Source organism: Streptomyces sp. P5F9 (assembly GCF_057961495.1).
On the sequence record NZ_JBXVPZ010000027.1, the window covers coordinates 1 to 45,213 of the forward strand.

Annotated in this window: 38 protein-coding genes and 2 pseudogenes; 11 read left to right on the forward strand and 29 right to left on the reverse strand. The window is 71.0% G+C overall.

The window, feature by feature from the left end:
* The coding region (locus tag AC31A1_RS07665) for an Lrp/AsnC family transcriptional regulator (RefSeq protein WP_365610262.1) at nt 1-453 on the reverse strand (453 nt) is incomplete at its 3' end.
* A 147-nt stretch (nt 454-600) separates the two neighbouring features.
* Here AC31A1_RS07665 and AC31A1_RS07670 point away from each other — a divergent pair.
* Together AC31A1_RS07670 and AC31A1_RS07675 are read left to right on the forward strand one after the other, a co-directional pair.
* Nucleotides 601-1,080 (forward strand): rhodanese-like domain-containing protein, encoded by a 480-nt coding sequence (locus AC31A1_RS07670; RefSeq protein ID WP_489652498.1) that lies wholly within the window; start codon nt 601-603, stop codon nt 1,078-1,080.
* Nucleotides 1,081-1,200: 120 nt separating this feature from the next.
* Entirely contained in the window at nt 1,201-1,719 is a 519-nt protein-coding gene (locus AC31A1_RS07675) for an immunity 21 family protein (protein WP_393753771.1), read from the forward strand.
* Nucleotides 1,720-1,819: 100 nt separating this feature from the next.
* Here AC31A1_RS07675 and AC31A1_RS07680 read toward each other — a convergent pair whose 3' ends face one another.
* Together AC31A1_RS07680 and AC31A1_RS07685 are read right to left on the reverse strand one after the other, a co-directional pair.
* The gene (locus AC31A1_RS07680; protein ID WP_489652499.1) at nt 1,820-3,511 is read right to left on the reverse strand and encodes a DUF885 domain-containing protein; all 1,692 of its coding nucleotides are present in this window, start codon (nt 3,509-3,511) and stop codon (nt 1,820-1,822) included.
* A gap of 33 nt (nt 3,512-3,544) precedes the next feature.
* On the reverse strand, nt 3,545-4,039 hold the full coding sequence (locus tag AC31A1_RS07685; RefSeq protein WP_489652500.1) for an Lrp/AsnC family transcriptional regulator: 495 nt from the start codon (nt 4,037-4,039) through the stop codon (nt 3,545-3,547).
* 60 nt (nt 4,040-4,099) lie between these two features.
* Between AC31A1_RS07685 and AC31A1_RS07690 the strand changes: the two genes are divergently transcribed.
* Nucleotides 4,100-5,371 carry a trans-sulfuration enzyme family protein gene (locus AC31A1_RS07690; protein ID WP_489652501.1) on the forward strand — a complete coding sequence of 424 codons (1,272 nt, stop codon included), beginning with the start codon at nt 4,100-4,102 and terminating at the stop codon, nt 5,369-5,371.
* Here the strand turns inward: AC31A1_RS07690 and AC31A1_RS07695 are convergent.
* From AC31A1_RS07695 to pdxR, 5 genes are all read right to left on the reverse strand, one after another.
* Nucleotides 5,340-6,818 (reverse strand): GNAT family N-acetyltransferase, encoded by a 1,479-nt coding sequence (locus AC31A1_RS07695; RefSeq protein ID WP_489652502.1) that lies wholly within the window; start codon nt 6,816-6,818, stop codon nt 5,340-5,342. The genes AC31A1_RS07690 and AC31A1_RS07695 overlap by 32 nt on opposite strands.
* 144 nt (nt 6,819-6,962) lie before the next feature.
* Complete coding sequence (locus AC31A1_RS07700; RefSeq protein ID WP_489652503.1) at nt 6,963-9,626, reverse strand: DUF7824 domain-containing protein; 2,664 nt, start codon at nt 9,624-9,626, stop codon at nt 6,963-6,965.
* Nucleotides 9,623-11,062: an SWIM zinc finger domain-containing protein gene (locus AC31A1_RS07705; RefSeq protein WP_489652504.1), complete on the reverse strand. Its 1,440-nt coding sequence runs from the start codon at nt 11,060-11,062 to the stop codon at nt 9,623-9,625. The genes AC31A1_RS07700 and AC31A1_RS07705 overlap by 4 nt, the downstream gene beginning before the upstream one ends.
* Before the next feature lie 140 nt (nt 11,063-11,202).
* Nucleotides 11,203-12,786 carry an alkaline phosphatase D family protein gene (locus AC31A1_RS07710; RefSeq protein WP_489652505.1) on the reverse strand — a complete coding sequence of 528 codons (1,584 nt, stop codon included), beginning with the start codon at nt 12,784-12,786 and terminating at the stop codon, nt 11,203-11,205.
* A 135-nt stretch (nt 12,787-12,921) separates the two neighbouring features.
* Entirely contained in the window at nt 12,922-14,370 is a 1,449-nt protein-coding gene (gene pdxR, locus AC31A1_RS07715) for a MocR-like pyridoxine biosynthesis transcription factor PdxR (protein ID WP_489652506.1), read from the reverse strand.
* Nucleotides 14,371-14,417: 47 nt separating this feature from the next.
* Here pdxR and AC31A1_RS07720 point away from each other — a divergent pair.
* Nucleotides 14,418-15,254, forward strand: a pseudogene (locus AC31A1_RS07720) (DMT family transporter); the annotation flags it as partial.
* A gap of 45 nt (nt 15,255-15,299) precedes the next feature.
* On the opposite strand, the gene AC31A1_RS07725 reads toward AC31A1_RS07720, so the two are convergent.
* Entirely contained in the window at nt 15,300-16,130 is an 831-nt protein-coding gene (locus AC31A1_RS07725) for an alpha/beta fold hydrolase (protein WP_489652507.1), read from the reverse strand.
* Nucleotides 16,131-16,288: 158 nt separating this feature from the next.
* Between AC31A1_RS07725 and AC31A1_RS07730 the strand changes: the two genes are divergently transcribed.
* Both AC31A1_RS07730 and AC31A1_RS07735 read left to right on the forward strand, forming a co-directional pair.
* Complete coding sequence (locus AC31A1_RS07730; RefSeq protein ID WP_489652508.1) at nt 16,289-17,173, forward strand: RNA polymerase sigma-70 factor; 885 nt, start codon at nt 16,289-16,291, stop codon at nt 17,171-17,173.
* A 239-nt stretch (nt 17,174-17,412) separates the two neighbouring features.
* Nucleotides 17,413-18,174 carry a GntR family transcriptional regulator gene (locus tag AC31A1_RS07735; protein ID WP_489652509.1) on the forward strand — a complete coding sequence of 254 codons (762 nt, stop codon included), beginning with the start codon at nt 17,413-17,415 and terminating at the stop codon, nt 18,172-18,174.
* Nucleotides 18,175-18,467: 293 nt separating this feature from the next.
* Here AC31A1_RS07735 and AC31A1_RS07740 read toward each other — a convergent pair whose 3' ends face one another.
* The 3 genes from AC31A1_RS07740 to AC31A1_RS07750 all read right to left on the reverse strand — a co-directional run bounded on the left by AC31A1_RS07740 (nt 18,468) and on the right by AC31A1_RS07750 (nt 21,553).
* Entirely contained in the window at nt 18,468-19,622 is a 1,155-nt protein-coding gene (locus AC31A1_RS07740) for an ROK family transcriptional regulator (protein WP_366497229.1), read from the reverse strand.
* Between the two features lie 99 nt (nt 19,623-19,721).
* Nucleotides 19,722-20,384, reverse strand: a complete 663-nt coding sequence (locus AC31A1_RS07745; RefSeq protein ID WP_489652510.1) for a response regulator transcription factor — start codon at nt 20,382-20,384, stop codon at nt 19,722-19,724.
* Nucleotides 20,385-20,398: 14 nt separating this feature from the next.
* The gene (locus AC31A1_RS07750; RefSeq protein WP_489652511.1) at nt 20,399-21,553 is read right to left on the reverse strand and encodes a sensor histidine kinase; all 1,155 of its coding nucleotides are present in this window, start codon (nt 21,551-21,553) and stop codon (nt 20,399-20,401) included.
* 108 nt (nt 21,554-21,661) lie between these two features.
* Here AC31A1_RS07750 and AC31A1_RS07755 point away from each other — a divergent pair, with 108 nt between their 5' ends.
* From AC31A1_RS07755 to AC31A1_RS07765, 3 genes and pseudogenes are all read left to right on the forward strand, one after another.
* Entirely contained in the window at nt 21,662-22,582 is a 921-nt protein-coding gene (locus tag AC31A1_RS07755) for an ABC transporter ATP-binding protein (protein ID WP_489652512.1), read from the forward strand.
* A gap of 2 nt (nt 22,583-22,584) precedes the next feature.
* Nucleotides 22,585-23,307 (forward strand): ABC transporter permease, encoded by a 723-nt coding sequence (locus AC31A1_RS07760; RefSeq protein WP_489652513.1) that lies wholly within the window; start codon nt 22,585-22,587, stop codon nt 23,305-23,307.
* Between the two features lie 114 nt (nt 23,308-23,421).
* Nucleotides 23,422-23,762 (forward strand): annotated as a pseudogene (locus AC31A1_RS07765) (hypothetical protein).
* A 4-nt stretch (nt 23,763-23,766) separates the two neighbouring features.
* Here the strand turns inward: AC31A1_RS07765 and mug are convergent.
* A complete protein-coding gene (gene mug / locus AC31A1_RS07770) occupies nt 23,767-24,312 on the reverse strand; it encodes a G/U mismatch-specific DNA glycosylase (RefSeq protein ID WP_489652531.1) in 546 nt (181 codons plus the stop codon).
* Nucleotides 24,309-25,751, reverse strand: coding sequence for an adenylosuccinate lyase (purB, locus tag AC31A1_RS07775; RefSeq protein ID WP_489652514.1), 1,443 nt, complete (start codon nt 25,749-25,751; stop codon nt 24,309-24,311). The genes mug and purB overlap by 4 nt, the downstream gene beginning before the upstream one ends.
* A 224-nt stretch (nt 25,752-25,975) precedes the next feature.
* Between purB and AC31A1_RS07780 the strand changes: the two genes are divergently transcribed.
* Nucleotides 25,976-26,581: a hypothetical protein gene (locus AC31A1_RS07780; RefSeq protein ID WP_489652515.1), complete on the forward strand. Its 606-nt coding sequence runs from the start codon at nt 25,976-25,978 to the stop codon at nt 26,579-26,581.
* A gap of 64 nt (nt 26,582-26,645) precedes the next feature.
* On the forward strand, nt 26,646-27,380 hold the full coding sequence (locus tag AC31A1_RS07785) for a hypothetical protein (protein WP_489652516.1): 735 nt from the start codon (nt 26,646-26,648) through the stop codon (nt 27,378-27,380).
* Nucleotides 27,381-27,904: 524 nt separating this feature from the next.
* On the opposite strand, the gene AC31A1_RS07790 is transcribed toward AC31A1_RS07785, so the two are convergent.
* The 15 genes from AC31A1_RS07790 to AC31A1_RS07860 all read right to left on the reverse strand — a co-directional run bounded on the left by AC31A1_RS07790 (nt 27,905) and on the right by AC31A1_RS07860 (nt 44,730).
* Nucleotides 27,905-28,768, reverse strand: coding sequence for an ABC transporter permease (locus AC31A1_RS07790; RefSeq protein WP_489652517.1), 864 nt, complete (start codon nt 28,766-28,768; stop codon nt 27,905-27,907).
* Nucleotides 28,769-28,811: 43 nt separating this feature from the next.
* Nucleotides 28,812-29,909, reverse strand: coding sequence for an ABC transporter substrate-binding protein (locus AC31A1_RS07795; RefSeq protein WP_489652518.1), 1,098 nt, complete (start codon nt 29,907-29,909; stop codon nt 28,812-28,814).
* A gap of 13 nt (nt 29,910-29,922) precedes the next feature.
* The gene (locus AC31A1_RS07800) at nt 29,923-31,515 is read right to left on the reverse strand and encodes a carboxylesterase/lipase family protein (RefSeq protein ID WP_489652519.1); all 1,593 of its coding nucleotides are present in this window, start codon (nt 31,513-31,515) and stop codon (nt 29,923-29,925) included.
* 81 nt (nt 31,516-31,596) lie between these two features.
* On the reverse strand, nt 31,597-32,304 hold the full coding sequence (locus tag AC31A1_RS07805) for a GntR family transcriptional regulator (RefSeq protein ID WP_489652520.1): 708 nt from the start codon (nt 32,302-32,304) through the stop codon (nt 31,597-31,599).
* 76 nt (nt 32,305-32,380) lie between these two features.
* The gene (locus tag AC31A1_RS07810) at nt 32,381-33,235 is read right to left on the reverse strand and encodes an amidohydrolase family protein (RefSeq protein WP_489652521.1); all 855 of its coding nucleotides are present in this window, start codon (nt 33,233-33,235) and stop codon (nt 32,381-32,383) included.
* Nucleotides 33,236-33,273: 38 nt separating this feature from the next.
* On the reverse strand, nt 33,274-34,257 hold the full coding sequence (locus AC31A1_RS07815) for an ABC transporter substrate-binding protein (protein WP_489652522.1): 984 nt from the start codon (nt 34,255-34,257) through the stop codon (nt 33,274-33,276).
* A gap of 77 nt (nt 34,258-34,334) precedes the next feature.
* Nucleotides 34,335-35,213 (reverse strand): hypothetical protein, encoded by an 879-nt coding sequence (locus AC31A1_RS07820; RefSeq protein ID WP_489652523.1) that lies wholly within the window; start codon nt 35,211-35,213, stop codon nt 34,335-34,337.
* A complete protein-coding gene (locus AC31A1_RS07825; RefSeq protein ID WP_489652524.1) occupies nt 35,210-36,382 on the reverse strand; it encodes a DUF3500 domain-containing protein in 1,173 nt (390 codons plus the stop codon). Before AC31A1_RS07825 ends, AC31A1_RS07820 begins: the two co-directional genes overlap by 4 nt.
* A gap of 76 nt (nt 36,383-36,458) precedes the next feature.
* Nucleotides 36,459-37,355, reverse strand: coding sequence for a substrate-binding domain-containing protein (locus AC31A1_RS07830; protein ID WP_489652525.1), 897 nt, complete (start codon nt 37,353-37,355; stop codon nt 36,459-36,461).
* 20 nt (nt 37,356-37,375) lie between these two features.
* The gene (locus AC31A1_RS07835) at nt 37,376-39,028 is read right to left on the reverse strand and encodes a thiamine pyrophosphate-binding protein (RefSeq protein WP_489652526.1); all 1,653 of its coding nucleotides are present in this window, start codon (nt 39,026-39,028) and stop codon (nt 37,376-37,378) included.
* The gene (locus AC31A1_RS07840; RefSeq protein ID WP_489652532.1) at nt 39,025-40,095 is read right to left on the reverse strand and encodes an amidohydrolase family protein; all 1,071 of its coding nucleotides are present in this window, start codon (nt 40,093-40,095) and stop codon (nt 39,025-39,027) included. The genes AC31A1_RS07835 and AC31A1_RS07840 overlap by 4 nt, the downstream gene beginning before the upstream one ends.
* A gap of 63 nt (nt 40,096-40,158) precedes the next feature.
* Nucleotides 40,159-41,019 carry an HpcH/HpaI aldolase family protein gene (locus AC31A1_RS07845; protein WP_489652527.1) on the reverse strand — a complete coding sequence of 287 codons (861 nt, stop codon included), beginning with the start codon at nt 41,017-41,019 and terminating at the stop codon, nt 40,159-40,161.
* The gene (locus AC31A1_RS07850; protein ID WP_489652528.1) at nt 41,016-41,756 is read right to left on the reverse strand and encodes an SRPBCC domain-containing protein; all 741 of its coding nucleotides are present in this window, start codon (nt 41,754-41,756) and stop codon (nt 41,016-41,018) included. The genes AC31A1_RS07845 and AC31A1_RS07850 overlap by 4 nt, the downstream gene beginning before the upstream one ends.
* Nucleotides 41,757-41,918: 162 nt before the next feature.
* Nucleotides 41,919-42,713 carry an ABC transporter ATP-binding protein gene (locus tag AC31A1_RS07855; RefSeq protein WP_489652529.1) on the reverse strand — a complete coding sequence of 265 codons (795 nt, stop codon included), beginning with the start codon at nt 42,711-42,713 and terminating at the stop codon, nt 41,919-41,921.
* Nucleotides 42,714-43,890: 1,177 nt separating this feature from the next.
* Nucleotides 43,891-44,730, reverse strand: a complete 840-nt coding sequence (locus tag AC31A1_RS07860) for an SGNH/GDSL hydrolase family protein (protein WP_489652530.1) — start codon at nt 44,728-44,730, stop codon at nt 43,891-43,893.
* Nucleotides 44,731-45,213: the final 483 nt, after the last annotated feature.

Sequence of the window (45,213 nt, forward strand, 5' to 3'; positions counted from 1 at the left end):
GTGGCCCAGGGGGCGGCGGGGGAGCGGTGAGGAGTAGACGACGCTGGTGGTGACCGAGCCCAGCGCGCCGATCTTCCCCGACACCTCCTCCAGGTGGCGCATCGAACGGGCCGCGACCTTGATCATGAAGCAGTCGTCGCCCGTGATGTGATGCGCCTCCAGGATCTCCGGCGTCACCGCGACCAGGTCGTGGAAGGGCTTGTAGTTGCCGTTCGGATAGCGCAGCCGCACGAACGCCAGGATCGGCAGGCCGAGGCGCTCCGGATCCACGACCGCCGCGTATCCCTGGATCACCCCCGCCTCCTCCAGCCGCCGCACCCGCTCGGTCACCGCGCTCGCGGACATGGAGACGGCCCGGGCCAGCTCGGCGAAGCTGGCGCGCCCCTCCCGCTGGAGGACGTCGAGGATGCGCCAGTCGGTGGCGTCAGGGGTGTAAGTGGAATGCGCGGTCATACCCGAGAAATAGCAGGGGAATCCCCGGCCGATCAAGGGGTACGGCGGGGATCGTCCCTTCAGTGGACCGGTCGGCGACCGTAGATTTCTCGACGTAGAGATCTGGAGATGTAGAGACGTAGACGCACCTCGGTGAAAGGCCGGATCATGAGCAGCAGTACCGTCGTCAACCCTGTTCTGCGGGTAGCCCCCGCCGCTCCCTCCGCGGCGGCCGCCCACTTCCGCGCGAGCCTCGCCTTCCACGCCGACGTCTCCGACGTGGCCGCCGCGCTCGCGGCCGGCGGCGATCCCGGTTTCGTCGTCCTCGACTCACGCTCCACCGAGTCGTGGGATCAGGGTCACGTCCCTGGAGCGGTCCACCTCCCCACGGCGCTCATCCCGGCGCAGGCGGAAGAACTCCTCGACAAGTCCGTGCCGGTCGTGACGTATTGCTGGGGTCCGGGCTGCAACGGCGCCACCCGGGCCGCCCTCGCACTCGCCGAACTCGGGTACCAGGTCAAGGAGATGCTCGGTGGCTTCGAGTACTGGGTGCGTGAAGGCTTCGAGTTCGAGACGTGGGAGGGGAGTGAAAGGCGTGCGGTCGATTCGTTGACGGCGCCGGTGGGAGCGGGTGACTGCGGTTGCTGATTCCTGGCTGGTGTTTCTTCAACTCGGCGCCCAGGAGGGCGAGTTCGTACATCGTCCGTCGACGCGCCGGGTCTCTTGAACCCTCAACATGTGGGATCGCTGTGCGTGTAGGTTCTGCCCATGGCGCGATACGCGGAGCCGGGAACGGCGGTGCAGTGGGTGGAGTCGGGCGGCGGACCGCTCATAGCGGTGCCGACGACGGTGTTGCCGTTCTGGACGGGAGCCGACGGCGACGAACTGGCCTCGGACTACGACCGGGCCTGCGAGGTCGGTGGATACGCCGGCCTGCTGCCCGTGGGGGACAGCGCGGCACTGGTCCTCGGGGACGACCCCGCGTCGACCTCCTTCCTCCCGGAACACGGCACGTTCGTACGGTGGTGCGCCGCGAACTCCGAGGACGAGGTCCTCTCCGTCATCCCCGCCGCGCTCGCCGGCGCGACCTGGGAGAACGAGGTGCACTGGGACGTACCCGGCCCTGTCGTCCTGTTCGACTCGGCGTGGCCGGGGCGGGAGTCGGAGGGCACGGAACATCTGAAGGTCGACCTGGAGCCAGGGCGTTACGCCGTGCGGGCGGGGCAGGCGCAGCCGGGACCGGAGACGTGGCTGGGGCTTGTTCAGCTGCGGAGGCTTTCCGGCTGACGGGTGGGGGGCGGCACGGGTGTTGAGACAGGGGGCGGCCGGGCCCCGAACTCCCGAACCCGGCCGCCGACATGTCGCATGTGCGTCACCGCACCCCGCGTCAGAGCTGTGACAGCTCGTCCACCAGGTCGTCCAGGCCCAGCGAACCCTGGGACAGCGCGGCCATGTGCCAGGCCTTCAGGTCGAAGGCGTCGCCGTGCCGCTCGCGGGCGTTCTCGCGGCCCAACAGCCAGGCCCGCTGGCCGAGTTTGTAGCCGATGGCTTGGCCGGGGATCGTGAGGTAGCGGGTCAGTTCGCTCTCCACGAAGTCCGCCGGGCGGCTGCTGTGCGCGCCGAAGAACTCCTGGGCCAGCTCAGGCGTCCACCGCTCACCGGGGTGGAACGGCGAGTCCGCCGGGATCTCCATCTCCAGATGCATGCCGATGTCGACGATGACCCGGGTGGCCCGCATCATCTGCGCGTCGAGGTAGCCGAGCCGCTGCTCCGCGTCCTCCAAGTAGCCCAGCTCGTCCATCAGTTGCTCCGCGTACAGCGCCCAGCCCTCGGCGTTGGCGCTGACCTCGCCGACGGTGGCCTGGTAGCGGGAGAGGTTCCCGGCGACGTGCGCCCACTGCGCGAGCTGGAGGTGATGACCGGGGACGCCCTCGTGATACCAGGTCGAGACGAGGTCGTAGACCGGGAAGCGGGTCTGGCCCATCGTCGGCAACCAGGTCCGGCCCGGACGCGAGAAGTCCTCCGACGGCGGTGTGTAGTACGGCGCCGCCGCGCTGCCCGGAGGCGCGATGCACGACTCCACCTTCCGTACCCGCTCGGCGAGTTCGAAGTGCGTGCCGTCCAGTGCCTCGATCGCCTTGTCCATCAGGCCCTGCAGCCAGACGCGGACCTCGTCGACGCCCTCGATGTGCCGGCCGTGCTCGTCGAGGTGCGCGAGCGCCACCCACGGCGTCTCCGCGCCGGGCAGGATCTTCTCGGCCTCCTGCCTCATCTCGGCGAGCAGCCGGTGGTACTCGGACCAGCCGTACGCGTACGCCTCGTCGAGATCGAGGTCCGTACCGTTGAAGTAGCGCGCAAGACGTGCGTACCGCTCCCGGCCCACTGTGTTCGGCGCGCCTTCGACCGCCGGCGCGTACACGTCGCGCATCCAGTCCCGCAGCTCCACCACGGCCGCGGTCGCCGCACGCGCGGCCTCGTCCAGCTCGGCGCGCAGGGAGTCGGGCCCCGCCGAGGCGAAGTCCTCGAACCAGCCGAGCCCCTGGCCGTCCGTGTCCGACCACTCGGTGAGCTGGCCGATGAAGGTGCCGGTCGGGCGCGGACCCGCGAACAGCTTGCGGTCCAGGCCCAGTTGGAGGGACTCGCGGTAACCCACCAGGGCGGTCGGCACCGCGCGCAGCCGCTCGGTGATCGCCACCCAGTCCTCGTCGGTCTGGTCCGGCGTCACCGTGAACACCTCGCGCACCGAGTGTGCGGGCGTGGCCATGTTGCCGACCGCGCGCAGGCTCTCCTCGGCCTCGTGCACGGCGAGTTCGGCGTTGAGCCGCTCGCGCAGCAGGCGCGCGCAACGGCGCTCGCTGTCACTGTCCGCGTCGGGTCGGCGCTCTGCCTCGTCGAGCTTCGCGAGGGTCGCGCGCTGAAGCTCCGCGAGTCGTTCCCGACCTGCGGGGGAGAGATCGGGCAGCCTGCTCGAACTCTCCTTCACACCGAGATACGTACCGGTGACCGGGTCGAGGGTGATGAGGTCGTCGACGTAGGCATCGGCGACCTGCCGGGGCAGCGGAGTGTTGGTCTGCGACATGGGGACCATCCTCATACGCGGGAGTTGGACCCGTCACCCCGATTCAGCTGTGGGCGTGGCGAGCGGCAGCAAAGGCCCGCAGTCCCACTGCTGGAAGATCAACCGGGTCTCCACCCGGGCCACCTCGCGCTGTGACGTGAACTCGTCCAACACCAGCCGCTGGAGGTCCGCCATGTCCGCCACGGCCACATGGACGACATAGTCGTCGGGGCCGGTCAGATGGAACACGGTCCGCGACTCCGGCAAGGCCCGGATCCGCTCCACGAACGGCCCCACCAGCTCCCGCCGATGCGGCCGCACCTGCACCGACAGCAACGCCTCAAGACCACGCCCCAACTTGGCCGGATCGAGCCGCAGTTGATGCCCGAGGATCACCCCGGCCCGGCGCAGCCGCGCCACCCGGTCCAGACACGTCGACGGCGCGACCCCCACCTGCGCCGCGAGCTCGCGATACGTCGCCCGGGCGTCGTTCTGCAGCAGCCGCAGCAGATGGAGATCCACCGGATCCAGTACGACAGATTGGGTCATGGGCCGAACGTAACACGGTGTTCTCCGCTTGATGGCCGGTAGATGTTCACCCTTCCCTCCATGGACACCACGAGCCCGCACCACGCCCCGGCCCCGCGCGCACTGGCCACCGAAGCCGTGCACGCCGGCCGCGACGACCTCGCCCGGCAGGGCCTGCACGCCGCGCCCATCGACCTGTCGACCACCTACCCGTCGTACGACAGCCGCGGCGAGGCCGCCCGCGTCGACGCCTTCGCCGCCACCGGCGCCGAACCGGACGGCCCGCCCGTCTACGGCCGCGTCGGCAACCCGACCGTCGCCCGTTTCGAGACCGCCCTCGCCCGCCTCGAAGGCACCGGGAGCGCGGTGGCGTTCGCCAGCGGCATGGCGGCCCTGACCGCCGTCCTCCTGGCGCGGGCCGCGTCGGGGCTGCGGCACGTGGTGGCGGTACGACCCCTCTACGGCTGCAGTGACCACCTGCTCACCGCCGGGCTGCTGGGCTCCGAGGTCACCTGGACCGACCCGGCCGGCATCGCCGACGCGCTGCGCCCGGACACCGGCCTGGTCGTCGTCGAGTCCCCGGCCAACCCGACCCTGGCCGAACTCGACCTGCGCGCCGTCGCCCACTCCTGCGGCTCGGTCCCGCTCCTCGTGGACAACACCTTCGCCACCCCGGTCCTGCAACGCCCCGCCGAACACGGCGCGCGCATCGTCCTGCACAGCGCCACCAAGTACCTCGGCGGACACGGCGATGTGATGGCGGGCGTGGTGGCCTGCGACGAGGAGTTCGCCGGGACGCTGCGCCAGATCCGCTTCGCGACGGGCGGCGTACTGCACCCGTTGGCCGGCTATCTGCTGCTGCGCGGCCTCGCGACCCTCCCGATCCGGGTACGGGCCGCGTCCGCAACCGCCGCCGAACTCGCCCGCCGCCTCACCGCCGACCCGCGCGTGGCCCGCGTCCACTACCCGCGCATCGGCGGCGCGATGATCGCCTTCGAGGTCCACGGCGACCCCCACGAGGTCATCGGCGCCGTCCGCCTCATCACCCCGGCCGTAAGCCTCGGCAGCGTGGACACCCTGATCCAGCATCCGGCGTCGATCAGCCACCGGGTGGTGGGTGAGAAAGACCGCAAGGGTGCCGGGGTGGGCGACCGACTGCTGAGGCTGTCGGTGGGCCTGGAAGACATCGAGGACCTGTGGTCGGATCTGGACAGGGCGCTTGCGCCCGTCCCGAGGGGCGCGGGGCTGTGTTCATATGCGGCTCCGCCGCGGGGCGCGACCAGCCACAACGCGCCCGCGCCCGCCAACCGATCCGCAACCGCTACGGCGCTTCGGCCCTCCCGAACCCCTTGACCTCTGCAACCTCCACGGCCGCACTCAGCCGGGCGGTGACCACCAACGTCCCCTCCTCGATCTGATAGTCGAGCGGCAGCTCAAGCCCCCGCATCGCCGCGACCATCCCCGTGTTGGACGCCTGCGTCACCGCGTACACGCTCTCGCACCCCGCCTCGACAGCCATCCCCACCAGCCGCCCCAGCAACTCACTCCCGATACCCCGCCGCTGCCAGTCGTCCTCGACCAGCAGCGCGACCTCCGTCTCGTCCCCGTCCCACAACAGGTGCCCGAGCCCGACGATCCGCCCCGACGCCGTCTGCACGGCGAGCGTCCGCCCGAAGCGCGGAGAGAGCAGGTGGTCGAGATAGCGGTCGGCGTCACCGACCGGCCCGTGGTACCGCATACCGAGCGTCCGCGCCGAGCACCGCTCGTGCATCTCCCGTGCCGCGTCCAGATCGCCGGTGTCCGCGCGCCGCACGGTGATCGCGTTGCCCTCGGGCAGCGTCAGTACGTCCTGGCTGCGCGGAATGCGCGGACCGAGCCGGGCGTCCAGCTCGACCAGTGCCCGCGCCCGGGCGAACTCGGTGGGCGTGAACGGCAGATACGGCCGCTCCACTGTGATCACTCCGCCTTCCGGCGCCCGCAGCCGCATGACCGTGTCCTCCAACGCCCCTTCTACCGGCACCGATTCCGGCTCGCGCCCCTTGCCGGCGACAACGTTGGCGGGCAGCGAACGGATGGTGCACCGGCCCAGCAACTGCCTTAGCGCCAGCGGCAGTTCCGCAGCGTCCAGGGCCGTGCGCGTAGCCAGGCCCAGGACGCGGGTCGGCGCGTCCACCAGGTCGTGGGCGTCGGCGCGCTCGATCCAGGTGCCCGAACCGCCGGCCGACGACACCGCCCGGGTGATCTCGGACGCCGCGACCTCGGCCGGAGCCCGCAGCAGGAACTCGTCCACCGTGCCCTCGGCCAGCGGATGCGTCTGCAGGCTCAGGATGTCGACCCGCTGGCCGGCCAGCGCCGTGCACAGCACCGCCAGCGACCCCGGCGCGTCCTTCACCGTCGTCCGCATCCGCCACAGCGCGGCCGCCTCGGCGACAGGGTCGGCCGGCGCGGAGGACTGTGCGGACTCGGACGCAGAGGTGGACGCGGACTCGGGCTCTGCCCCGGTGAGTCCGGTCCGCTCGGTCGGCCCGGCCTGCCGCAGTTCCGCAGTCGGCCGGGCGCCGGTATAGCCCGTCGGCGGCGCATGACCGTGGCGGCGTGACCACCACGTGTGGAACCCCGCCGTGGCGATCAGGGCCAGCGCGGAGATCGCCAGCAGCACCGGACCGTCGGGCCCGTGCCCCACCAGATCCGCCACGACGTCCGCCACCGCGACCGCCGTGAACAGCGCGGCCAGCTCCACCAGGTCCCGCCGCCAGTGGTGCACCGGACGCCCGTGCTTCGCGCGCGTCACGTCAAACATGTCTCGACTCATGCATCCACTGTGAAGGAAGGGTGTTGCGTGATCACGAACGCTCTGTGACCTACCGGTAAAAGCGTGGTTCTGTACCTTTTGCCGTTCTTTTGGCGAGTGCGGAGCACCGGAGGTCAGCCCTGTCGCCCTACATCATGCGGCCACCTCCTCCACCAGCGCACTGCGCAGCCGACGTGCCTGCGTGACCAGCCGGGACGAGCCGCCCCGGGCCGCCGTCTGCGCCAGATGCGGCAGTTCACCCCGCGCCCCCGACCGCTCCGCGCACTCGGCGGCCACGGCCAGGAGGTCCCCGAGCCCCCGCGTGTGGGCGGGCTTGGCATCACCGTCGAGGTCGGCGAGCAGCGCGGCCAGGGCGTGCCGGAGGATCCCCCAGATGGTCGCGTTCGCCCCGGTCGCCGCCCCTGTCCGCACCGACTCGGCGAGCCGCGACGGCTTCACGGCCCCGCTCCGCACCAGCTCCCCGAGATCCGCTCCCAGCCGGGCCCCGTCCAACTGCCCCCGCGCCGCGAGCACCAGCAGCGCGTCTACGGCGGCGAGCCGATCCTGGGGATGCCGCGCACCGAGCCCGTACGCCAGACACAGGTGCGTGGCCTGACCCGCAACCCCCTCGGACTCGGCCAGCAGCGGGAGTACGGCGGCTGCGCCCCGGGTGTCGTCCAGCGCGGCGGCGGACACGTCCCGCACCAGCCGAGCCGCCACCAGTTCACGACGCTCGGGGAGTATCGCGAGCCAGTGCCGCTGCATGTCCTGGTTCCAGTGGTAGCAGTACCAACGGTCGCCGTAGGCGGTCACCGGCTTGCCCAGTGCGCGGAACTCCGCCGGGAAGTCCTCCTGAAGATCGAGGAGTTCACCCAACTCCACCACGACGCGCGCCCCGGACGTCCGCCGCCTGCTCAGCGGCAGGGCGGGGCCATCGGACATCAACCAGTGCGCGAGCCGGGTGCCCTCCGCCGTGCCGAGGGACTCCGCCCGCTCGGCGGCTGCGGATGCCGCCGCCCGGTCCTCGCGGCGCACCCGCAGCAGCGCCTGCGCGAAGTCCGCATCCGAGACCCGCGCGCCCAGGCGCCGGTATGCGTCCAGCCGGTCCACCAGCTCGTCCGGCTCCAGCAGCCCCGTGCTCCAACTCGGCGTCGACAGCAGGAACGGCAGCGGCTCCGCGCGGAGCCGGTACGCCACCTCCCACACCCGGGCGTCGAAGGCCCCGGACAGCGCGCTGTGCCCGCACTCCCGGCCCCGATGACCGCGCCGCATCCCCTCGTGCAGTGTGACGGTGCGCACCTTGTCCAGGAGGGTGGCCAGCAGGAGGTCGAACCCGTACGACCCGCTGCCGAAGCTGTGGTGCGACCTGCTGAAGTGGTCGTCCGGACGCTGGACGTGCCCGGGGCCGTCACCGGCCCACCAGCGGCGCGCGACCACCGGCCCCAACGCCTCCAGCAGGGCGTCCCGGTCCTGGTACGCATGGCGGACGAGCCCGTCCAGTGCGCGCTCGAACGCCGCCACGTCCCCCTCGGTCGCCAGCAACGCCCCCAGTTCCTCGGCGAGTTCGACCGCGGATTCGGGTGCCGGTGCGAGGCGCGCCGGCTCCGGGGCGGGCGGGAGCATCTCCTCATACACCATCGACGACGCCGTCACCGGCGCAGCGCCCAGCGTCTCGACCGCGCGTGCGCGCAGGACGGGGGTCAACTGGTCGGCGGATGTGGCGAGATCGGCCCGTACTTCGAGGGAGGCGACCTTTTTGAGGTGCCGCTCGACCAGCTTCAGTGCCCGCTCCTGTACGTCCGCGTCCTCGTGCCCGAAGGCCTGCGCCAGTGCGGGCAGCACTTCGTCGGTGGTCGACGCGTCCCGCGCCAACACCTTCCCCAGCAGCACGAGTTGGGCCCGGACGAGCTTCTTCTCGGACCGGAACAGCACGGCGTTCGACATCTCCGCCAGCCGGCGCGGCGCCAACTCCCCGTCCAGCGCCAGGGAACCGAGCACCGACTGGGCATGCGAAGCCACTGTGGGTACCGCGTCCGACGTCAGCGCCAGCCAGTCGGCGATCCGCTCCCGCTCCTCGTCGCGGGTCAGGGCGAGGGCCTTCAACACGCGCAGGAACACCCGGTTGTCGAGGGTCGTACCGCCTCGCAGCAGCCGGGCCGCACACGCGTCCACCGTGCGCTTCCGGTCCAGGACGCCTTCGGTGGTGAGCTGGGCGAGCGCGTCGCCCCAGCTGTTCGGTCCCTCGGCCGAGGTCCATTCCAGCGGGCTGCCGATGTCCTCCGTCTCGAAGACCGCGTCCACCAGCTCCGCGAGATGCGGATCCTTGCGCAGCCGGTCGAGCAGGGTGTTCCCGAGCTGCCGCAAGTTGCCGATGTGCTCCACCCAGCCCCGCACATAGGCGTCCGTCGTCGGCACCGGACAGCCGGAGAGCCGTACCAGACCGGCCATCAGCTCGTACGGCACGTCGGCGGAGGCCGGGCGTCCGGCGAGGCGGTGCGTCACGTCGGCGAGCCAGGCGGTGTCGCGGTCGCCCAGGATGTGGATCAGCAGCGCCGGCGACGACTGCGACCAGCGCATGTCGGTGGCGGCGATCCAGGTCGCCGCGGCCGCCGCCCCGGTCTCGCAGGCGGCTCCGGCAGCGTGCAGAGCCGGATAGGCACGGCGGGCCGGCTCCTCCCAGGGCGCCTTGCGCAGCTCCTTGCGGAGTTCCTTCAACTCCGGGAGAAACGCCCGCCGTTCGGCGTCCGTCAACCCGTCGAGCAGCGCCACCGCCTCGGCCGTCCGGCCCGCCCGCACCGCTTCCATCAGCGAACTCATCGCACACCCCCGTCGACCCGCACCATGTTCTGATCCGCGTTCCGGTCCGTATCCCGGACCGTGTCCCGCTCCGTCGCGGCGCCCCGCCGCACCATCCGCACCGCCAGCGCGTGCTTGCACGGCCCACGCCCGCCCCGGTACTTCGCCCACCACACACAGCTGCAACTCAGCACCCCCGCCTCGTCCCGCACCCGGTGCACATGACCGTCCTCGGCGGTCACCGTCCCGAGCGCGCCCTCCAAGGTCACCGCCCCCGCGACCACCAGTGCGCGGGCCGAACGCAGCCGGGGATTGTGACGCTCCACGGGCTGCGCGTCGTACGGCAGTTCACGGTGGAAGTAGGCCGCCTCCGCCGTGTCGTAGCCGACGCGCCCCGAGGTGCCCAGCCGGGTCAGCGCGGCGCGGACCCGCTCGGGGGTGAGTCCCGAGGAGGCGGCCATGTCGGCGACGTCGATGCGGGGCTCCCAGGCCAGCAGCACGGAGATCAACTCCGCGTCCTCGCCCGCCTCGTCGGCGGCCAGCGCGTCCAGGACCCCGCCCTCGCCGGAGAATCCGCGTGACGCGTCCGGCGACAGGGTGAGGGTGAGCCGCATGCCCGGCAGGACGGCCTCCCACGCACCGGCCGTCGCCGAGGCGCCGACGACGGAGGGGCCGTAGATCCGCAGGGCCGTCGCGTGGCGCAGGACCCGCTGGAGTGCGATCAGGCGCTCCGGGCCCGGGAGGCAGACCGCGCCCGGTACGGGGCGGGTGGTGGGGCGGAGGCCGCGTCCCGAGGGCACGACCCAGCGCGGGCCGCTCGTGGTGCCGCGCGCGCCGCTCTTCGGGAGCGAGCGCAGGAACCGGACCGCCTCCGCCGCGGGCAGCTCGGCCCGCAGGTCGAAGCCGGCCGCTATGACCTGGGCCTCCGCGAAGCCGCGCAGCCAGCGGTCCGGGAGCGGTACCTTCTTCTCCACGACCGGGCCGTCGAGCGTGGTCACGGCCAACTCCTCGGGGCCGACCCGGAGATGGAGCGGATCGTCCGTGCCGATCCGGGACAGGGCTTCGCGCAGCGGGTTGTTGACGTCGACGTTCGTCGTGCCGTGTCCCACCTCGTCGCCGTCGAGTCCGGGGGCGAGGACGTCCAGCCGCGCGTACACCCCGCCGCAGCCGGAGAAGGACTCGAAGCGCAGCCGGTCGCCGCCCGCCGTCACCACCGGGTCGAGGGAGGCGGCCAGTTGGCGCTGGTAGTAGCGCGTGGCAGCCACGTCCGCCACCGCCAGCAGCGCTGCCGAGGCCACCTGAGGCGAGGTCAGGAAGCCCGCGAAGAAGCGCGGATGGTCGGTGACACCCGAAGGAGTCGCACCTCGTGAGGTCTCCAGCCCGAGGCGCCGTCCGTCCGCCGACGACTCCAGCACGGAGGGTCGGGGATAGGTCACGGCCTGCAAAGATCGCGTCATGGGAAAACCGTAGAGGCGACCACTGACAATCACTCTGACCTGCGAAAACGTCTATTCCGACGGGGAGTTGGCAGGCGTCGGCTCGCGCCGCGCACCGGGGGATGACGCCGGTGCGCGGCTCAGGTACGAGGGTAGTGGAGTTACTGGCCGACCCGTCCCGGCTGAAGGGTCTTGGTGAACAGCACGGTGCCGTCCTGCTCGCGCAGACGCACCGTCAACTCCCCGCTGTGGCCGTCGATGTCGACCTCGCCGAAGAACTGGTAGCCCTCGGCCGGCGACACGTTCTGCGCGGTCGGCGCCTTCACGAACACCCGCTCAGGACCGAAGGTGTTGTCGAGGGCGCTGGCCGGGAAGGCGCCCGCGTTGAGCGGACCGGAGACGAACTCCCAGAACGGCTCGAAGTCGGTGAACGCGGCCCGCGAGGGCTGGTAGTGCTGGGCGGAGGTGTGGTGCACGTCGGCCGTCAGCCACACGGTGCCGGTGATCCGCCGGTGCTTGATGTACCGCAGCAGCTCAGCGATCTGAAGCTCACGTCCGAGCGGCGCGCCCGGGTCGCCCTGCGCGACCGCCTCGATGTTCGGCTTGCCCTCGGTCGCGTCGGGCACGACCAGGCCGAGCGGCATGTCGGCGGCGATCACCTTCCACACGGCACGCGAGCGCGACAACTCCCGCTTGAGCCACTCCAGTTGCTCCCGGCCGAGGATGCCCTGCGGGTCCACGGTCTGTTTGTCGGGCGAGTTGGCGTTGCGGTAGGTCCGCATGTCCAGGACGAACACGTCGAGCAGCGGACCGTGCCGCATCACGCGCTGAACCCGGCCCTCCTCGGCGCCCGGCCGCAGCGTCGAGACCGGGAAGTACTCGCTGAACGCGCGGCGGGCACGCACCGCCAGGGCGTCGACGCTCTTCTCCGTGTAGCGGGTGTCGGTGGCGGCGATCACCTCGCCCGGGTACCAGTTGTTGCGGACCTCGTGGTCGTCCCACTGGATGATCGACGGGACCTGGGCGTTGAACCGCTTGAGGTTCTCGTCGAGCAGGTTGTAGCGGAAGTTGCCGCGGAACTCGGCCAGGGTCTCGGCGACCTTGGACTTCTCCTCCGTGGTGACGTTCCGGTAGAGGCTGCCGTCGGGCAGCGCCTGGGTCGCCGTGATCGGACCGTCGGCATAGATGTTGTCGCCGCTGCACACGAAGAAGTCCGGATCCAGCTTGGCCATCGCGTCGTAGATCCGGTAGCCGCCGAGGTCGGGGTTGATGCCCCAGCCCTGCCCCGCGAGGTCACCGGACCACAGGAAGCGCACGCCGCGCCGCCCGGTCGGCACCGTGCGGAACGTGCCGTCGACCGGCTCGCCCGTACGACGGGGGTCATCGGGGTCGGCGAGCAGGACCCGGTAGTGGATCTGCTGCCCCGAGGGCAGCCCACGCAGCCGGGTGGTGCCGGTGAAGTCCGTGTCCGCGCCGAGCAGCGGACCGTGCCACCGGCGCGGATCGCGGAACGACTCGGTGGCCGAGGTCTCCACGATCATCCGGGCCGGGCGGTCCGAACGCACCCACACCAGACCGGAGTCGGAGGTCACGTCTCCCGCCTGCACGCCCCAGCCCGCCTTGGGACGCCCGGACAGGGCGAAGGCCGGGGCGGCGCCGAGGGCGGCGGGCACGGTCAGGGCCGCCGACGCGGCCAGGGAGCCGCGCAGAACGCTACGGCGGCCGGGGAACGGACGATGTGACATGAGGTTGCGCCTCCACGGACGGGATGCGGTCAGGGTGCACTGCCACAACTACTGGTGCGCCACAGCGCACACGCAAACCAGGGGTGAACAACGGAACGCGGTGACATGGGGCCCGCGTGCGACACCAGAGGCTCTCTACGGGCGCACGGCGCCGGCCATCAGACCCACACCCGCACGGATCCGCCCGGGCGACAGATGCGCGTACCCCAGGACCAGCCGTACGACCGCGTCGTCCACGCGCGCGTGGACGTAGGCGCTGAGCGGGCGCACCGCGACACCGGCGGAGGCCACGCGTTCCAGGAAGTCCTCCTGAGGGCCGTATTTCTCCGGCAGTTCGGCGATGACGTGCAGTCCCGCCGCGATGCCGGTCACCTGCGCTCCGGGGAAGTGCTCCTCCAGGGCGCCGACCAGGGCGTCGCGGCGCTGCCGGTAGGCGCGCTGGCAGCGCCGCAACTGGCGGTCGTAGTCGCCGCGTTCAAGGAAGCGGGCGAACAGTGCCTGGTCGAGCGTCGGGTGGCCGAGGTCCATGGTGCGCTTGCGTTCGACGACCTCGTCGGCCAGTGACCCGGGCACCAGCAGCCAGCCGAGCCGCAGCCCCGGGGCGAGGGACTTGCTGACCGAGCCCGCGTAGGCCACATGTTCCGGGTCGAGTCCTTGGAGTGCGCCTACGGGGGCCCGGTCGTAGCGGAAGTCGCCGTCGTAGTCGTCCTCGAAGACAAGACCGTCCACCGACCGCGCCCAGTCGAGGAGTTGGGCGCGCCGCCGCGCGGAGTAGGCGATGCCCGTGGGGAACTGATGGGCGGGTGTGGTCACTACGGCCCGTACGCCCGACGCCCGCAGCGGCCCGACCGCGAGACCCTCCTCGTCCAGGGGCAGCGGTACGGTGCCGACGCCCGCCGCGGCGTACAGGGCGTCGTGCTGGGGGCTGCCCGGGTCCTCGACGCCCACGGTGCGTGTCCCGCGCGCGTGGAGCACGAATCCGAGCAGCGCCGTCGCCTGCGCCACTCCGGAGACCACGACGAGCCGCTCCGGGTCGGCGACCACACCCCGGCGGCGCTCCAGGAGTTCCGCCAGCGCCGTACGCAACCGGGGCAGCCCGCGCGGATCGGGATAGCCGAGCATCTCGTGCGGCGACTCCGCGAGCACACCACGGTGCGCCGATGCCCAGGCGGCACGCGGGAACAGCGACAGGTCCGGCGTGCCGGGCACGAAGTCGGCGTGGGCGCCGGGGGAGCGCGGCGCGAGGTCACGCGCGCGTGGCCGCGCCGCCCGTACGGCACCGCCCACCCAGGTGCCCGCACCCCGGCCGCTGCGCAGGTAGCCCTCCGCCGTCAACTGCTCGTACGCCTCTGTGACTAGGCCTCGCGACACCCCGAGGTCGGCCGCCAGGTCCCGGCTCGACGGCAGCCGGGTGTCCGGCGCCAGCCGCCCCGAACGCACCGCCTCACGCAGCGCCGCCTGAAGGGAGCGGCCACGCGCGCGTGCCGGTGCCGAGACGGCGGGCAGCAGCAACTCCCAGGCGGCGGAACCCGTCAGACTCTCCGGACCGGTCGGCCCCTCCGGATTGGTCCGCGATGACGTCATGGAAGTGGACCTTAAACCGGACCGCCGCTCTCCCTAGCGTCGCTGCCATGAACGCCACCACCGCCCGCGGCACCCCGCTCGCCGCCTTCGCCTGCGTCCTCGTAGGCGCGTCCTTCACCGCCAACAGCGTCCTGGGCCACTACCCGTACGCGGGCGGCCAGTTCCTGCGCTACGGCCTCGCCTGCCTGCTCCTCGTCCCGTTCACCGGCAAGGACGCGAGGGCCCGGCTGCGGGCGCTCACCCCACGCCTATGGGCCCGTCTCGCACTGCTCGCGGCCGTCGGCATGGTCGGCTTCAACCTGGCCGTCATCGCCGCTGAACGCAGCGCCGAACCGGCCGTCCCGGGCGTCTTCGTGGGCTGCGCTCCGGTAGCCGTCGCGGTCCTCGTCCCCCTCCTGGAGGGCCGCCGTCCGCGCCGGATCGTGCTCTACGGGGCGTCGCTCGTCGCCGTCGGCGCGTTCACGGTCCAGGGGTGGGGCCGTACGGACGGCGCCGGAATCGCCTTCTCCGGGTGCGCACTTGCGGGCGAGGTGGGCTTCGCGGTGCTCGCGGTTCCCGTAGTGCGCCCCCTGGGACCGCGGTTGCTGTCGGCCACCGTGTGCGGGCTCGCCGCGGTCGAGGCGGCGACGGCCGGGCTCGTCCTCGACGGGACCGCCTGGCTGCGGCGCCCCGACGGCACCGAGGCCGCCGCGCTGCTGTGGCAGGCGGCGGTCGTCACGGTCGTCGGCTTCGTGTGCTGGTACATGGGCATGCAGCGGATCGGCGCGGAGCGCGCCACGCTCTTCTCCGGCCTCATCCCGGTCGCCGCCGCCGCTACCGCGCCGCTCGTCGGAACGGGCTCCTACGGGGCCGCGCAGGCCGTCGGCAGCGCCCTCGTCGGCGCCGGAGTCGCCCTGGGATCGGGCGCGTTGGGGCTGTTCCCGCGCCGGTCAGCGGCTGCCGTCGAGGATGACGCGCGCGACCAGGGCCGGGTCGTCGTTCATCGGGCAGTGCCCGCAGCCGGGCAGCCGCACCAGCCGGGAACGGGGGATCATCTGCTTGGCGCGGACGCCCTGCCGGCGCAGCAGCAGCCGGTCCTGCGTACCCCAGGCCACCGTGACCGGGATGCCGGGGATGTCGTCGGTGAACCGGACGCTCGTACCGGTCCGGAGCGTGTCGTCGAACCCGGGGGCGTTGACCAGCGCGAGCGTCTCGGCGACCACGGCCTCGGGTGAACGGCGGCCCGGGCGGGCGTAGATGGTGCTGGTGAGCGCGGTGCGGCCGGCCGTCGTGCGGGCCAGCTTCTCGACCAGCGGGAGTGGCATGCTGCGGGCGATCCGCCGCATGGTGAGGAGCACACCGAAGGCGTAGCGCCGCTCTGCCTGGGACCAGAACCCGGCGGGGGAGAGGGCGGTGACGGACCGTACGACCTTCTCGCGGCCCAGCTCCAGGGCCATCAGGCCGCCGAGCGAGTTGCCCGCCACATGCGGGCGTTCGAGCCCCAGCGCCTCGCAGAAGGACCTGAACACGGCGGCCGTCGTGGGCAGGTCGTACGCCAGCCCCTCCGGGAGCGCCGGCGAGGCGCCGAACCCGGGCAGGTCCACGGCGATCACATCGCGCTCGGTCGCGAGGATGTCCACCACCGGGTCCCAGGCCTGCCGGTGGTGACCTATGCCGTGCAGCAGGAGCAGCGGTTCGCCGCTGCCCACGCGCGCGTAGGACACGGTCACGGTCTTCGGGCCCCGCGGGGTGGGGACCGGGAGGGAGACGGTGGCGGACATGGGGGTGCTCCTCGTCTGGGACGCGCTGACAGACGCCGTACAGGCCGTGTAGACAGCTTGTCAGCAACTGCTACCGACCGGTAGCCCCAGGTGCCGGGGACCTTGAGACCCGCGGTTTTCTGCTGGACAGGGCCGCGCCCAACGCATGGGATGGAGTGGTGACCACCGACACCTCGACCGATGTCTTCGAAGAGCACCGCCCCGTCCTCATGGGAGTCGCCTACCGCATGCTCGGGCGGGTGGCCGACGCCGAGGACGTGGTCCAGGACGCCTGGCTGCGCTGGTCCGCCGCCGACCGCGCCGAGGTCCGCGAACCGCGCGCCTACCTGGTACGCGTCACCACCCGCCTCGCCATCGACCGACTCCGCCAGGTCAAGGCGCGCGGCGAGGCCTACGTGGGCCCGTGGCTGCCGGAGCCGTATGTCACCGACTTCGGGGACACCGTCCCCGACACGGCGGAGCGTGCCGTGCTCGCCGACTCCGTCTCCTTCGCCGTACTCGTCGTCCTGGAGACGCTCTCCCCGCTGGAGCGCGCCGTGTTCGTCCTCAGGGAGGCGTTCGGCTACCCGTATGCCGACATCGCGGCCATGCTGGACCGCGGCGAGCCGGCCGTGCGCCAACTCGCCGGACGGGCCCGCAGGCACGTCGACGAACGGCGCCCGCGCTACGAGGTCGACCCGGCCCAACGCCGCGATCTCACCGAGCGGTTCCTCGCCGCGGCGGCCGAGGGAGACCTGGCGGGCCTCATGAAGATGCTCGCCCCGGACGTCCGTCTGATCGGTGACAGCGGCGGCAAGTCCAAGGCGCCGCTGCGGATCCTGGAGACTGCCGACAATGTGGGCCGCTTCCTGGTCGCCGTCGCCGGGAAGGGGATCCCGGAGATGTCGTTCCGCTTCCTGGAGCTGAACGGCGGACCCGCGGTGCTGATCCTTTCGGGTGACACGCCCGACAGCGTCTTCCAGGTGGACGTATCCGCCGGACGCATCCGGTCCGTCTACATCGTCCGCAACCCCGACAAGCTTCGATCACTGGCTTCCGCTTAGCCGCGGCCCCGACAGAGCCCCCGTTTCGCGACGGGGGCTTTGCTGTTACGTCACGAAGAACACCCAGTACGAACGCCCTGTGAACGCTCTGCGGCAGACGCTCTGTGCATTGCGTATGACATGGAGGATTGGTCTTGACCAAGGGTGGGGGCCGTCCTATGGTCGCAGATAAGTGAAACAACCTTTAATAAACAAGGGCGCTAAAACGCCGCCGGAACACGGCGATTGCGGAGGACAGGGTGGGGACCACGCAGTTGGAATCGGTGCCGGAGCCGAAGTACTGGCATCTCAAGACAGTGCTGACTGAGGCACTGGACTCCGAGTTCTCCGTGGGCGAGATCCTGCCCAACGAGCGCGACCTGGCGGCCCGCTTCGGCGTCGCCCGGGCCACGCTCCGGCAGGCTCTGGAACAACTCGAACTGGAAGGCCGGCTGCAGCGCCGTCGCGGAGTCGGTACGACCGTCGCGCCGCCGCGCGTGGGTGTCGCCGTCGGCACCGAGCAGCACGCCTGGCCGGGCGCCGGGGAGGACGCCTGGCAATCCGTCGACTGTGTGCAGGCGGCTCCGCCGGCGGCCGTCGCCGACGTCCTGGAGACCGGTTCCGAGGAACTGGTCCACACCGTGCGGCGCTCCCGCGTGAGCCACGGCCAGCCGGTCGCCGCCGAACTGCTCTACATCCCGGAGTCGTCGGTTCCCGACCTCTCCGCCATAGACACTCCCTCAGCGACGGCACGCGCGCGTGCCGTACTGCGCGAGTTGCAGCGCCTCGAACTGGAGGGCCAGGACCGCGCCGTGGAACTCGGCTCGGCCCGCGCGGACGACGCCAAGGAACTGGACCGCCTCCCCGGAGCCCCGGTCCTCGTCGTCACCACCCGCTTCTTCGCCGAGGGCCGCACCGCCGCGGTCTCCGTCGCGACCTACCGCGCGGACACCTGCCGCCTGACCTTCGCCGACTCCGGAGGCGTGGAAATCCACCACGGCCCAGAACGCCAGGCCTCCTGACCGAGATCACGACTCACGCGTAGCGCCCCGGAACTCCACCGGGGCGCGCCGCGTTCCCTTCCCGGTTCTTCAGGGCGCGGGGCTGTGCCGATTTGCGGCTACGCCGCGTGGGCGCGCCCAGCCACAACGGAACCGCAGCCGACCACCGAGTTTCCTTCTCGGCGCCGGCACGACAGCGCCCCAAGGGGGCGCGGGGAACTGCGCGCTCAGCCCCCACGGCGCCGCAGTCGAAAGACAACCATCAACGCCAGGAACAACGGACTCGCACCCGGCACACGACCGACGCCGCCAAGCTAGCGCCGCGTCACCGTGCCCTCGACCGCGAACAGTTGCTCCTCGACATGGTCAAGAGCCAACCGCAAGGCCCCAGTTGCCGCGGCCGCCTCCCCGAGCAACGACAACGCGACCTTCGGCGGCCGCAGGCAATACCGCGCCAACTCCCGCCGCAACGGCTCCAGTACACCGTCCAGCCCGGCAGCCCACCCGCCCACGACGACCAGCTCCGGATCGAGGGCCAGCACCAGCGCGGCGACATCGTGCACAAGGCGCTGGATGAACCGGTCGACGGCCGCCATCGCCCGTTGGTCCCCGTCCCGTGCCAGCGCGAAGACCTGCGCCACAGCCTGCTCGTCCAACGGATGCAGCGGCTCGTCCGTGGTGGACAGCAGCGTCTCCGGAGTCACGTCCCGCCCCAGCAGATGCAGCGCGCCGATCTCACCGGCAGCACCGCGATACCCCCGATGCAGCCGCCCCCCGATCAGCGAACCGGCGCCCGGACTCAACCCGGCCAGCACCATCACCATGTCGTCGGACTCGGTCGCCGCACCCTTCCAGTGCTCGGCGACCGCCGCCGCGTTGGCGTCGTTCTCGACCAGCACCGGGCACTTGAAGGACCGGCTCAGCCGCTCGCCGAGGTGCAGCCCCGTCCACTGGGGCAACGCCGTGCCCAGTCGTACGGTGCCGTCCGCCTCGACGATGCCCGGCGTGGCGACGCCCACCGCGCGCAGCGAGCCGCGTGCGACCCCGGCCCGGCGCAGCAGCTCGGCGACCGCGGTGCGCAGCCGCTCCAGGCGCTCGTCCGCCGAGGCCGTCTCGTCGACGTCCTTCGCGATCGCGCCGAGCACCCGGCCGTCCAGGTCGGCGAGGAGCACGGCGACGCGATGTGCGCCGATCTCCAGGCCCAGCAGATGCCCGGCCTCGGCCCGGAACCGGAACCGCCGCGCGGGCCGCCCCTGCCGCCGTACAACGCTCTCGTCGGCCGCCTTCTCGACGACCAGCCCGGCCTCGATCAGGCCCTCGACGACGCCCTCGACGGTCGGCCGGGACAGACCGGTCACCCGGGTGATCTCCGTCAGCGTGGCGCAGTCCGTGGCACGCAACGCGTGCAACACCACCGCGGAGTTGATCCTCCGCAGCAGCGAGGGGTCCCCGCCGGTCAGCCCCGCCAAGGTCTGTCCTCCCAGCTCGTGCGCGTGTTGGGCGGATCGTACTCGGCGCGGCGGACGGCGGCGAGAGCCGGGCGCCCCCGACCCACTCGCCCCACTGATTCACCCCGGCGCCACGAAGCCCGACTCGTACGCCGCGATCACCGCCTGCGTACGGTCCCGCGCCCCCAGCTTCGCCAGCACGGCGCTCACGTGCGACTTCACCGTCTCGGTCCCGACGACCAGCCGGGCGGCGATCTCCGCGTTCGACAGACCCCGCGCCATCAGCCGCAGCACCTCGGCCTCACGCTCGGTCAGTCGGGCCCGCTCCATGACCGCGCGGGCCGCCCGGTTCCCGCCGTCGTCGCCGTACTCGGCGGCCAACTGCCGTACGGAGGCCGGGAACAGCAGCGAGTCGCCCTCGGCCACCAGCCGCACCGCGTGCACGATCTCGGCCGGGCGCGCCCGCTTCAGCAGGAACCCGTCGGCACCGGCCCGCAGTGCCTCGTACACGTACTCGTCGTTCTCGAAGGTCGTGATGACCAGGATCTTCGGCGGATCGTCGACCGTGCGCAGCACCGCGCGCGTGGCCTCGATGCCGTCCAGGAGCGGCATCCGTACGTCCATGGCGACCACGTCCGGCCGCAGCCGCCGCACCAGCGGGATCACCGCCGCCCCGTCGGCGGCCTCCCCGACCACCTCGATGTCCGGTTGCGCCTCCAGCACGGCCCGCAGACCCGCGCGTACGAGGGGTTCGTCATCGACCAGGAGAACGGTGACCGGCACCCGGCCAGCCTAGATCAGCCTAGTGGCAGCACCGCGTGCACCTGCCAGTCGCCCTCGTCGGGCCCGGTGTGCGCCCAGCCTCCGAGCAGCGCGGCACGCTCGCGTATGCCCCGCAGACCACTGCCCCGGCCCGGGCCCGGTATCGGCGCCGTCAGCGGATTGCGGATCTCCAGATCGAGGGTGCCGTCGGCGACGCCGATACGGACCCGCACGGGGACGGACCCCGCGTGCCGCAGCACATTGGTCAGCGCCTCCTGCAGAATCCGGTAACCCTCCCTGGAGACCGGCCCCGGCACCGTCTCCAACGGCCCGGTCACCTCCGCGTCGACCTTCGCCCCGGAGGCCCGCGCCGACTCCAACAGCCGGTCGGCGTCCACCAGCGTCGGCCGGCCGCTCACCGGCCGCTCCGACTCCCGCAGCACGCCCAGCACCCGCTCCAGGTCCTCCAGCGCGGCCCGGCCGGTCTCCCCGATGGCACCCAGCGCCCGCTCGGTGAACTCCGGATCACCCGCCGCCCGCGCCGCACCTGCCTGCACCACCGCCACCGTCAGCGCGTGACCGATGGAGTCGTGCAACTCCCGCGCGATACGCGTGCGTTCCAGCAACTGCTCGGTGCGCTCCTCCAGGGCGGCGAGTCGCTCCGCGCGTGAGGGGCCGAGCAGCTTCCGGGCCAGCAGCGTGGCCAGCTCGCCGAGGCCGACGACGGCGGCGTACAGGGCGATCAGGGGGAGGGGTGCGAGCAGGGCGTACCACCCGTTCGGCGCGGCCTCCTTGAGGATCGGCACGTCATCCGGCACGCGCCCGCGTGCGACCTCGATGAACTGGAAAGCGATGATCGGCAGCCAGACGCAGGCGAACGCGGTCACCCAGCCCAGAACCATCCGGGCCTCCAGCCACAGCATGGTGCGACCCCGGTCCCGCCAAGTCGCCGACGGTGCCATGGAGATGCTCGGGTCCTGCCGGCCCGGCGTCAGCAGCAGGTGCGCCTGCGCTCCCTCACCGATCCGCACGGCCGGGATCAGTGCGACCGGGATCAGCGCGAGCGCGGGTGCGTACGGGGTCTCCGGGCTGACGAAGATCCACACGCTGGTGATCAGCATGGGCACCCAGAGGTGCAGCAGACGTGTGTACGTCGTCCCCCGGAGCAGCGGGCGCAGGAAGCGGGCCATTCCGACATCGTGACACCCGGCACTGACAATCGGCCTCCCCCGGGCGGGGGAGACGATCTCCACCGGCGGGGGAGGCCCCAACCCCCTTGAACGGCCAGGCTGTTGGCCATGACCAGCATCGACGTACGAGACCTCACCAAGGAGTACGGCACCCGGCGGGCCGTGGACCACGTCACCTTCGACGTCCGCCCCGGCAAGGTCACCGGCTTCCTCGGCCCCAACGGCGCCGGAAAGTCCACCACCATGCGCCTCGTCCTCGGCCTCGACCGCCCCACCTCCGGAACCGCCACCATCGGCGGCAGCCCCTACACCGCGCTCACCGAGCCGTTGCGCCACGTGGGCGCCCTGCTCGACGCGCAGGCCGCGCACGGTTCCCGTACCGCTCGCGATCATCTGCGCGTCCTGGCGGCGAGCAACCGCATCCCGGCCGCCCGGGTCGACGCGGTGCTGGAGGAGACGGGACTCGCGTCGGTCGCGCGGCACCGGGTGAAGACGTACTCCCTGGGCATGCGTCAGCGGCTGGGCATCGCCGGCGCTCTCCTGGGCGACCCCGAAGTGGTCCTGCTGGACGAGCCGTCGAACGGCCTCGACCCCGAAGGCATCGTCTGGATCCGGGAGTTGCTGCGCCGACTGGCGGCGGAGGGCCGCACAGTCCTGGTCTCCAGCCACCTGATGAACGAGACCGCGTCCTTCGCCGACCACCTCGTGGTCCTCGGCCGCGGCCGCCTCCTGGCCGACACCCCGATGCGGGACTTCATCGACGCACGCGTGCAACCCCACGTACGCATCCGTACGACGGACGCCGGCGCCCTCAAGAGCGCGCTCGCCGGGCACGGTCTCGACGGCGTGGAACACGAGGAGGGGCACTGGACCGTGGCGCACGCACGCGTGGACGAGATCGGCACCCTGATGTCCGCGGCCGGCGTACCGATCCTCGAACTGACCGCCGTCGAGGGCACGCTGGAGCAGGCCTATCTCGATCTGACCGTCACGGAGACCGAGTTCACCGCACCGCACCAGGAGGCCTGACCATGGCATTCACGCCCGTGTTCCACTCCGAGTGGATCAAGATCCGGACCCTGCGCTCACAGCTCGCGGCCCTCGCCGTGATCCTCGCGGTGACGGTGCTCTTCTCCGCGCTCGCCTCGTCCGACACCGGAGGCGACGACTTCGACCCGCTGTTCGCGGTCTTCTTCGGCGTGACCTTCGGCCAGATCGCGGCGATCGCCTTCGGCACGACCGCCGTGTCCTCCGAGTTCCAGGGCGGAGCGCTACGGCTGTCGCTGGCCGCGGTGCCGCACCGGGGGCGCTGGTTCGCGGCCAAGGCGACGGCCATCGCCGTGCCCGTGTTCGCCGTCGGCCTGGCCACCGGCGTGGTGACGCTGGTGGTCGGCAAGGCGGTGCTGGGCGCCGAGGCCGACGGGCTCGGCTGGGCGGAGCAGGTGCGCGGTGTGGTCGGCTGCGCCGTCTATCTCACGCTGATGGCGCTGCTCGCGGCCGGTCTCACCGCGGTGCTGCGCAGCGGGGTGGCGACGCTGAGCATCGTCATACCGTTCCTGCTCATCGTGTCCTTCGTGGTCGGCGACGCGTCGAGCGACATCGCGGACCTCCTGCCCGACCGGGCCGGCCAGGTGGCGCTCCACGAGACCTGGGCCGGGGCGATGGGGCCGTGGACCGGACTCGGGGTGACGGCCCTGTGGGCAGCGGCGGCGCTGGCGGCGGGGGCATGGAGCGTGCGGCGCCGGGACGCCTGACGTCTGGTGTCTGGCGTCTGGTCTGACGTCTGACGTCTGACGTGCCGGAACGTTTGGCCCCAAGCGGGCACTGACGCCCCGTCAATTGCCAGTGGGGGCCGGTTTACTGAAGGCATGAACATCACGCACCGGCTGGCGACGATCGACCTGCTGTGCACCCGGGACTTCCCCGCGGAGCACGGCAGGACGGACGTGGGTACGGGGGGATCGGGCTATCACATCGCCGAACTGCGGACGAGCGGCGACTTCTGGGAGGACGGAGAGCGCCTTCGGGCGGTCGCAGGGCGGCGAGGACATACCGGAGCCCTGGGCCTCGCTCAGCGCGCACGCGTCGGACGTACCCCTGTGGAAGTCGCCGGAGACCGGCCGGTGGATCGCCCTCGGCGTGTCCCAGCGGGGACAAGGAGCTCCCGTTCCAACTCCTGGCCGTCGTAACGGAGATGGACCCGCCGTGAGGGTCTAGTCCTGCGCCGCCGCCCGCAGCCGCCCGAACTCCTCGGCCATCGTCGCCGCGGTCCAATGCGCGTTCAATCCGCTCGGATTCGGCAGCACCCACACGCGCGTGTCCCCGAACGTCCGCTCCTGCGGCCCTACTTGGGCCTTCTTGTAGTCGAACGCGGTCCGGTATGCCGTAACCCCGAGTACAGCCAGCCATCGCGGCTTCCAACCCGTCAGCTTCGACGCGAGGAGTTGTCCGCCCTCGCGGTACTCCGCCGCGCTCAGCTCGTCGGCCCGGGCCGACGCCCGTGCCACCACGTTCGTGATGCCGAGCCCGTAGGACGGCAACTCCCCCTGCTCCGCGGGCTTCATGAGCCTCGGGGTGAAGCCGGACAGGTGCAGCACCGGCCAGAAGCGGTTGCCGGGACGGGCGAAGTGATGGCCCGTGGCCGCCGTCATCAGGCCGGGATTGATACCGCAGAACAGCACGGCGAGGCCGTCCGCGACGACGTCCGGTACGAGACGGTCGCGGGCGGCCTCCAGCTCGGCCTGGGTGAAGCGGGTCAGAGGATCGCCCCCGGGGCGTAACCCGCGGCCTCCGGGTGCTGCTTCGCGAGCTCCTCGACACGGGCGACGACGACGGCGACCTGGTCGGCCGCGGCACCCGTGAAGGACAGCTTGTCGGCCATCAGCGCGTCCAACTGGGCGCGGTCCAGCGGGATGCGCTCGTCGGCGGCGAGCTTGTCCAGCAACTCGTTGCGCTCGGCGCCCTGCTCGCGCATCGCCAGCGCGGAGGCGACCGCGTTCTCCTTGATGGCCTCGTGCGCGACCTCGCGGCCGACACCCGCGCGGACCGCGGCCATCAGCACCTTGGTCGTCGCGAGGAACGGCAGGTAGCGGTCCAGCTCACGCGCCACGACCGCCGGGAACGCGCCGAACTCGTCGAGCACGGTCAGGAACGTCTCCAGCAGCCCGTCGAGCGCGAAGAACGCGTCGGGGAGGGCCACCCGGCGCACCACCGAGCAGGACACATCGCCCTCGTTCCACTGGTCGCCCGCCAGCTCGCCCGTCATCGAGGCGTAGCCGCGCAGGATGACCATGAGGCCGTTGACGCGCTCGCAGGAGCGGGTGTTCATCTTGTGCGGCATCGCGGAGGAACCGACCTGGCCCGGCTTGAAGCCCTCGGTGACCAGCTCGTGCCCGGCCATCAGCCGGATCGTCTTCGCGAGCGAGGAGGGCGCCGCCGCGACCTGCACCAGCGCGGTCACGACCTCGTAGTCCAGCGAGCGCGGGTACACCTGGCCGACCGAGGTGAAAGCCTGCGCGAAGCCCAGGTGGGAGGCGATCCGCCGCTCCAGCTCCGCGAGCTTCGCCGCGTCGCCGCCGAGCAGGTCCAGCATGTCCTGCGCCGTGCCCACCGGGCCCTTGATGCCGCGCAGCGGGTAGCGGCCGAGCAGCTCCTCCACCCGGCCGTAGGCCACGAGCAGCTCGTCGGCGGCGGTCGCGAAACGCTTGCCGAGGGTGGTGGCCTGCGCGGCCACGTTGTGCGAGCGGCCGGCCATGACCAGCTCGCCGTACTCACCGGCCAGCTTGCCGAGACGCGCCAGAACTGCCACCGTACGGTCGCGCATCAGCTCCAGCGAGAGCCGGATCTGCAGCTGCTCGACGTTCTCCGTCAGGTCCCGGGACGTCATGCCCTTGTGCACCTGCTCGTGCCCGGCGAGGTCGTTGAACTCCTCGATCCGCGCCTTCACGTCGTGTCGCGTGACCTTCTCGCGCTCGGCGATCGAGGCCAGGTCGACCTGGTCGAGCACCCGCTCGTAGTCCGCGATCGCCGCGTCCGGCACCTCGATCCCGAGGTCCTTCTGGGCCCGCAGCACAGCGAGCCAGAGCTGCCGCTCCAGCTTCACCTTCTGCTCGGGAGACCAGAGCGTGGCGAGCTCGGTGGAGGCGTAGCGTCCGGCGAGGACGTTCGGGATGCGGGGTTTGGCGGGAGCGGAAGTCACGTGTACGGAGTTTACCCGGCGTCTTTGAGCGGTCCGGACCGTCCGTTCAGCCCAGGGATCCCAGGTCAAGGACTCTCCGGACAGCGGACCGCGGCGGAGCCGTCCGGGAGGCCGGACATCTGCCCCTGACACGATGGGGTGAATCCCCCCAGTAGGCAGCAACCACACGCTGTGTTTACAAGTCACACATCTCGCATTTACCGGCGAAGACCTCAGGGGGACACATGAGCAACCAACCGCCCTACCCGCCACAGCAGCCTGGATGGGGCAACGGTGGTCAACAGCCTTACGGACAGCCCCCGTTCCAGCCGCAGCCCCCGAAGAAGCGCTCCGTCGGGAAGGTCGTCGGCCTCGGGTGCCTCGGCATCGTCGGTCTGTTCGTCGTCATCGCCATCGTCGCCGCCGTCGGAGGCGGTAGCAGCAACAACGACTCCAGCGGCAGCTCGAAGCGCGCGGCGCCCGCCGGCAAGAGTTCCGACAAGGCCGCCAACGATACGAAGAAGAACGGCACCAAGAAGGACGCCACCGACGGCAAGGCCGTCTTCAAGGTGTGGGGCACCGCCCCCGCCGGTGCACTCGGCGGTCTCGACATCGGGTACGGCTCCGACTCGGACACGCGTAAGGGCACGTTCAAGGACGGCACGTTCGAGGCGACGCTGACCCTCGACAAGGACGCCATGTACTACGACGTGCACGCGCAGCTCCAGGGCTCCGGAGACATCAACTGCTCGGTCACCGTGGCCGGGAAGACGAAGAAGGGCCACGCGTCCGGCGGCTACAACATCTGCAACGCACAGCTGAGCAGCAACTTCACCGGGGGCTGGTCGTAGCCGGTTCTGTGGGCGCGGGGGCGTTCGCGCCGGAACACGAACGGACGATTGTCCCTGGGGGACCATGACCGACACCGACACCAGCGTGCCGCCGATGCCGTCCATGCCGCCGAACCAACCGTCGCCACCGGCGAAGAAGCCGCACACCAACCTCGTCATCATCGGCTCGGCCGTCGCCGTCATCGCTGCCATCGTGGCCACCGGTGTCATGGTCGTGCAGTCCACGAACAACGACAGCAAACCGGCCGCCACTGCCATGTCGAGGGCACACGACGAGGATGCCGTCCCTGCCGAGCAGCCAACTCCGGAGCCGACCTACAGCGAAGTCGACGCCGACAGTTTCGCGATCGGGCTCAGGACCACCGTCCGGCACTGCTTCGGGTCGGCGGGCTGCAACGTGACGGTCGAGCCGGACCTGACCTATCTGGGAGACAGCGAGGGGATCGATCCCGACGCCGTGTACGAGATCACCTACGAGATCCACGGCGATGAGTCCGGCCCGGTGATCGAGACGGCCGAGTCGTCGGACGAGACGAGCCTGGACTACACGCCGTCCGTGATCAGTTTCGGCAGACACCGCGAACCCTCAGGACCCCCGGGGCACGAAGGTCGGCTACTTCTCCTACGAGCCATTGGCAAGCTCGCCGAGGTGCTGGTCCTGAGGCCGGATGAGAAGCAGACGCTGTACTACTACACCCCGGGCGGCACCCTGATCGCCCGGGCCGCCTCGTCCAAGGAGCCGCCGGCCCGGCACACCCTGCAATTCATGCTCGATCTGCTCCTGCCCAATCCCGCGTAACTGAGCGACGTCACCTGGAGCGTCGTCGGCTACGACCGGGCCATGGCGGACTGGTTCCCCTGCGTCGTGGAGCCGGGGGACACGTGGTCTCGCACGTGGGTTTCCCGGCCGGCTACTCGGACCTGCGCACTGTGGTGATCACCTGGCTGGGCAGCGAGGCCGAACCGTCGCCCCACCGCGACGGGTTTCTGGGGACCGCTTCGCCCGCCTGCGTGCTGGCGCTCCGTCCGGACACGGGGAGCGTGCACTGGGCCAGCGGCTCCGACGAGGGTGGCCGGCGGTTCAGCGAACGCTCGGTCGAAGCCGTGCTCGCCCCGGCTCGTTCCCGACCCGGGCGACCGCGCGGCCGTCCGGGAGTACCAGGAGCTGCTGCGGTGCACGCTGTCCGGCGCGAGCCGCCGCACAGGGACGATACGAGCGGCACCCGCGGTCGGTGCGGAGCGCTCTTGGCCCGGTGAACCGCCTCGTCCTCGGTTACGGCGGACCTCGCCGACGCCGCCGTGGGTCTGCTCGCCGCCGCTCGCTCAGGTGGTCCTGCGACCCGATCGCCGGTCGCCCAGGCCGAGGCGCTTGAGGGCGAGTGTGTCCAGTGCGGTGAGTATCCCGTTGAGGATGAGCGTCATCGCCACCAGAACGATCAGGCCCGCGAACTCGGTCGGGGCGTCGAGGTTCGTGGCGGCGGTGAACAGTTCGTGGCCGATGCCGTCGGTCGAGGCGATGAACTCACCGCCGATGACACCGAGGATGGCCAGCGGACCGCCCGTCTTCAGTGCCGCGAAGAAGGGTGCGGCCAGCGTGGGAAGGGTCACGTAGCTGAGCACGTGGTGCCGGCGCCCGCCCATCACCTGGACTATCTCCACGAGTTCGCGTTCGCGCAGCCGTAGGCCCAGGTAGATGTTGTAGAAGACCACGAAGGACACACCCGCCGCCGCGATCGTGATCTTCGACATGGGGCCGATGCCGAAGAACAGCAGGAAGAGCGGCGCGAGCGCGATCTTGGGGATGCCGTTGACGGCCGCGATCAGCGGCTCGAAGACACGGCCCGCGAGCGGGACCGAGCCGAGCACCAGGCCCATCACGGTGCCTATCGCCACGCCGATCCCGAACCCGGCCACGATCTCGAACGACGTCGTCTTGATGTCGGTCCACCCGGTCGACGAGCCGAGCAGTTTCCAGAGGGCGTGCGACACGTCGGTCGGCTTGCTCACCGCGTACTCCGGCAGGACGGGTCCGCTCATCACCTGCCAGAGGACCAGGCAGAGCGCGATCACCGCGATGCGCAGCACCACCACCAGGGCGGTCCCCCGCCACGCACTGTTCCTGACGCCTCCTGCTCGGTCCACCTCGACCTCGGTCTTGCTTTCCGCACTACTGGTGGCAGTCGCCATTGTCTGCTCCTTTTGGTTCGCCGGTGCGGCACGCCCGGCGGTCTTACGGCAGGTACTTGTTGGTCCAGTCGTCGGTGGTGACCTCGGCGCCCTTGGGAAGCGTTCCCAGGCTGTCGAGGAAGGCCATGGTCTTCTTCCAGCCGGCGGTGTTCATCGAGCCGTCCGTGGGCCATTCGACCTGCTGGAGACTGCTCTGCACCACGGCGTCCGGCACGCCGGCGAGCGACTTCTGTGCCGCCTTCAGCACCGTCGTGTCGTCACTGTCCTTCAGGTGCGTGTTCATGTACGCCGTCGCCTGCTGGACCGCCGTGGCGAACTTCTTGACGATGTCGGGGTGTTGGGTCGCGTAGCTCTTCTGTGCGACCACGAGCTGTCCGTAGCCGGCCTCTCCGGCGCCCCACTCGGGGACCTTGACCGGGTCGGCGACCACGACACCGTCGCCTGCGGCCTGGATCTGGAGGGGGATCGGTTCGGAGGTGACGAACCAGTCGATCTGGCCGGTGTTGAGGGCGGCCTTGTCCGCGGCCGGGCTCGGCAGCGACACCCACTTCACCTTCTTGTCGGGGTCGACGCCGTACTTCTTGAGGAAGATGCCGGCCTCGGCCTTGGTGTTGGCCGAGCTGGCGCCGCCGGTCGAGCTCGCCAGCGCCTTGGCCACCTGCGCGGCGGGGGTCTTCGCGGTCAGGTCGTGCGCCTTGGCGAACTTCTTGCTCACGATGAGGCCGAGCGGGTTGCCCAGGCCGTCGGAGGAGACGGCGACCTGGGGAAGCTTCTTGGCGAGGGCGGACACGAACCCGGTGGGGCTGCTGTCGAAGAACTGCACCGAACCCGACTGGAGCGCCGAGGGGCCGGTCGCCGCGGTCAGCGTCACGAACTTCATCTTCAGACCCTGCTTACGGAAGTAGCCGTTGGCGTCGGCCACTTGCAGCGGTGTGTCGAAGATGCTGCCTCCGCCGCCGACCGTGACCTGCGTGAGCCCGTCCGAGGTCGTGGTGGTGGAGTTCCCACCACAGGCGGTGAGCAGCGCCGGGCCGAGCACCGCGGCCGAGGCCAGGGCGAGAAGCCGGCGGCTCCTGCCGGGCCGCGGCCGCAGTCGCGGTCCTCTGCGGAACGTATCGGTGGCCGAGTTGTCGTATGCCATGGGAAGTCTCCTGTCACCAAGCGGTCTGAGTAAGGAAGAAGCGTTTCCAGAAGTCGAATCGGGGCGGATCCGCCACAGGGATCGGACCGAAACGGTCACCGACCTCCATGACCGCCGGGGTGTCCTGTGTCCACGCGGGCCAGTGCGGCAGGCCGGGGCCGTTGGGATCACCGGTGGCCGCGAAGTTGGCCCAGTAGCCGCTCATCGTCTCCGCGACGGCGCGGTCCTCGTCGGTCCACTCGGCGCGGTCCGGGTGGAGGTTGCCCCACACGAAGTCGATCTCGGAGCCGTGGGAGGCGCGGCGGGTGTCGTGTCCGGCGGGGGAGGCGTAGGTCCAGAAGTACGTGTAGACGGGACGGCTCGCCCGTGTGGACCAGTCCTTCGCCCAGAGCCAGGTGGAGATCCGGGCGTTGTCGCGCACCGCGGCGCAGTGGGCGTGTGCCGCTTCGTCGTCCGTGCGGGCCGGGTAGAACCGGAGGAACTCCTCGGCCATCGGACCGAACTTGAGACGGGACGCGGAGACGAAGTCCTCCAGCGTCACATGGACCGGCGGGGCACCCGGCCGCCAGGCCTTCCTGCCCGCCGCCCGGTACTCCGCGAAGGCCGTGGCCGGAACCGCCCCGCTCTCGTCGAGGTTGTTCCCGGCCAGGTACCCGACGTCGTTCTGAAGCCCCTTGGCGTACGTCTCCTCGTAGCCGCTCGGCAGCACCCAGCCGTCGACGGCCGGGCGGAACAGCGGCGGCTTCGCCGGACCGCCCGTCTCCACGGCGTGGTCGACCACGGAGGCGTTCCCGTCGACCAGCCGCTGCCAGGGCAGCGACCGCAGCCGCTTGAGGGTCCTTGCCCCGCGCTCCGCCGCGTAGCGGGCGCCGGCCGCCTCGGCGTCGGCCAGGGTCCGGTAGGACGTCCCCAGGTAGCGCAGTTCGGGGTCGCGGAAGTGGCGGGCGTGGCTCTGCGCGACGGCCCGGTGGAAGAGGCCCTCGGCCAGCGGTGACATGCTCAGGAAGTTCACCGATCCGGCGCCTGCGGACTGCCCGGAGATCGTGACCCGGTCCGGATCGCCGCCGAAGTGCGCGATGTTGTGCTGGACCCACTTCAGTACCGCGATCTGGTCGAGCAGCCCGTAGTTGCCGGAGGCGTGGTGCCCGGACTCCTCGCTGAGTTCGGGTGTGGCCAGGAAACCGAAGGCGCCCAGGCGGTAGTTGAAGGTCACCACCACGACGCCCTTGCGGGCCAGTGCCTCGCCGTCGTAGCGGGGGGTGGCGCCCGTGCCGACGCGGAAGCCGCCGCCGTGGATCCACACGAGCACCGGGCGTGGCCGCCCGTCCGGGGAGCTCCCTCCGGTCCAGACGTTGAGGCGCAGACAGTCCTCGCTCATCGGCAGGCCGCTGCCGTACAGCTCGGACCCCGGCACCTGCGGGCACATCGGGCCGAATCGGTCGGCCTTGTGCACCCCGGTCCAGGGCACCGGGGGGCGGGGCGGTCTCCAGCGGAGATCCCCGACCGGGGGTGCCGCGTAGGGGATGCCGCGGAAGACGGTGACCGACCTGTCCCGCCCCGGGATGCCCGCTACCAGGCCCGCTTCGGTCTTCACCGGCTGGCGCATGGTTTCTCCTTCTGGTCGGTGACGGACAGTTCGTCGGTCGGCCCGGCTGGGCGTCGCGGGCGGTTCCACAGCAGCGGGCCCCTACGCGTCCGCAGCCGTCGGCGCGGTGTGGTCCCGCCGCGTCTGGAGCAACAGCGCCTGCCGGGCGGACGCGACGTGGTGGAGCATGGCGGCGACGGCCGCCGGAGGGTTGCGGGTGATGATGGCCAGGAGGATGGTCCGGTGCTCCTCCAGCGACCCGGCCCGTGGGTGCGGTGCGGAGAGGTTGCGGTACTGGCGCATCACCAGGGGGTACAGCAGGGTGTCGTACGCCCGTGCCAGGGTCTGCTGGTGCGCGGCTTCCTTCACCTGCTGGTGGAAGCGCCGGTTGCCCCGGGAGTAGCCCGTCGCGTCGCCCCGGGACTCGCAGTCCTCCATGGTGTCCAGCGTGGCGCGGAGTTGGGCGATCTCCTCGTCGGTGGCGCGTTCGGCGGCCTTCCCGGCGAGGGCGGACTCCAGCGTCTCGCGGGCCTCCAGGATGTCCGCGGCCTCCTCGACGGAGAAACTCCGGGTGCGGACACCGCGGTTGACCTCGCTGGTGACATAGCCCTCCTGGGTCAGCCGGACCAGTACCGCCCGCATGGTGCTGCGCGATACGTTGAACATCCTGGTCAGGTCGGCCTCGGTGAGCCGGGTGCCCGGCTCGACGCTGCCCGACAGGAGCAGCGAGCGCAGTCCGTCGTAGGCCTGGCTCTGGCGGGTCGGCGACGTCCGCCCCGCGTCTTCGTCGAAGCCGTTGGAATCCATCATGATCACCCTGTGGGTCTGATTGCTCGGAGAGGTACGACGGCCGGTGCTCGACCGGATCCGGACTGCGGTCGGACGGTCAGGTGCGGACGAGCCCCGGATACAGCCGCCGGGCCGTACCCGCGAAGATCTCCTGCCGGTCCTCCTCCGCCAGCCCGGCGAGCAACTCCTCCGCGAGAGCCAGGAGTTCGGGCAGGGACTGCTCGGCCGCCGGCAGGTTCGACCCCCAGGCGATCCGCCCCGCGCCGAACGCCTCGACGACCGGTCCGAGGAAGTCCCCCGCCCGCTCTCCGGCGTCCCGCAGCCGTTCGAGGTTGCGGTGGGTGAGCTTGAGGTGCAGGCCCGGGTGTACGGCGAGTGCCGCGACCTCGGCGCCGGCGCGGGCGGGCGAGGCGGCGATGTCGGGGTAGCCGATGTGGTCCAGGAGCACCTTCACGCCCGGGAACCGCCCCAGCAGTTCCACCAGTTGCCCGGTGGCCGGTCCGAGGCGCATCTGGAGGCAGACCGGCAGGTCCAGTTCCGCGGCCTGCTCCCAGAAGGGGAACGTCTCCGGGGCGACGAACCACTCGCCCTGCGTGGGCACGGTGCTGCCGCTGGTGAACAGCCGCACCCCGGCCAGGCCGCCGTCACCGACCGCCGCCTTGAGCGAGGAGGCGGCGTCCGGGCGCAGCGGATCGACGGTGCCGACGGCCACGAAGCGCTCCGGCCGCTGCCGGGAACTGTCGAGGACGTACGAGTTGTCGTAGCCGTAGTTCGTGGTGGCCTGCACCAGGACGGCCTGGTCGATGCCGGTCTCGTCCATGCGGGCGATCATGCCCTCGGCGGTCACGGGCCGGGCCGCGGCCCACTCCGACTGCTTTCCCCCGATCGGTGCCTTGGGGTAGCGGGTCAGGTCCTCGGAGATGATGTGGCAGTGCGCGTCGACGACGTCCACGGGGTGGTCCCTTCTGTGTGGTGGGTACGGAGGCCGGCTCAGGCGTCCGGGTAGTCGCCCGCGGCGAACAGCGAGCGCAGGTCGGTGGAGAACCCGGGGTCGAGCAGCCCTTGGTCCTTGGCGAACCGCACCATCGCGTTCAGGCTGGGCTCGTTGGCCGCGATGCCGTACGGCACGGGATCCCCGCCGATCCGCTCTCCCTGGCGGGCCAGCCGGGGCACCGCCGACCACCCGGGGTGCGCGGCGAGGTGCCTGCGCTTGCTCTCCGCGAACGCCGCGTACAGCCTGGTCGCCAGGCCGGGATCGGCTTCGGTGAGTTCGGAGCGCAGCGCGATCAGCGAGTGCAGCGGGTAGACGCCGGTGCGCAGGTAGTGGTCCACGGCGAGGGTCCCGGCCTCCGGGAAGAGCGGATACGGTACGTCGTCCCCGCCTGCCTCCGGTTCCGTCGCCGCCGTCCAGCCGGCCCGGGGCGCGCCCGCCCGACCCGTCCCGGCGTTGCCGGTCAGCGCGGCGTCGATCTCCCCGGCGCGCAGCAGCTCGCCCAGCGAGCGGCCGTCGGTGACCCGCTCGACGTTGGCGGGAACGCGGCCCTCGATGTGGTCGTCGTCGTCCACCACCCAGGTGATCTTGCTGATGTCGACGCCGTACTCGTCGCGCAGCACACCGCGCACCCACACGCCGGTGCTCACCGAGTAGGCGCGCACACCGACCCGGCGTCCTTCCAGGTCCCGGGGTACGCGGATGCCGGAGTCCGCGGCGCACTGCACGTCACCGTGGTGGAAGCGCCGGTTGAGGAACACCGGCACCGCGGTCAGCGCGATCCCTTCCTGACGTGCCATCAGATACGACACCGGGGCCAGTTCGCACACGTCGAACTCCAGGTCCCGGATCATCCGCCGGTAGGCGCCGATGACCGGCTTGACCTCCACCGGCTCGACCGCGTAACCGTCCACCTCGACGTCGCCGTCCAGCAGCGACTGCGCGTGCGGGTACTCGCCGACAACGACCGTGAGCTTGTCCATACGCTGTCCTTTGCGTCCTTTGCTTCTCTTGTTTCCGGTGCTTCTCTTGATTCCGGTCGGGAGTCCGGGCCGCGGCCTCAGCCGCCGAGTCGGGCCGGCGGTACGCCGAGCGCCGCGCAGGTCCGCTCGACGAGTTCGTCGTAGTCCACCGCGCGCGGGATCACGTCCTGTTCCAGGGCGTAGGCGGCCGCCTTGGTGAAGGCGGCGCGCAGTCCCTCGAAGCCCACGGGGTGCAGGGCGACCGGGCCGCCCTCCTCCTTGGCGGCGAGCACCGACCGCATCGCGTCGTACGCGGCGAGGAGCGCGGCGGGGTGCTCCGCGGCGGCGGCCTCGGACACGCCGACCACGTGGTTGACCGGGATGAACCCCTGGTCCTTCGACCACTGTTCGGCGACCTGGTGGGCGTTGCCGACGGCGGTGCGGATACGGTCGTCGGCGGGCAGTTCGTTGCCCATGATCCCGAAGTCGATCCGGCCGTCGAGGAAGTCCGCCGGCAGCTTGGTCCCCGCCGGTGCCCGCTTCACCCAGGACGGGTCCTCGGCGCCCTCGACGTGGTGCCCCTCGTACGTCGTCCACTCCGCCTTGCGCAGGTCGACGCCGTACTGCTCGGTGAGGAACCCGCGCATCCACACGCCGGTGGTCTGGCTCCAGGCGCGGACGCCGACGCTGTGCCCCTCGACATCGGCGACCGACAGCCTGCCGAGGGTCACCAGGGTCTGGTGCTGGTGGCGTCCGAGAGTGGTGACCGGCAGCAGCAGCACCGGTTTGCCGTAGGCGAGGGCCTGGAGAACGGTCACGATCGCCAGTTCGCACAGGTCGACGTCCGACGCGTTCACAAAGCCGCGGGAGGCCTTGTGCACCGGCTTGATGCCGACCCGCTCCGGCTCCGCACCCGCCTCGCGGGCCGCCGACAGCGCGGCTGCCGCGAGATCGTCACGGCCGAGCACCAGCTTCATTTTTCGCTCCTCTTGCTTACGGACTTGTGGTGTCGCTCGTGGTGCTGCCGCAGCAGGTCCATGCCGAAGTCGTTGCCGTTGGGGGTGCGGACGACGGTGTGGATATGCCGGCGCGAGGGGTAGTCGTTGTCGAAGAGGACACCGGCCATGTGCTCGAACTCGACGAGGATCACCGGGCTGTGGAAGCGGTAGTAGAAGGTGCCGTCCGGGTCCCCGATCCACGCGAAGTGGGTCTCCGCCTCGTGGGCCCGCACCTCCTCCATGCGCACCCGGGCGTGCCGGTCGCCGGCCCGGTTCACGTACAGCCCGAGGAGCTGGAGCGCGGTCTCCCGCTGGCCCGAGGACATCCCGCTCAGCGGCAGCCCCTGGTAGCTCAGCTCGTAGTTGTCCCGGAACGCCCCGACGAACAGCTCCTGCGGCAGCGTGTCCGCGATCACGGCCCGCTCCCGCTGCCGCCCGTCGAGCCGGGTGAACAGCTCGTGGCCGAGCGCCTCCTCGCCCCGGAAGGCCACGGTCCCGGCGTACTTCCCGGACCCGGCGATCACCGGCTCGGCGCCCAGGAAGGAAGGGGTGAGGACCATCTGGTCCCCGACGAACACGCAGTTGATGTTGACGTGGTGCCCGTCGAGCTGCCAGCCCCAGGGGCCGCCGTTCTCCGGCTCGCCGTAGAGGGAGAACCAGTACAGCCACTCGTTGAGGCCATGCGTGTTGTCGCTCAGCTCGCCGATGGTGAGGTTGAGGCGCATGAGGTCGACCATCTGGCGGTAGCCGTCCGCGCTGAGGCTCTCCCGGACGACGGCCAGGGCCCGCTCGCGCCCCGCGTCGTCGAAGTCCTCCAACAGCAGGCCGTGGCGCAGGAAGTAGCGGGCGCCGTTGTTCCAGTGGCGCCAGCTCACGTCGTCCATCGGGAACCGGCCCTCGGCGAGCTGCTTCTCCGTCAGCCCCGCCAGGTACTCCTCCGCCGCCCGGCACACCTTGCGGACGTCCGCGCCGGTGTCGCGCAGCGGGAACAGCCCCGCCTGGATGCCGTCCGGCGTGGCCACTCCACGGAAGGGCTCGTGTGCCGCCTGCACCCGCCAGGCGACCTTGTCGAGCAGGTCGGGTGTCCAGATCTCGGGCTTGCGGGTGGGCGGGTTGCCCCGCTTGCGCAGCCCTACCGGCTCTCGCATCGCCGCTCCTCCTCTCGCTCTTGCCTGTTCGTTCACGGGTGCGCCGTCGGCGGCGCACCCCTTGCCGATCGCCTTCTCACCTGTCGAGGAAGGCCGTCCGCTCCTCGATCGCCGCGACATCCACCGGCTCGCCGATGAGGCCCTGCTCCAGGGCGTACCGTCCGGCGATCTCCAGGCAGGCGGTCAGGGCGTCGCTCCACCCGGCCGTGACCGCGCGCCCCGCGGGTGAGCCGTCCCGCTCGCCCGCGGTGTCCGTGATCGTCTGCTTCAGGGCCCGGTAGAAGGCGAGTACGGCGTCCGGGGTCTCGCGCAGCACGTCGTCACGCACCACCAGCAGGTGGTTCGCCGGGACCGTCCCGTGCCGCTGAGCCCACGCCAGCCCGGCGTTCTCGGCGTCCGGGACGAGCGGGACCAGGCCGGCGCCCTGCCCGCCGATCGCCTTCGGGCCGAGCACCGCGGCACAGACGTCGTGGGAGCGCAGCAGGTCCGCGACCCGCTCGGCCCTGGACCGCTCCACGTACGGGGGGTTGACGTACTGGGCGACATGGACGTCCTCGGTGGTCACCCAGGTGATGTCGGAGGACTTGACCCCGTACTCCTCCCGTAGCCAGCCGCGCACCCACAGACCGGTGGTCTGGCCGTACGCACGGACGCCCACGCGGCGGCCGACGAGGTCCCCGGGGCCGAGCGCCGGGCCCTCGGGCAGCCGGGTCAGCGAACGGTGGTGGGTGCTGCCCACCAGCACCACCGGCAGCAGGGTCACCGGGATGCCGGCGTCCCGCGCCTGGAGGTAGGTGGCCATCGGCATCTCGCAGACGTCGTAGGCCAGTTCGCGGACCATCCGCGCGAAGGCCGGCGGCAGTGGGGACGACTCCAGGTACCGGCAGTCCACTCCGTCCACGGGGACGGTCCCGTCCTTCAGCGGCCGGGTGTGCGGGTAGCTGCCCAGCAGCACCTTCAGGGGTGTCGGCATGGGTGTCCCGCCCCTCCCGCTCACACGTCCTCGCCGTACTGGATACGGCGGTACGGGGTGCTCAGCACCTCGCGGGTGATGCGGACGTCGACGACGGTCGGCCGGGGGGAGCGCACGTACTCGGCGAGCGCGTCGCGCAGCTCCCGCGCGGTGCGGACCGTGGCCCCGCCACCGCCCAACGCCTGGGCCACCGCGCCCAGTTCGGGCGTGGAGATGGTCGCCAGCTCCGGGTCCAGGCCCTTCGCCTTCGCCTTGTGGTACTCGGCGCCGAGGCCCTGGTCGTTCATCACCACGACCAGCAGGGGGATGTCGTAGCGGCACGCCGTCTCGAACTCGGGCAGGTGCATGAGGAAGCTGGCGTCGCCCTCCACCACGAAGCCGGGCCTGTTGCCCTGCGCGACCAGCTGGCCCATGGCGATCAGCGGGGCCTGGCCGATGGCGCCGAACATGCCGTAGTTGGAGAGCACGTCACGGGACCGCTGGAAGAGCATCGTGCCGAAGTCGGTCTGGTGGCCGCTGCCCAGCACCAGCCCCATCTCGCCCGGGAGTTCGTGGTCGAGGATCCAGATGGCCTCGCGAGGGTCGAGCCGTCCGCTCTCGCGCACGTACTCCGGCTGCCGGAACCGGCCGGTCAGGTACTCATGGACCTGGTCGGTGTGGAAGCCCGTCAGGCGGACGGACCGCTCCTGGAGGACCCGGGTCAGCTCGCCGAGGGCGGTGACCGCGTCGGCCTGGAGATAGCAGTCCGCAACCTTGCCGTTGCCCATCACCAGGTGCGGGGCGGTGTCGATCTGGATGTACTTCGCCTCGGGATAGAGATAGCCGCTCTCGATGGTGTAGTGGTTCAGGCTGGCGCCCACCGCGATCACGCAGTCGGCCTCCTGGAGCAACTCCATCGACACCTTGTCGCCGAACAGGCCCGACAGTCCGACGTGGAAGTCGGTGCGGTCGCAGAGCCAGTTCTTCGCCTGGAGGGTGGTGGCCAGCAGGGCGCCGGTCCGCTCCTGGAGAGCGAGGATCTGCTCGCCGGAGTCCGCCTTGCGCGCGCCCCGCCCCGCGATGATCACCACGCGCTTGGCGTCCTGGATCAGGTCGCAGGCGGCCTGGACCCTGGACGGGTCGGGCAGCGGCCGGGTCTTCTCGATCAGGGCGGTGGACGGGACGTAGTCCTCGTCGTAGTCGTCCAGTTCGGCCACCTGGACGTCGAACGGGGCGCTGATCATGACCGGTTTGGACTTGGTCCGTGCCAGGTAGAAGGCCTGCCGCACGGCCTCCTGGGCGTTCTCGGGCCGGGTGACGTGGAGGAACTCGCACTCGATCGCGGCGGCGAAGCGCCGCTGGTCCAGGTACTGCGTGGCGCCCTCGTCGCCCAGCGGGGTCTCACCGCAGAAGGCGACCAGGGGAGTACCTGCCCGGCTCGCCACGATCATCGAGGTGGCCAGCTGCGAGACGCCGGGACCGCTGGTCGTGGTGACGACGCCGGGTCGCCCCGCGCCGCGGGCCCAGCCGTCCGCCATGCCGAGGCCCGAGCCCTCGTGCCGCACCTCGTACAGGCGCACCCCGCGGTCGGCGAGGGCGGCCATCCAGTGCATGTTGGCGTCGCCCATCATGCCGAAGACGTCGCTGGTGCCTTCCCGCACGAACGCCTCGGCCAGTGCTTCGTAGACCTTCACTTCTGGGACTCCTTCACGTTCGCCGCGGCCGTCGCCCGCGCCTTCAGGACACCGTCGAGCCGGGAGAAGACACGCAGCGCGTTGCCTCCGTAGACCGCCTGCCGATCGGCGTCGCTCAGGCTGTCGATGGAGTCGAGGGTGTATTTGGTGTCGTCGAACCGCCGCCCGGTCTCCGGGTCCACGCTGCGGACGGCGCCGATCATCTCCGAGGCGAACAGCACGTTCCGCGCGGGGATGACGTCCAGCAGCAGTTCCATGCCGCGCTTGTGGTACACGCAGGTGTCGAAGGAGACGTTGCGGAGGATCGACTCCTCCAGCGGCGGCCGGCCGCGGTCCAGCATCATTCCGCGGTAGCGGCCCCAGTGGTACGGGACGGCGCCGCCGCCGTGCGGCAGGATCAGCCTCAGCGTCGGGAAGTCCTTGAACAGGTCCGACTCGCACAGCTGCATGAACGCCGCGGTGTCACCGGCGAGGTAGTGGGCGCAGGTGCCCTGGAGTGCGGGGTTCCTCGACATCGCGACGTGGATCATCGCGGGGACGTCGAGCTCGACCATCTTTTCGTAGAGGGGGTAGTAGACCCGGTCCGTCAGCGGCGGGGCCTGGTAGTACCCGTCCGACGGGTCGGGGTTGAGCAGACAGCCGACGAAGCCCAACTCCTCGACGCAGCGCTCCAGTTCGGAGACGGAGTTGGCCACGGAGGCGGGCAGGGCGTCGCCCGGCGACTGCGGGAGCTGGCACACCCCCACGAACCGCCCGGGGAAGAGGCCGCACACCCGGGCGATCAGGTCGTTGCTGACCCGCGACCAGTCGAGGCTGGTCCGCTCGTCGCCGTAGTGGTGGGCCATCTTGCCCGCGCCCGGCGAGAAGATCGTCACGTCGGTGCCACGCTCGGTCTGCAGCTTCAGCTGGCCGTTCCCGATGGCGGTGGCGATCTCGTCGTCGGTGATGCGGAGTTCGGCCGGCGAGACCCGCGCGCCCGATTCCTCGAACGCCCGGATCTGCTTCTCCCGCCATCTGCCCAGCGCGGGGGGCGCCGTGGTGAAGTGGCCGTGGCAGTCGATGATCATGAGTTGCTCCGAGACTCGCGTGGGGGTGGTCACGTGGTGTACGGCCGTGCCGGCGGGCGTCGGTCAGCCGCGGCCGGTCAGCTCGCGGGCCTTGTCCAGGCCGGGGTGGGTGCGCACCGGCGCCGACATCAGGAACCGGTAGCCGTCGTCGATCACCTGCTTGACGTTGCCGGCCGTGACATGGGGGTGGCCCACGGCGACCCCGCGTTCGGCGCAGATGTCGAGGATCCGCCGCTTGCACTCCAGGACCCGTGGGTGCTCGTACTGGCGGGGAACGCCCAGTTCCTGGCTCATGTCGCCCTCGCCGATCAGGATCAGCCCGATCCCCGGCACCTGGTCGAGCATGTCCGGCAGGTTCCTGATGCCGAGCTGGTCCTCGATCATCAGGCCGACGAGGATCTCCCCGTCCGGGGCGAGCGGCCACACGTCGGCCCTGGCGTAGTACTCGATGTTCGAGATGCCCCAGAAGCGCGTCGCCGCGTGCGGGCCGTCGCCGCGCAGCCCGGCCGGCTCGTACAGCGGAGCGTCGGGCAATCGCGGGTAACGGCAGGCGGCGACGGCGTTATGGGCCTCCTCGACCGTGGCGATGTGCGGCCACACGATGCCGAACGCACCGAGGTCGAGTGCCTGCTTGGCATGCCACTGCGCCTTCTCCGCGCCGTTGGCGGGGATGCGCACCAGCGGGGTGACGGCCGGCGCGAGGCTGTCCGCCTCGAAGATCTGACGCCGGCTCAGCAGGTACTGGAAGCTGTCCCGGAGCGCGTTGACGTCCCAGGGCTTGTGCTCCATCTCGAACACCACCGCGTCGTACGCCGAGTTGCTCAGCTCGATCGCGGACGCCGGGTCGGCCGCGGAGAAGGTCGCGAAGACGTGCTGTCCCGCGTCCAGAGCGCCGATCACCTTGTTGAGCCTGGACGTTGTCATCGCCGACCTCCCTGGCCGAGTGCTTCACCGGACGTGTCCGCCGAGGGGTGCGGGGCCTGCGGCGGCCGCCCCTGACGCCGCCTGGACCGTCGGCCCGTCCACCACGCGCGCAGGCGGGCGAGCAGGCCGACCGGCGGCCGGGGCGCGGCCGTGCGTCCATCGGCGGTGGGCGCCGCGTGCGGTCCGGGGGCGGCCGGGGTGCGCGGTTCGGCGGACGTCGTCGTGAGTGACCCGACGGAGGCTGCGGCAGGCGGCTCGGTGGCGGCTGCCGTGAGTGGTTCGGAGGGCTCGGCGCACAGCAGGACCAGTTGGTCGGTGAACTCCTTCGTCATCCGGGAGACCACCATCCCCGCACCCGACTCGATCAGCTTGGCGAGCTTGCCGTTGAGCCGGATCTCGCCGTCGCAGAAGACGCGGGAGGTGCCGGGGACCTCTCCCTCCACGACCCGGAAGGTCGCGCCGGCACTGAAGCGGGTGGCTCCCTGCCCGTCCGCGCCGCGGGCGGTGAGACGGCCTTCACGTGCGGGTTCGTCCAGGTCCAGGGCGACCCGGGCGGCGAACTTGACCCGGATACCGCCGAACCTGATGGCCAGGGTCCCGTCGAAGGACCCGTCGTCGTGCGACGGTCCGAGTTCCGCGCCGCCGATGCAGGACACGACGGCCGAGGGGTCGGAGATGACCTCCCAGACACGGTGGGGCGGACTCGGTACGGCGATCTCTTCCGTGATCGATATCAAAACTGTGAACCTAACTCGGCGGCAGACATGACGTCATGGCGAGGAAAAGGGCACGACGGCTCGGCGGCATGACGGCTTGGCGGTTTGGGGAGCGGGTCCCCGGGCGTCGGACTCGGGAGCCCGATCGAGCGGCGCGCTCCGGTGGCGGGCGGTTCGGCCGGGTTACGCGGCGGACTTCCGCTCGGCGGAGAAGAGTCCCCAGAGGTCGTTGTAGAGCTCCGAGAACTCGGGGGACTTGACGAGCGAGCCGATCTGGCGGGGCCGTTCGAAGGGGACGGGGATGACACGGCGGATCGTGCCGGGTCCCTTCGACATCACGACGACCTCGTCGGCCAGGTAGATGGCCTCGTTGAGGTCGTGCGTGACGAAGACGAGGGTCCCGTTCTGCTCTCGCCAGATGTTGAGCAGTTCCTGCTGGAGCTCAAGCCGGGTGATGGCGTCCAGTGGCCCGAACGGTTCGTCCATCAGCACGATGGACGGGTTGTAGATCAGGGCACGGGCGATCGCGCAGCGCTTCTGCATACCGCCGGACAGCTCACGGGGGAAGTGGTCCTCGAAACCGTTTAGGCCGACCAGCTTGACCCAGCCGGCGACCCGCTCCTCGCGTTCCTCCTTGGGAACCTTGCGGAACTTCAGTGCCAGGCCGATGTTGCCCCTGACGCTCAGCCAGGGCAGCAGGTGGGAATGCTGCGTCACGTAGGCGGCATCGGAGTTGACGCCGGTGACCCGCTCGCCGGCGTAGTGGACCTCGCCCTGAGTGGGAGTGAGCAGTCCGGCGGCCAGGTTGAGGATGGTGCTCTTCCCGCACCCGCTGGGTCCGATCACGGCGACGACCTTGCCGCGGTCGACCGTGAACGACACGTCCTCGATCGCTGGTTGGTGGGTACCGGGGAACTGCAGGGTGACGTCCTGGAGACGGAGTGCCTCCGGACGGGAGGTGCGCTGACTGGTCGACATATCTGTCTCCTCGGCCTCCTCCGTGCGAAGAGACGGAGTGGGTGGGGCCGTGCGCTCGAACCTGGAGCGGCGGTCGTGTGTGACGGTGCGGTGGCCTGCTGGCGGTGGTGCCACTGATGCAGTCGAGGGAGCGCCGGGACCGGCTGAATCCCTCTGCCGGTATGACCTCGGTGACGCTGTCCGTCTCCGAGATTGTCCGACAAGCGGTAATGGGAACGTAACATCGCGGGCCGGTGACCACAAGAATCCTGCTGAAAAACATCTCTTTCTCATAGTCGACGAGCTGCCCTCCGGAAGATTGTTGGACAATGTCCGTGCGGGTATCGCCATGTCGGCTCTGCCGCAGGTGGCCCGAATCAGCTACTGCGCCGCGTCACGGGTCCCCGGCTGAGGGCTCCGGTATGGCTCCGGGCCTGGCCGCTTCGGGTGGTGACGGTGACATCCCGTGCTCGGCGCCGTCCGGCGGCCTGCGCGAGCAGCTCAAGGGGCTGCCGACTGCCGCGGACGACCCTCACCGACCGGTGCGCGGAACCGCGGCCCGGGTCGGTCGCCGGCGTGGCGGTGCCGGGTTGCCCGCCGGGCAGCCCACTCGACGGGGTTGACCCGACAGGGCTGTTCAGATGTTCCCGCGCCTGTTCCGTTCGGCGGTGGCCGTCGACATGGCCGAGCAGTCCGCCTGCGCGCGGGGCGTCGACGAACCCGGTGTACCGCCGGTCCGTGGGGTGCGGCTTGATACCGCTGCTGTTGTGTGAAGTCCGGGACGGCCACTCGCCCGACAAGAACGTCAATGCGCAGGTGACCGGCGTCGGGCACCTGAGCGGGGGGAAAACCTCAGGCAAGGGGCGTCGGTCACGTGGTGGTACGGGTCGACCTGTCGCTCGCACCTGGTCTGAGCAGACCTTCATCGGACCTGGTGACGTGCGGGACCGGCATCTCGCTGCACGAGAATTCCGGTGAGGTCAAGCGGCGATTGCTTTGGATCCTCGGCGTGCAGGTCGCGGACCGATGCCGGAAGTCCGAATCGGCTTCCGGTTGACGGATCTTCCCGAGTTGGGTGTGGGAACTCGCTGCCAGTCGTTGAGGTCGACAGGACGCAGGTCCTCGCTCAGGATGCTGTACGACTCGCGGCGTGACGTCGGTCTGTCGGCTGCAGGTGTCGTGCGGGTGAGGCTCTCGGTTAGGGCTCTACCTTTTGCCAGTCCGTCACAGGGCCAGGGTTTGTGTGGTCCACAGGGGTGACCCAAAAGGCTTTGCCCAGCTCAGCGCTGAACTGGGCGCCTGTCCGGCCGTCCCCCGAGGAGCGGCCGGTGAGGCGGCGGCCGATCCAGGGGAGGAGGTACTGGCGGGTGAAGCGGGCGTCTTCGACGCGGCGGGCGGTCCAGTTCGGGGGAGGGGTCGGCGGCATCGGGGTGCGCCACTCCGGGTCCTCCGCCTCGTAGCCCAGGGTCTGCCAGACCGCCTCGGCGACGCGGCGGTGGCCCTCATCCGTGAGGTGGAGGCGGTCGACGTCCCACGCGCGCGGGTCGGCGAGCGAGGGGGCGCCGTACAGGTCGACGACGAGGGCGCCGTGGCGGGCGGCGAGGTCGTCGACGCAGGCGAAGAGTTCCTCCATACGAGGGCGGAAGCGCTCCAGGACCGGGCCCTGGCGGCCGGGGCTGCGCATCAGGACCAGGTGCTTGCAGGCCGGGGTGAGGCGTTCGACGGCCTCCTCCAGCAGGGCGCGCACGCGGCCCATGTCGCACTTGGGGCGCAGGGTGTCGTTCAGGCCGCCGACCAGCGTGATCACATCGGGCTGCATGGCGGCCGCCGGGCCGACCTGCTCGTCGACGATCTGCGCGATCAGCTTGCCGCGCACGGCGAGGTTGGCGTACCGGAAGCCGGGCGTCCGGGCGGCCATCCGGCCGGCGAGGAGGTCCGCCCAGCCCCGGTAGGTGCCGTCCGGTAGCCGGTCCGACATGCCCTCGGTGAAGGAGTCGCCGATCGCGACCAGGCTGGTGTGCGTGGGATTCGTCTGCATGGCGACGAAGATGATATCCCGCGTCCATACCCGCCGGTAGGTCGGCCTCCACCAGCCTCCAGCGACGCCCACCCCGCCCTTCACCAAGCCCGCTCAGCCTCCAGCGGCTTCACCGAGTCCGCTCAGCCTCCAGCCGCGCCTGCCCGGTCTCCGTGGGCGTCCGCCCGGTCTCCGCCGGTACCCCGCTCAGCCTCCAGCCGTGTCCGACCGGCCTTCAGCCGCGCTTGTCCGGTCTCCGAGTGCGTCTGCCCGGTCTCCGCCGAGTCTGCTCAGCCTTCAGCCGTGTCCGACCGGCCTTCAGCCGCGCTTGTCCGGTCTCCGAGTGCGTCCGCCCGGTCTCCGCCGAGTCTGCTCAGCCTTCAGCCGTGTCCGACCGGCCTTCAGCCGCGCTCGTCCGGTCTCCGTGGGCGTGTCCGCCCGGCCTACGCCGGTACCCGCTCAGCCTCCAGCTGTGCCCGCCCTGACTTCCACTGGCATCTGCCC

Coding starts and splice junctions, on each gene's coding strand:
- AC31A1_RS07840 (WP_489652532.1), bottom strand. CDS start 40,095: ATGATCATCGACTGCCACGGCCACTTCACCACGGCGCCCCCCGCGCTG.
- AC31A1_RS07820 (WP_489652523.1), bottom strand. CDS start 35,213: ATGAAGCTGGTGCTCGGCCGTGACGATCTCGCGGCAGCCGCGCTGTCG.
- AC31A1_RS07725 (WP_489652507.1), bottom strand. CDS start 16,130: ATGTCCGCCACCGTCTCCCTCCCGGTCCCCACCCCGCGGGGCCCGAAG.
- AC31A1_RS07805 (WP_489652520.1), bottom strand. CDS start 32,304: ATGATGGATTCCAACGGCTTCGACGAAGACGCGGGGCGGACGTCGCCG.
- AC31A1_RS07670 (WP_489652498.1), top strand. CDS start 601: ATGAGCAGCAGTACCGTCGTCAACCCTGTTCTGCGGGTAGCCCCCGCC.
- AC31A1_RS07695 (WP_489652502.1), bottom strand. CDS start 6,818: ATGTTTGACGTGACGCGCGCGAAGCACGGGCGTCCGGTGCACCACTGG.
- AC31A1_RS07750 (WP_489652511.1), bottom strand. CDS start 21,553: ATGGCCCGCTTCCTGCGCCCGCTGCTCCGGGGGACGACGTACACACGT.
- AC31A1_RS07685 (WP_489652500.1), bottom strand. CDS start 4,039: ATGACCCAATCTGTCGTACTGGATCCGGTGGATCTCCATCTGCTGCGG.
- AC31A1_RS07690 (WP_489652501.1), top strand. CDS start 4,100: ATGGACACCACGAGCCCGCACCACGCCCCGGCCCCGCGCGCACTGGCC.
- AC31A1_RS07710 (WP_489652505.1), bottom strand. CDS start 12,786: ATGTCACATCGTCCGTTCCCCGGCCGCCGTAGCGTTCTGCGCGGCTCC.
- AC31A1_RS07755 (WP_489652512.1), top strand. CDS start 21,662: ATGACCAGCATCGACGTACGAGACCTCACCAAGGAGTACGGCACCCGG.
- AC31A1_RS07790 (WP_489652517.1), bottom strand. CDS start 28,768: ATGGCGACTGCCACCAGTAGTGCGGAAAGCAAGACCGAGGTCGAGGTG.
- AC31A1_RS07780 (WP_489652515.1), top strand. CDS start 25,976: ATGAGCAACCAACCGCCCTACCCGCCACAGCAGCCTGGATGGGGCAAC.
- AC31A1_RS07830 (WP_489652525.1), bottom strand. CDS start 37,355: ATGCCGACACCCCTGAAGGTGCTGCTGGGCAGCTACCCGCACACCCGG.
- pdxR (WP_489652506.1), bottom strand. CDS start 14,370: ATGACGTCATCGCGGACCAATCCGGAGGGGCCGACCGGTCCGGAGAGT.
- AC31A1_RS07800 (WP_489652519.1), bottom strand. CDS start 31,515: ATGCGCCAGCCGGTGAAGACCGAAGCGGGCCTGGTAGCGGGCATCCCG.
- AC31A1_RS07680 (WP_489652499.1), bottom strand. CDS start 3,511: ATGTCGCAGACCAACACTCCGCTGCCCCGGCAGGTCGCCGATGCCTAC.
- AC31A1_RS07785 (WP_489652516.1), top strand. CDS start 26,646: ATGACCGACACCGACACCAGCGTGCCGCCGATGCCGTCCATGCCGCCG.
- AC31A1_RS07675 (WP_393753771.1), top strand. CDS start 1,201: ATGGCGCGATACGCGGAGCCGGGAACGGCGGTGCAGTGGGTGGAGTCG.
- AC31A1_RS07815 (WP_489652522.1), bottom strand. CDS start 34,257: ATGGACAAGCTCACGGTCGTTGTCGGCGAGTACCCGCACGCGCAGTCG.
- AC31A1_RS07845 (WP_489652527.1), bottom strand. CDS start 41,019: ATGACAACGTCCAGGCTCAACAAGGTGATCGGCGCTCTGGACGCGGGA.
- AC31A1_RS07795 (WP_489652518.1), bottom strand. CDS start 29,909: ATGGCATACGACAACTCGGCCACCGATACGTTCCGCAGAGGACCGCGA.
- AC31A1_RS07855 (WP_489652529.1), bottom strand. CDS start 42,713: ATGTCGACCAGTCAGCGCACCTCCCGTCCGGAGGCACTCCGTCTCCAG.
- AC31A1_RS07705 (WP_489652504.1), bottom strand. CDS start 11,062: ATGACGCGATCTTTGCAGGCCGTGACCTATCCCCGACCCTCCGTGCTG.
- AC31A1_RS07760 (WP_489652513.1), top strand. CDS start 22,585: ATGGCATTCACGCCCGTGTTCCACTCCGAGTGGATCAAGATCCGGACC.
- AC31A1_RS07860 (WP_489652530.1), bottom strand. CDS start 44,730: ATGCAGACGAATCCCACGCACACCAGCCTGGTCGCGATCGGCGACTCC.
- AC31A1_RS07825 (WP_489652524.1), bottom strand. CDS start 36,382: ATGCGAGAGCCGGTAGGGCTGCGCAAGCGGGGCAACCCGCCCACCCGC.
- AC31A1_RS07700 (WP_489652503.1), bottom strand. CDS start 9,626: ATGAGTTCGCTGATGGAAGCGGTGCGGGCGGGCCGGACGGCCGAGGCG.